This window comes from Streptomyces cyaneofuscatus, assembly GCF_000718135.1.
Classification (GTDB): domain Bacteria; phylum Actinomycetota; class Actinomycetes; order Streptomycetales; family Streptomycetaceae; genus Streptomyces; species Streptomyces cyaneofuscatus.
The window spans coordinates 623,570-677,779 of record NZ_JOEM01000001.1 but is presented as its reverse complement, the minus strand read 5'-3'; the positions used below and the strand labels follow the sequence as shown (position 1 = coordinate 677,779).

Here is a 54,210-nt window from a genome sequence, read left to right as displayed (position 1 = left end):
ACCCGCACGACGTGCTGCGCATCCTCGGCCAGCGTGCGGTCCAGGTCCACCTGGTCGGCGAAGTCCAGAAGGTCTACAACTCGCAGGGCGTGTCGATCCACGACAAGCACATCGAGATCATCATCCGGCAGATGCTCCGCCGCGTGACGATCATCGAGTCCGGTGACGCGGAGCTGCTTCCGGGCGAGCTGGTCGAGCGGTCGAAGTTCGAGACCGAGAACCGTCGTGTGGTCACCGAGGGCGGTCACCCCGCCTCCGGCCGTCCGCAGCTGATGGGTATCACCAAGGCCTCGCTCGCCACCGAGTCGTGGCTGTCGGCGGCGTCCTTCCAGGAGACGACCAGGGTTCTGACCGACGCGGCGATCAACGCCAAGTCGGACTCCCTGATCGGCCTCAAGGAGAACGTCATCATCGGTAAGCTCATCCCGGCCGGTACGGGTCTGTCCCGCTACCGCAACATCCGGGTCGAGCCGACCGAGGAGGCCAAGGCCGCGATGTACTCGGCCGTCGGCTACGACGACATCGACTACTCGCCGTTCGGCACCGGCTCCGGCCAGGCCGTCCCGCTGGAGGACTACGACTACGGTCCGTACAACCAGTAGGCGCGTGTTCGTCGCTTGAACGCCTGAGGGCGGTCACCCCTGTACGTCAGGGGGTGGCCGCCCTCAGGCGTGTACGGGACCTTCAGGGCGTTCCAGGACGTGCGGGCGGGCCGATGTCGGCCTCCGAGCCCCGGAGCCGGGCTTCCGCTGCCAGGCGGCGTACGAGCGGCGGGCAGCCCCCGCAGGCCCGTGTCATGGCGCCCCGCAGTCGCTGGAATTCGACGCAGGGCGCCGACTCGTTGTTCCACGGTGTCCGCCGGTCGATGAGGCCCTCGAATGTCGCTTTCCCGCCCGGAATGACGTTCACCCCGAAAATTCCTATGCCTTTCGGGGCTGTCCGGATGGCATCAGGGGCGAATGAGATGAGCGTGCTTTCGGCCGCGGAGCTGGCCTCGAGCGCTACCGCGATCTTCCCCAGCGCTTCGCGCGCTTCGCCCGTCACGCTGTCGAGCAGCGGATTCCTGACGGCCCTGGTGAATTCGCCACCCGCGCTCAGCAGGCCCGCCACGGCATCTTTGGCAATTCCTTCGTACGTGTGACCATCTGGTCATTTTCGCCGTGGATAACCTGCGCGAATGATTCTGCTGGTGGCTCTTCTCAGCGGCGTCGCCGACGGCATCCGGCTCATCTGACCCGCTCCCCGGCCGACGGAGGGTTGCAGGGCCGCCGCCCCGACGGCAGGGCGAGCTGAGGGGGCCGGCGGCCCCGGTGCGCCGGGGTGGACAGCATTTGTTTTGACCCAGGTCCGTGAGGTAGGTACGCTCAAGCCTTGTGCCTGGGGTGTGCCTGGGCTCCGGTGCGTGTCCTCAACCGCATCGCGAGCTCGTCAGTAGCCACCGCAATCTGCGCCCCTTCTGCCCCCAGGGCAGGAGCCTGCAGTATTCGACACACCCGACCGCGTGGGTCGGCGATGTTCCAGGTTAGTTTCACGAACGGCACACAGAAACCGGAGAAGTAGTGCCTACGATCCAGCAGCTGGTCCGGAAGGGCCGGCAGGACAAGGTCGAGAAGAACAAGACGCCCGCGCTCGAGGGTTCGCCCCAGCGTCGCGGTGTCTGCACGCGTGTGTTCACGACCACCCCGAAGAAGCCGAACTCGGCGCTCCGTAAGGTCGCGCGTGTGCGTCTGACCTCCGGCATCGAGGTCACGGCCTACATCCCGGGTGAGGGACACAACCTGCAGGAGCACTCCATCGTGCTCGTGCGTGGTGGCCGTGTGAAGGACCTGCCGGGTGTTCGTTACAAGATCATCCGCGGCTCCCTTGACACCCAGGGTGTCAAGAACCGCAAGCAGGCCCGCAGCCGCTACGGCGCCAAGAAGGAGAAGTAAGAATGCCTCGTAAGGGCCCCGCCCCGAAGCGCCCGGTCATCATCGACCCGGTCTACAGCTCTCCTCTTGTCACGTCGCTGATCAACAAGATCCTGCTCGACGGCAAGCGTTCCACCGCCGAGCGGATCGTCTACGGCGCCATGGAAGGCCTCCGCGAGAAGACCGGCAACGACCCGGTCATCACGCTGAAGCGCGCGCTTGAGAACGTCAAGCCCTCGCTCGAGGTCAAGTCCCGCCGTGTCGGTGGCGCCACCTACCAGGTGCCGATCGAGGTCAAGCCCGGTCGCGCCTCCACCCTCGCTCTGCGCTGGCTCGTCGGTTACTCCCGCGCCCGCCGCGAGAAGACCATGACCGAGCGCCTCATGAACGAACTGCTCGACGCCTCCAACGGCCTCGGCGCTTCGGTCAAGAAGCGTGAGGACACCCACAAGATGGCCGAGTCCAACAAGGCCTTCGCGCACTACCGCTGGTAGTCGCTACCCCCATCGAGACCGAGAGAAGATTGAGCCTTATGGCCACCACTTCGCTTGACCTGGCCAAGGTCCGCAACATTGGGATCATGGCCCACATCGACGCGGGGAAGACGACCACCACTGAGCGGATCCTCTTCTACACCGGTGTGAGCTACAAGATCGGTGAAGTCCACGACGGCGCTGCCACGATGGACTGGATGGAGCAGGAGCAGGAGCGCGGCATCACGATCACGTCCGCCGCGACGACCTGTCACTGGCCGCTCAACGATGTTGACCACACCATCAACATCATCGACACCCCGGGTCACGTCGACTTCACCGTCGAGGTGGAGCGTTCGCTCCGCGTCCTCGACGGCGCCGTCACCGTGTTCGACGGTGTGGCCGGCGTCGAGCCGCAGTCCGAGACCGTCTGGCGTCAGGCGGACCGCTACGGCGTCCCGCGTATCTGCTTCGTCAACAAGCTCGACCGCACCGGTGCCGACTTCTTCCGCTGCGTCGAGATGATCGTGGACCGCCTCGGCGCGACCCCGATCGTCATGCAGCTCCCCATCGGCGCCGAAGCGGACTTCACGGGCGTCGTCGACCTCGTGTCGATGAAGGCCTTCGTGTACCCCGAAGAGGCCGCCAAGGGCGAGATGTACAACATCGTCGACATCCCGGAGAACCTCCAGGAGTCCGCCGTCGAGTGGCGCGGGAAGCTCCTCGAGGCCGTCGCCGAGAACGACGACGCCATGATGGAGCTGTACCTGGAGGGCAACGAGCCCACCCAGGAGCAGCTGCACGAGGCGATCCGCCGCATCACCCTGGCCTCCAAGGGCAGCGCCGACTCCGTCACCGTCACCCCGGTGTTCTGTGGCACCGCGTTCAAGAACAAGGGCGTCCAGCCCCTGCTCGACGCGGTCGTGCGCTACCTGCCCTCCCCCCTGGACGTCGAGGCCATCGAGGGCCACGACGTCAAGGACCCGGAGAAGGTCATCGCCCGCAAGCCCTCGGACGACGAGCCGTTCTCCGGCCTGGCGTTCAAGATCGCGAGCGACCCGCACCTGGGCAAGCTCACCTTCGTCCGGATCTACTCCGGTCGCCTGGAGGCCGGCACCGCGGTGCTGAACTCCGTCAAGGGCAAGAAGGAGCGCATCGGCAAGATCTACCGCATGCACGCGAACAAGCGTGAGGAGATCGCGTCGGTGGGCGCCGGCGACATCATCGCCGTCATGGGCCTGAAGCAGACCACCACCGGTGAGACGCTGTGTGACGACAAGAACCCGGTCATCCTGGAGTCCATGGACTTCCCGGCGCCGGTCATCCAGGTCGCCATCGAGCCCAAGTCCAAGGGTGACCAGGAGAAGCTGGGTGTCGCCATCCAGCGCCTCTCGGAGGAGGACCCCTCCTTCCAGGTGCACTCCGACGAGGAGACCGGCCAGACCATCATCGGTGGTATGGGCGAGCTTCACCTCGAGGTGCTCGTCGACCGCATGAAGCGCGAGTTCCGCGTCGAGGCGAACGTCGGCAAGCCCCAGGTCGCGTACCGCGAGACGATCCGCAAGGCCGTCGAGCGCATCGACTACACGCACAAGAAGCAGACTGGTGGTACCGGCCAGTTCGCGAAGGTGCAGATCGCCCTCGAGCCCATCGAGGGTGGCGACGCCTCCTACGAGTTCGTCAACAAGGTCACCGGCGGCCGCATCCCCCGTGAGTACATTCCCTCGGTGGACGCGGGTGCTCAGGAAGCCATGCAGTTCGGCATCCTGGCCGGTTACGAGATGGTCGGCGTCCGCGTCACCCTTCTCGACGGTGGTTACCACGAGGTCGACTCCTCGGAGCTCGCCTTCAAGATCGCCGGTTCGCAGGCGTTCAAGGAGGGTGCCCGCAAGGCCTCTCCCGTGCTCCTCGAGCCGATGATGGCCGTCGAGGTCACCACGCCCGAGGACTACATGGGCGATGTCATCGGCGACCTCAACTCCCGCCGTGGCCAGATCCAGGCCATGGAGGAGCGCAGCGGCGCTCGCGTCGTGAAGGGCCTCGTGCCCCTCTCGGAGATGTTCGGCTACGTCGGAGACCTCCGCAGCAAGACCTCGGGTCGCGCAAGCTACTCGATGCAGTTCGACTCCTACGCCGAGGTTCCGCGGAACGTCGCCGAGGAGATCATCGCGAAGGCCAAGGGCGAGTAACTCTCCCGAGCTCACGCTTTAGGCTTGTCACCGGAGCCGGGCGGGCATGCGGCACAGCGCGCGAGCACTGTGCCGTATGCCCCCGGCGCCGGCACCCCAGCAAAGATCACCTGGCGCCGATGAAGCAAGGCGTACAGATCCACTCAGGAGGACCCCAGTGGCGAAGGCAAAGTTCGAGCGGACTAAGCCGCACGTCAACATCGGCACCATCGGTCACATCGACCACGGTAAGACGACCCTCACGGCCGCCATTACCAAGGTGCTGCACGACGCGTACCCGGACCTGAACGAGGCCTCGGCCTTCGACCAGATCGACAAGGCTCCCGAAGAGCGCCAGCGCGGTATCACCATCTCCATCGCGCACGTCGAGTACCAGACGGAGTCGCGTCACTACGCGCACGTCGACTGCCCGGGTCACGCCGACTACATCAAGAACATGATCACGGGTGCGGCGCAGATGGACGGCGCCATCCTCGTCGTCGCCGCCACCGACGGCCCGATGCCGCAGACCAAGGAGCACGTGCTCCTGGCCCGCCAGGTCGGCGTTCCGTACATCGTCGTCGCCCTGAACAAGGCCGACATGGTGGACGACGAGGAGATCATGGAGCTCGTCGAGCTCGAGGTCCGTGAGCTCCTCTCCGAGTACGAGTTCCCGGGCGACGACCTCCCGGTCGTGCGCGTCTCGGCGCTCAAGGCTCTCGAGGGCGACAAGGAGTGGGGCCAGTCGGTCCTGAACCTGATGGCCGCCGTCGACGAGTCCATCCCGCAGCCCGAGCGTGACGTCGAGAAGCCGTTCCTCATGCCGATCGAGGACGTCTTCACGATCACCGGTCGCGGTACGGTCGTCACCGGCCGCATCGAGCGTGGTGTCCTCAAGGTCAACGAGACCGTCGACATCGTCGGTATCAAGACCGAGAAGACCACCACCACGGTCACCGGCATCGAGATGTTCCGCAAGCTGCTCGACGAGGGCCAGGCCGGTGAGAACGTCGGTCTGCTCCTCCGTGGCATCAAGCGCGAGGACGTCGAGCGCGGCCAGGTCATCATCAAGCCGGGTTCGGTCACGCCGCACACCGAGTTCCAGGCGCAGTCCTACATCCTGTCGAAGGACGAGGGTGGCCGTCACACCCCGTTCTTCAACAACTACCGCCCGCAGTTCTACTTCCGTACCACGGACGTGACGGGCGTTGTGACCCTTCCCGAGGGCACCGAGATGGTCATGCCGGGTGACAACACCCTCATGGACGTCGCGCTGATCCAGCCGGTCGCCATGGAAGAGGGCCTGAAGTTCGCCATCCGTGAGGGTGGCCGGACCGTGGGCGCCGGCCAGGTCACCAAGATCATCAAGTAGTTTCTGCTTGGTCCTTGGACCTGGTGGCTCACTGAGTCGCAAGAAGGGCCCCGCACCTCGTAAGAGGTGCGGGGCCCTTCGCCGTGCCCGGAGCACTCAGGGGTACGCCCCCCCCACATGGATGTAGGGCCCCGGTACCTCAGGGCGGAGAGGTACGGGGGCCCTACGTTTCGAGCGGGACGGCGGGTCGGTCAGGTGCCCGCCGCCCCCAGGGGTGACGGCAGGTCAGACGCCCGCGATGGACTGGATCCAGGAGCGGTACGCGGTGACGTTCGTGTACGCCGTCGTGGTCTGCCGGTCGCTGGTGGAGGCCACGCCGACCTGGATGCCGTTGGCCGTCATCGGGCCGCCGGAGTCGCCGCCGGCGGTGATGCCGTTGCCGCGGCGGGCGCAGATCGCCGAGCCGCCGTACGCGTCACCGCAGCCGCCGGTCACCGTCACGTTGGCGACCTTCAGGTAGCGCGACTGGCAGTTGGCCTCCGAGCCGCACTGCGAGGTGGCGCCCCAGCCCCAGACCTGGACGCTCTGCCCGACGCTCACCGAGCCGGGGTTGCCGAGGCGGGAGTAGGTCGTCTGCACGGAGCGGTCCAGGCGGACCAGGGAGATGTCCGCGCTGTGGTTGTACGTCTGGACGCCGTTGGCCACCACGCCGCCGCTGTGCTGGTCGAGGCTGCCGATGCGGAACGACAGGCCGCCGCCCGTGACACAGTGCCGGGCGGTGAGGATCCAGGTCGGCGCGATGATCGTCGCCGAACAGGTCTCTCTGCCCTGCGAGAAGAGCCGCGCGGCCCAGGGGGCGTTGGACGCCTGGCCGCCGCCGATGATCTGGGTGGTCGGGGGCGGGGCGTCCTGGAGCGGGGGCTGCGGGGCGGCGGTGGCGGCGGGGCTGAGAAGAGCGAGGACGGTGGCCGCGGCGGCGAGGGCAGCGGGAACTAGCCTTGCTATTCGCATGGTTCCTCATTTCGGGGAGCACGCTGAGGGGCGTGTTTGTGGGGGTTGACGGCCCCAGAGTGTCGAAGAACCATTCGGCCGGGTACTAACGCTTTCCCATAACGCCGCGTTATGGCCCGGCGAACGCTAGGTAGCGCCACGGGGCCGTTCCCGCCCCCTAGCCGGCGCTCCCGGGACGCCAGATCCACGGCGCCGCGTCCGGCCCGAACCCCACGACGGTGGGTGCCCCATCCGCCCCGAGGTGGAGCGCGGCCCCGTCCAGTGCCACCGTCCCCCGAGAGCGTACGGCGGTGGATCCGGCGGTACGCAGGCGGAGCGCGCCCTCCGCGTCGCGGCCGAGCAGTACCGGGCCCCGGGGGGTGGGTGCCGCGGCCACCGGACCGTAGCCGTCGAAGTGGGGGGCGGGGGAGTCCGTGCCGGTCACGGCGGTGAGCGCGGCGGCGGCCGCGGCCCGGTAGTAGAGGGCGACCGACCCGTCCGGCGCGGCGACGGCGGCCGGCGCGTGGGAGGGGACCGGGGCCTCGGTGAGCTGGGTACGGGCGGTGACGTCCTGGCCCGGGGCGTCCTGGGTCCAGTGGTGCACGGCATGGTGCCCGGCGGCGTACACGTGCACGCATCCCGCCGCGTCCACCACCGCGGTCAGCCCGTCCTGCACCTCGCCGCCGCCCAGGTCGCGCCACCCGCTCCAGCGCCCGGACCCCGCGTCGCGCACCCGGGTGCTCAGCCCCTTCTCCGCGTTCCGTACGAAGAGGTGGACGCGGCCGTCCGGCGCGGTCACGGCGACCGGCACGCCGATGCGGCGCCCGTGGTCGGGGCCCGTCGCGGGGTTGCCGAGCCCCCGCCACGCGCGGAAGGGGCCGTCCGGCGAGCGCTGCTCCAGCACCACGATCTCGCGCTCGTTGTCCGAGCCGTGCCCGCCGAGCGCCGAGAACCGCAGCCCGAACAGCAGCTGGAGCCCGTCCGCCGTCACCGCCGAGCCCAGCACCGGGGCGAGCGGCCCGCCGCCGAGGTCGTCCGGCGCGTCCCAGACCCCGCTGCCGGGCGCGCTCTCGCGCCACCGCACGGCGCGCAGCCCCAGCACCCCGTACGCGGTGAGCCGGCCGTCCGCCCCCGAGGAGAGGGCCGGGCGGGGGCCCGGGTAGCGGTGGTGGGTGGAGCGGACCCAGCCCTTCCGGTTGGTCAGGGGCCGGTCGCCGCCCACGTTGTAGTCGCCGCAGCCGGACGAGTTGCCGCACTCCCAGTCGGGCGAGCCGCCGTACGGGACGAGGTGGGCGGCCTTCCGCTCCAGCACCTTGGGCGGCAGGTTCTTGGGCCAGTGCCGGTTGTAGTAGCCCCGGAACGAGGAGACCGTGAACCCGGGCACGGGCTCCCCGGCCGCCGTCGCCCGCGCCACCCAGTGGATCAGCGCCGCCCAGGCGAAGCAGCCGGCCGCGGTGTGGTCGGCATGGTCGGAGTACCCGCGCTGCTCACTGTCCCGGCGCCGCTCGTACTCCGAGCTGAACTGGAGGTCCGGATCGGGGTCCAGGGTGTGCACGAGGGTGGGCCGGTACCGCTCCAGCAGCTCGGTGAGGACGTCGACGAGACCGTCGTACGTATACGAACCGGCCCTGTCCAAGGGGGAGTTGTCGGCCACGACGGTAGGCAGCACCAGGCGCCGGTCCTGCCAGAGGCTGGGGAGCCCGAGCCGCCCCCGGCCGGTGTGCATCGCGGTGTTGAGGAAGACCAGCTCGACCCGGCGCTCCCCGTCGGTCAGGACGTCTCTCTCGGCCCGGTGGCCGCCGTGCAGGGGGAGCGCCGACTTCTCCCAGGGCGTGAAGCGGTCGAGGCCGAGGAGCTCGGCGTACGCCTGGCGCAGGCCCTGGTGGCGGGAGGAGGAGTACGCGGCCCGGTCGGGGGCCGGGCGGGGCGCGCCGGGGATCTTGTTGACGCCGTCCGCCTCGCCCGCGGTCAGATACACGCAGACCAGCGGGGTCCCGGCGTCCAGGGCCTGCCGGGTGTCGGGGTTCATGAAGTACAGGTCGTCGTCCGGGTGGGCCAGCAGCTGCATGATCTGCGCCCGCCGGGTGGACGCTATGGCCAGCCCGGGCGCCGGATCCGGCACCGGCCCCCGGCGCCGCGGAGCCGGTACGGCGCATCCGGCGAGCGCGGCGGTCGCGGTGGCCGTCAGGAGGAGCGTGCGCCGGGGCACCCGTATTCGGGACAGGACAGATCGATCCACCACGCCACGCACCCCGTCCGCTCCCGCTTCCCCCGCAGCGGGCGAACGGCCGCCCTGTCCTGCGTACTCCTGGCTCTTCGCACAGGTCAGCGGCTGGTCGGCCGCGCCTGCGGGGGGATAGACGGGGATCGCGGCGGACAGGTTGCCCGGTCAGGGTGTGGGCTTGCGCACCATGAACACGTCGACCGGGTCCTCCCGCTCCAGCGCGAACCCGTGCCGCTGGTACAGCCGCCGGGCGGCGCTCCCTTGCAGCACGTTCAGCCGTACGGGCATCCGCTCGGCGTCCGCCCGGGCCAGGAGCCCGCGCAGCACGGCCGAGCCGATGCCGTGGCCCTGGAGCCCGGGGGAGAGGAGGAAGTTCTCCAGCCACCAGCAGTCCGCGGCCGGCCGCAGCGTGACGCACCCCGCGAAGCCGTCGGGGGTCTCCAGGACCGAGGTGTACGCGGGCACGTACGCGTCCCGCAGCCGCTGCCGTACCCGGTGCTCGTCGTACCGCCCCAGCCGCTCCAGGTCGGGGCGCATGACGACCGCCCGCAGCTCGGCGACGGCCTCGACGTCCTCGGGGAGGGCGGGGCGCAGCTCCCAGCTCGGCAGGGTGTTCGTCGGCATGGCCGGATTCTGTCAGGGGCCCCGGTACCGCCGGATGCGCGCCTGCGTTTGAGCACTCGCTCGCCCGGGGTAGGATTCCCGACTCGATTGGCCAGGCCCGCGCCCCGTATGGCACACTGACCAGGTTGCTCGGTTGAGTGTCAATGCTGCGCGCCTCCCGCCGGGAGGACCGGAAGCGAGTCCCACAGTACTCGTCGGCCCTGTATGGGCCGGACGTACGGGAATCTTCCGGGAAGCAATGCAGGGCGCCGGCCAGGCACCCGGTGGGTGTTCCGCCCCCGGTTCCGCGGTCTCAGGGCCCGCACCCCCTTGGTTGGGATTTCCTTCGGGAGATTTTCGTAGAGGGGATGCGACACGCCCGACCGCGTGGGTCGGAGGAGGAGTCCAGAGAACCCCCGGGTTCCAGAGCGTTACGAGAGACAGGACTACTAGTAGCCATGGCGGGACAGAAGATCCGCATCCGGCTCAAGGCCTACGACCACGAGGTCATCGACTCCTCGGCGAAGAAGATCGTCGAGACGGTGACCCGCACTGGTGCGTCGGTCGCGGGCCCGGTGCCGCTGCCCACTGAGAAGAACGTGTACTGCGTCATCAAGTCGCCGCACAAGTACAAGGACTCTCGCGAGCACTTCGAGATGCGCACGCACAAGCGCCTCATCGACATCCTCGACCCCACGCCGAAGACGGTTGACTCGCTGATGCGCCTCGACCTCCCGGCGGGCGTCGACATCGAGATCAAGCTCTGAGGGGACGGGCCGAGATGAGCAAGAACATCAAGGGCGTCCTGGGCGAGAAGCTCGGCATGACCCAGGTCTGGGACGAGAACAACCGGGTCGTCCCGGTGACCGTCGTCAAGGCCGGGCCGTGCGTCGTGACGCAGGTTCGCACCAACGACAGCGACGGCTACGAAGCGGTCCAGATCGCCTTCGGCGAGATCGACCCGCGCAAGGTGAACAAGCCCCTCAAGGGTCACTTCGCCAAGGCCGACGTCACCCCGCGCCGCCACCTGGTGGAGCTCCGCACCCCTGACGCCAGCGAGTACACGCTGGGCCAGGAGGTCACTGCCGAGGTGTTCGAGTCCGGCGTCAAGGTCGACGTCACGGGCAAGAGCAAGGGCAAGGGCTTCGCCGGTGTCATGAAGCGTCACAACTTCAAGGGCCTCGGCGCCGGGCACGGCACCCAGCGCAAGCACCGTTCCCCCGGTTCCATCGGTGGCTGCGCCACCCCTGGGCGTGTCTTCAAGGGCATGCGCATGGCGGGCCGTATGGGTAACGAGCGCGTCACCACCCAGAACCTGACCATCCACGCGGTTGACGCGGAGAAGGGTCTGCTCCTCATCAAGGGCGCGGTCCCCGGTCCGAACGGCGGCCTCGTCCTGGTCCGTACCGCGGCCAAGGGGGCTTGAGGTAATGAGCACCATTGACATCCTTTCGCCGGCAGGCGACAAGGCCGGTACCGTCGACCTCCCCGCGGAGATCTTCGACGCCAAGACCAGCGTTCCGCTGATCCACCAGGTCGTTGTCGCTCAGCTGGCGGCTGCCCGTCAGGGCACGCACAAGACCAAGCGCCGCGGCGAAGTCCGCGGTGGTGGCAAGAAGCCTTACCGCCAGAAGGGCACCGGCCGCGCCCGTCAGGGTTCGACCCGCGCCCCGCAGTTCGCCGGCGGTGGCGTCGTCCACGGCCCGCAGCCGCGTGACTACGCGCAGCGGACCCCGAAGAAGATGAAGGCCGCCGCCCTGCGCGGTGCCCTCTCGGACCGGGCCCGTCACTCCCGTATCCACGTCGTCACCGGCGTGGTCGAGGGTGCAGCCTCCACGAAGGCCGCCAAGACGCTGCTCGGCAAGATCTCGGAGCGCCAGAACCTGCTCCTGGTCGTCGACCGCGCCGACGAGGCCGCGTGGCTGTCCGCGCGCAACCTGCCCCAGGTGCACATCCTGGAGCCGGGCCAGCTCAACACGTACGACGTGATCGTCTCTGACGACGTGGTCTTCACCCAGGCCGCTTTCGAGTCCTTCGTGTCTGGCCCCCAGACCGCTGAGACCGAAGGGAGCGACGCCTGATGAGCGAGGCGACCGTTACCAGCAAGACGTACTCGGACCCGCGTGACGTTCTCGTCAAGCCCGTGGTCTCCGAGAAGAGCTACGCGCTGCTCGACGAGAACAAGTACACCTTCATCGTCGCGCCGGGCTCCAACAAGACCCAGATCAAGCAGGCCGTGGAAGCGGTCTTCTCGGTCAAGGTCACCGGGGTCAACACGATCAACCGGCAGGGTAAGCGCAAGCGCACCAAGACCGGCTTCGGCAAGCGCTCCGACACGAAGCGCGCCATCGTGACCCTCGCCGAGGGCGACCGTATCGACATCTTCGGCGGCCCGACCTCCTGACGGAGGTCGAGTCGTCCGGAATCGGACGAGGACTGAGAAATGGGTATCCGCAAGTACAAGCCGACGACCCCGGGCCGTCGTGGCTCCAGCGTCGCCGACTTTGTCGAGATCACGCGGTCCACGCCGGAGAAGTCGCTGGTCCGCCCTCTGCACAGCAAGGGCGGCCGTAACAACGCCGGTCGTGTGACCGTTCGCCACCAGGGCGGTGGCCACAAGCGCGCCTACCGAGTGATCGACTTCCGTCGTCACGACAAGGACGGCGTGCCGGCCAAGGTCGCGCACATCGAGTACGACCCGAACCGCACCGCGCGCATCGCGCTGCTGCACTACGCGGACGGCGAGAAGCGTTACATCGTCGCTCCCCGTGGCCTGTCGCAGGGTGACCGTGTCGAGAACGGTCCGGGCGCCGACATCAAGCCGGGCAACAACCTGGCGCTGCGCAACATCCCGGTCGGTACGACCATCCACGCCATCGAGCTGCGGCCCGGCGGCGGCGCGAAGTTCGCCCGTTCCGCGGGTGCCTCCGTGCAGCTGCTGGCGAAGGAGGGCACCATGGCCCACCTTCGTATGCCGTCGGGTGAGATCCGCCTGGTCGACGCGCGCTGCCGCGCGACGATCGGTGAGGTCGGCAACGCCGAGCAGTCGAACATCAACTGGGGCAAGGCCGGCCGCATGCGCTGGAAGGGCGTCCGCCCGACCGTCCGCGGTGTCGCGATGAACCCGGTTGACCACCCGCACGGTGGTGGTGAAGGCAAGACCTCCGGTGGTCGTCACCCGGTCTCGCCGTGGGGTCAGAAGGAGGGTCGTACTCGTTCTCCCAAGAAGGCGAGCAACAAGTACATCGTCCGCCGCCGCAAGACGAACAAGAAGCGCTAGGAGCGGGTTTAGATGCCGCGCAGTCTCAAGAAGGGGCCCTTCGTCGACGGCCACCTCATCAAGAAGGTGGACGTACAGAACGAGGCAGGCACCAAGAACGTCATCAAGACCTGGTCCCGTCGCTCGATGATCGTCCCGGCCATGCTGGGTCACACCATCGCGGTGCACAACGGCAAGATCCACGTCCCGGTGTTCGTCACCGAGTCGATGGTCGGCCACAAGCTCGGTGAGTTCTCGCCGACTCGCACCTTCCGCGGCCACGTCAAGGACGACCGGAAGTCGAAGCGCCGCTAGCGCGGGGTGGAAACGACTATGACTTACACCGAAGGGACAACCATGGAAGCCAGGGCCCAGGCGCGGTACATCCGCGTCACGCCCATGAAGGCCCGCCGAGTGGTGGACCTCATCCGTGGCATGGATGCCACGGAGGCTCAGGCGGTCCTGCGTTTCGCCCCGCAGGCCGCGAGCGTGCCGGTTGGCAAGGTGCTGGACAGCGCCATCGCCAACGCTGCACACAACTACGACCACACCGACGCCTCTTCGCTGGTCATCAGCGAGGCGTACGTGGACGAGGGCCCGACCCTGAAGCGGTTCCGTCCGCGTGCTCAGGGCCGTGCCTACCGGATCCGTAAGCGGACCAGCCACATCACCGTGGTCGTCAGCAGCAAGGAAGGAACCCGGTAATGGGCCAGAAGGTAAACCCGCACGGGTTCCGGCTCGGCATCACCACGGACTTCAAGTCCCGCTGGTACGCCGACAAGCTGTACAAGGACTACGTCAAGGAAGACGTCGCCATTCGTCGCATGATGACGAAGGGCATGGAGCGGGCCGGCATCTCGAAGGTCGAGATCGAGCGCACCCGCGACCGCGTCCGCGTCGACATCCACACCGCCCGTCCGGGCATCGTCATCGGTCGCCGTGGCGCCGAGGCCGATCGCATCCGCGGCGAGCTGGAGAAGCTGACCGGCAAGCAGGTCCAGCTGAACATCCTCGAGGTCAAGAACCCCGAGGTGGACGCTCAGCTGGTGGCCCAGGCCGTCGCCGAGCAGCTCTCCTCCCGCGTCTCCTTCCGTCGGGCCATGCGTAAGAGCATGCAGTCCTCGATGAAGGCCGGCGCCAAGGGCATCAAGATCCAGTGCGGCGGTCGCCTCGGCGGCGCCGAGATGTCCCGCTCGGAGTTCTACCGCGAGGGCCGCGTGCCCCTGCACACGCTCCGCGCGAACGTCGACTACGGCTTCTTCGAGGCCAAGACGACCTTCGGCCGCATCGGCGTGAAGGTCTGGATCTACAAGGGCGACGTCAAGAACATCGCCGAGGTTCGCGCCGAGAACGCCGCGGCCCGCGCCGGCAACCGTCCGGCTCGTGGCGGCACCGACCGCCCGGCCGGCCGTGGTGGCGGCCGTGGTGGCGAGCGTGGCGGTCGCGGCCGTAAGCCGCAGCAGTCGCCGGCAGCCGAGGCCCCCAAGGCCGACGCCCCCGCCGCCGCTGCTCCGGCTGCTGAGAGCACCGGAACGGAGGCCTGACCGAAATGCTGATCCCCCGTAGGGTCAAGCACCGCAAGCAGCACCACCCGAAGCGCAGCGGTATGTCCAAGGGTGGCACGCAGGTTGCGTTCGGCGAGTACGGCATCCAGGCGCTGACCCCGGCGTACGTGACGAACCGTCAGATCGAGTCCGCTCGTATCGCGATGACCCGTCACATCAAGCGTGGCGGCAAGGTCTGGATCAACATCTACCCGGACCGTCCCCTGACGAAGAAGCCTGCCGAGACCCGCATGGGTTCCGGTAAGGGTTCTCCCGAGTGGTGGATCGCGAACGTCAAGCCGGGTCGGGTGATGTTCGAGCTGTCCTACCCGAACGAGAAGATTGCTCGTGAGGCGCTCACCCGCGCTGCTCACAAGCTTCCGATGAAGTGCCGGATCGTTCGGCGCGAGGCAGGTGAGTCGTGATGTCGGCCGGTACCAAGGCGTCCGAGCTGCGCGAGCTGGGCGACGAGGAGCTCCTCAACAAGCTCCGCGAAGCCAAGGAAGAGCTGTTCAACCTCCGCTTCCAGGCGGCGACGGGCCAGCTCGAGAACCACGGCCGGCTCAAGTCCGTCCGTAAGGACATCGCCCGGATCTACACCCTGATGCGCGAGCGCGAGCTGGGCATCGAGACGGTGGAGAGCGTCTGATGAGCGAGAAGACTGTGACTGAGACCAGCAAGATCGACCGCGGCTTCCGCAAGACCCGTGAGGGTCTCGTCGTCAGCGACAAGATGGACAAGACCGTCGTCGTCGCTGTCGAGGACCGCGTCAAGCACGCGCTGTACGGCAAGGTCATCCGCCGTACGAACAAGCTCAAGGCCCACGACGAGCAGAACTCTGCGGGCGTCGGCGACCGCGTCATCATCATGGAGACGCGTCCGCTGTCGGCCTCGAAGCGCTGGCGCATCGTCGAGATCCTCGAGAAGGCCAAGTAATTCCTGAGGGGCATTCCCCTCAGGTCAGTTCCGCCAGGCTCGGTGAGGGTGCTCCGTAAGTCACTTACGGAGCACCCCGCCGGGAACCGGCAGACGATCAGGAGATAGACGTGATCCAGCAGGAGTCGCGACTGCGCGTCGCCGACAACACGGGTGCGAAGGAAATTCTCACCATTCGTGTTCTCGGTGGCTCGGGTCGCCGCTACGCGGGTATCGGTGACGTCATCGTCGCCACCGTCAAGGACGCGATCCCCGGTGGCAACGTGAAGAAGGGTGACGTCGTCAAGGCCGTCATCGTTCGCACCGTCAAGGAGCGTCGTCGTCAGGATGGCTCGTACATCCGCTTCGACGAGAACGCCGCCGTCATTCTGAAGAACGACGGCGACCCCCGCGGCACCCGCATCTTCGGCCCCGTGGGCCGAGAGCTGCGCGAGAAGAAGTTCATGAAGATCATCTCGCTCGCGCCGGAGGTGCTGTAAGCATGAAGATCAAGAAGGGCGACCTGGTTCAGGTCATCACCGGTAAGGACAAGGGCAAGCAGGGCAAGGTCATCGTGGCCTACCCCGCTCAGGACCGCGTCCTCGTCGAGGGTGTCAACCGGGTCAAGAAGCACACCAAGGCCGGTCAGACGGCTCGCGGTTCGCAGACGGGTGGCATTGTCACCACCGAGGCCCCGATCCACGTCAGCAACGTTCAGCTGGTCGTGGAGAAGGACGGCAACAAGGTTGTCACCCGCGTCGGCTACCGCTTTGACGACGAGGGCAACAAGATCCGCGTTGCCAAGCGGACCGGTGAGGACATCTGATGACTGCCACCACTGCGCCGCGTCTCAAGACGCGCTACCGCGAGGAAATCGCCGGCAAGCTGCGTGAGGAGTTCTCGTACGAGAACGTCATGCAGGTTCCCGGTCTGGTCAAGATCGTGGTCAACATGGGTGTGGGCGACGCCGCCCGCGACTCCAAGCTGATCGACGGTGCCGTCAAGGACCTCACCACGATCACCGGTCAGAAGCCGGCCGTCACCAAGGCCCGCAAGTCCATCGCGCAGTTCAAGCTGCGCGAGGGCCAGCCGATCGGCTGCCACGTCACCCTCCGTGGTGACCGGATGTGGGAGTTCCTGGACCGTACGCTGTCGCTCGCGCTGCCGCGTATCCGTGACTTCCGTGGCCTGTCGCCGAAGCAGTTCGACGGCCGTGGCAACTACACCTTCGGTCTCACGGAGCAGGTCATGTTCCACGAGATCGACCAGGACAAGATCGACCGGGTCCGGGGCATGGACATCACCGTGGTCACCACGGCGACCAACGACGACGAGGGTCGTGCCCTCCTTCGTCACCTCGGCTTCCCGTTCAAGGAGAACTGACCGTGGCGAAGAAGGCTCTGATCGCTAAGGCCGCCCGTAAGCCGAAGTTCGGCGTTCGCGGGTACACCCGCTGCCAGCGCTGCGGCCGGCCCCACTCCGTCTACCGCAAGTTCGGCCTGTGCCGCGTGTGCCTTCGTGAGATGGCTCACCGTGGCGAGCTGCCGGGCGTGACCAAGAGCTCCTGGTAACTCTCCTCCGCCCTAGGGCGAAGGGAAGTTCTGGAGACTCTCGGTAAGTATCTGGTCGGCAGGAGCCCCACCTTTCATGCCGTAGGCTAGAAGGGTTGGGCGCCTGCCGCCCACGACCGACTTACTACGCCGTAGGTCCCCGCACCGCACCCGTCCCGCCACTGAGTGGGGAGAGGGATGGCGCATACAGGAAACCCCGGCGAGAGAGGCCGAAGGCCAACTCATGACCATGACTGATCCCATCGCAGACATGCTCACGCGTCTGCGTAACGCGAACTCGGCATATCACGACGATGTCTCGATGCCGCACAGCAAGATCAAGTCGCACATCGCGGAGATCCTCCAGCAGGAGGGCTTCATCACCGGCTGGAAGGTCGAGGACGCCGAGGTCGGCAAGAACCTCGTCCTCGAGCTGAAGTTCGGCCCGAACCGCGAGCGCTCGATCGCCGGCATCAAGCGGATTTCGAAGCCGGGTCTGCGTGTATACGCAAAGTCCACCAACCTGCCGAAGGTCCTCGGCGGTCTGGGCGTGGCGATCATCTCCACGTCCCACGGCCTCCTGACCGGCCAGCAGGCAGGCAAGAAGGGCGTAGGTGGGGAAGTCCTCGCCTACGTCTGGTAGTCGGGAAAGGAAGGAAAGCTCATGTCGCGAATCGGCAAGCTCCCCATCCAGGTTCCCGCCGGTGTGGACGTCACCATCGATGGCCGTACGGTCGCCGTGAAGGGCCCCAAGGGTTCCCTCTCGCACACCGTTGCCGCGCCGATCGAGGTCTCCAAGGGTGAGGACGGCGTTCTCAACGTCACCCGCCCGAACGACGAGCGTCAGAACAAGGCCCTCCACGGCCTGTCCCGCACGCTGGTGGCGAACATGATCACCGGTGTGACCACGGGTTACAGCAAGGCGCTCGAGATCAGCGGTGTCGGTTACCGCGTCCAGGCGAAGGGCTCCAACCTGGAGTTCGCCCTGGGCTACAGCCACCCGATCCTCATCGAGGCTCCGGAAGGCATCACCTTCAAGGTCGAGTCGCCCACGAAGCTCAGCGTCGAGGGCATCGACAAGCAGAAGGTCGGCGAGGTAGCCGCCAACATCCGCAAGCTGCGGAAGCCCGACCCGTACAAGGCCAAGGGCGTCAAGTACGCGGGCGAGGTCATCCGCCGCAAGGTCGGAAAGGCTGGTAAGTAGCCATGGCATACGGTGTGAAGATCGCCAAGGGCGACGCGTACAAGCGTGCCGCTCTCAAGCGCCGCCACATCCGCGTCCGCAAGCACATCTCCGGTTCGCCGGAGCGTCCCCGCTTGGTCGTGACGCGTTCCAACCGCCACATCGTGGCCCAGGTCATCGACGACATCGCGGGCCACACGCTCGCGTCGGCGTCGACCCTGGACACCTCGATCCGTGGTGGCGAGGGTGACAAGAGCGCTCAGGCCCAGCAGGTCGGCGCCCTGGTCGCCGAGCGTGCCAAGGCCGCAGGCGTCGAGGCCGTCGTGTTTGACCGCGGTGGTAACCAGTACGCCGGGCGGATTGCCGCTCTGGCTGACGCCGCCCGTGAAGCCGGGCTGAAGTTCTAAGCCCCGGTTCCTACGCACAGCGGACGTAACAGAGAGAGGTAAATCCAATGGCTGGACCCCAGCGCCGCGGAAGCGGTGCCGGTGGCGGCGAGCGGCGGGACCGGAAGGGCCGTGACGGTGGCGCCAGCGCCGCCGAGAAGACCGCGTACGTCGAGCGCGTCGTCGCGATCAACCGCGTCGCCAAGGTTGTGAAGGGTGGTCGTCGCTTCAGCTTCACCGCGCTGGTCGTGGTGGGCGATGGTGACGGCACCGTCGGTGTCGGATACGGCAAGGCCAAGGAAGTTCCCGCGGCCATCGCCAAGGGTGTCGAAGAGGCCAAGAAGAACTTCTTCAAGGTCCCCCGCATCCAGGGCACCATCCCTCACCCGATCACGGGCGAGAAGGCTGCGGGCGTCGTCCTGCTCAAGCCGGCTTCCCCCGGTACCGGTGTTATCGCCGGTGGCCCGGTGCGTGCCGTGCTCGAGTGCGCCGGCGTTCACGACATCCTGTCGAAGTCGCTTGGCTCGTCCAACGCGATCAACATCGTGCATGCGACCGTGGCGGCCCTCCAGGGCCTGCAGCGTCCCGAGGAGATCGCGGCTCGCCGTGGTCTGCCCCTCGAGGACGTCGCCCCCGCGGCTCTGCTGCGTGCACGTGCGGGAGCGGGTGCGTAATGGCTCGCCTCAAGATCACGCAGACGAAGTCGTACATCGGCAGCAAGCAGAACCACCGCGACACCCTGCGTTCGCTTGGGCTCAAGCGCCTGAACGACTCGGTTGTCAAGGAGGACCGCCCCGAGTTCCGCGGAATGGCCAACACCGTCCGCCACCTCGTGACGGTTGAGGAGGTTGACTGACATGGCGGAGAACAGCCCGCTGAAGGCCCACAACCTCCGGCCTGCCCCGGGCGCCAAGACCGCCAAGACCCGTGTGGGTCGTGGTGAGGCGTCCAAGGGTAAGACCGCAGGCCGTGGTACCAAGGGTACGAAGGCGCGTTACCAGGTTCCGGAGCGCTTCGAGGGTGGCCAGATGCCCCTCCACATGCGTCTCCCGAAGCTCAAGGGCTTCAAGAACCCGTTCCGCACGGAGTACCAGGTCGTGAACCTGGACAAGCTCGCGACGCTCTACCCCGAGGGTGGAGAGGTCACGGTGGCCGACCTGGTCGCCAAGGGCGCTGTGCGCAACAACCACCTCGTCAAGGTCCTCGGACAGGGCGAGATCTCCGTGGCGATCCAGGTTTCGGTTGACGCCGTCTCCGGCTCCGCCAAGGAGAAGATCACCGCCGCCGGCGGTACGGTCACCGAGCTCGTCTGAGCCGCGGGACAGAACTGGGCCTGGTCGGCCGCCTCTTCGGAGGTGGCCGGCCAGGCTTTTTCTTGTTTGTGGCGCTGTACGGGAACCGTAAAGGCTCGGGAAAGGTTGAACGGGTGTCCACCGCGCCGGCGGTGGGGGAGTCCGAGGTCGTTCACGTCCCAATTGGTGTGGCTTGGCCGGTCTTTCACGGCCCGGGGCGGGGAGCAGGCGTTGCACCGGTGTGCAGTGCGTGTTTCCTGCTCAGTCCCGGGCCGGGTAGGGTAGCGCCGTTAATCTTTTGTGGCCTCCTTACGATGTAGGGCTGCCTTGTATCCGAACCCATCCAGTCCCATCCAGACCCGTCGCCTCTGACGCATAGCGCGGGGGTCGCAGGAGGCACCGTGTTCACCGCGTTCGCCCGAGCGTTCAAGACGCCCGACCTGCGCAAGAAGCTGCTCTTCACGCTCGGCATCATCGTGATCTACCGGCTCGGGGCCCACGTCCCGGCACCCGGAGTCGACTACGCGAAGGTGCAGCAGTGCATCGACCAGTCCGATTCGGGTGGACTGCTCGGTCTGATGCAGATGTTCAGCGGTGGCGCCCTGCTGCAGATCACCATCTTCGCGCTCGGCATCATGCCGTACATCACGGCCAGCATCATTCTCCAGCTGCTGACCGTGGTGATCCCCCGGCTGGAAGCCCTCAAGAAGGAGGGGCAGTCCGGCACGGCGAAGATCACGCAGTACACGCGTTATCTGACCATCGCGCTGGCCGTCCTCCAGGGCACCGGCCTCGTCGCCACCGCCCGGAGCGGGGCGCTGTTCCAGAACTGCACCGTGCGGGACCAGATCGTCGCCGACAAGTCGATCTTCACGACCCTGGTGATGGTCATCACCATGACCGCCGGTACGGCCGCCGTCATGTGGCTCGGTGAGCTCATCACCGACAAGGGCATCGGCAACGGCATGTCGATCCTCATGTTCATCTCGATCGCCGCCACGTTCCCCGGCGCCCTGTGGGCCATCAAGGAGAGCGGCAAGCTGGCCGACGGCTGGATCGAGTTCGGCACGGTCATCCTCATCGGCTTCGTGATGGTCGCCCTCGTCGTCTTCGTCGAACAGGCCCAGCGCCGTATCCCGGTGCAGTACGCGAAGCGCATGATCGGGCGCCGTTCCTATGGCGGTACGTCGACGTACATCCCGCTCAAGGTGAACCAGGCGGGTGTGATTCCCGTCATCTTCGCCTCGTCGCTGCTCTTCATCCCGTCGCTGATCGTCCAGTTCTCCGGATCCACCGCAGGGTGGGCCACCTGGATCCAGGACCACTTCGTGACGGGTAACCACCCGTACTACATCTCGGTGTACTTCGTACTCATCGTGTTCTTCGCCTTCTTCTACGTCGCCATTTCGTTCAACCCCGACGAAGTCGCCGACAACATGAAGAAGTATGGTGGCTTCATCCCGGGCATCCGGGCAGGTCGACCTACTGCCGAGTACCTGAGCTACGTGCTCAACAGGATCACTTGGCCGGGCTCGCTGTACCTGGGCCTGATCGCTCTTGTGCCGACGATGGCGTTGGCAGGCTTCGGCGGTGCGAACCAGAACTTCCCGTTCGGCGGGACGAGCATCCTCATCATCGTGGGTGTGGGTCTGGAAACCGTGAAGCAGATCGAGAGTCAGCTCCAGCAGCGCAATTACGAAGGGTTCCTCCGCTGATGCGAATCGTCCTCGTCGGGCCTCCGGGTGCCGGCAAGGGAACGCAGGCTGCGTACCTTGCCGAGAACCTGTCGATTCCGCACATCTCCACGGGCGACCTCTTCCGCGCCAACATCAGCCAGGGCACCGACCTTGGCAAGCAGGCCCGCGCCTACATGGACGCAGGCCAGCTGGTGCCGGACGAAGTCACCATCGGGATGGCCAAGGACCGCATGGCCCAGCCGGACGCCGTGAACGGCTTCCTGCTGGACGGCTTCCCGCGGAACGTGGGCCAGGCCGAAGCCCTTGACGTGATGCTCAAGGACGAGGGCGTGAAGCTGGACGCGGTCCTCGATCTCGAGGTCCCCGAGGACGAGGTCGTGAAGCGGATCGCGGGCCGCCGCATCTGCCGCAACGACAGCGCGCACGTCTTCCACGCGACGTACAACAAGCCGAAGACCGAGGGTGTCTGCGACACCTGCGGCGGCGAGCTGTACCAGCGGGACGACGACAGCGAGGAGACGGTCCGGACGCGGCTGGAGGTCTACCACACGCAGACCGAGCCGATCATCGACTACTACCGGGCCCAGGGCCTGGTGGTGACCATCTCCGCGCTCGGCAAGGTCACCGAGGTGACCGCGCGTGCCATGGCGGCGCTGAAGCAGTCCGACGAGGGCTGAGCCACACCCCGTACCACCGCTGTGCAGCCGGCCGCGGCGCCCCAGGGCGCCGCGGCCGGCTGTTTGCGCCCGTATCGTTGAGGGGACCGCAGCGGGCCCGTGACCCGTCACCCGTAGATGCAGAGAGGCGCCGAGCAATGGTGCAGATCAAGACCCCCGAGCAGATCGCGAAGATGCGCGAGGCGGGGCTGGTGGTCGCTGCCATTCACGCGGCCACCCGTGAGGCGGCCGTGCCCGGCGCCACCACGCACGACCTGGACCAGGTCGCCCGCAAGGTGATCGCCGACCACGGGGCGAAGTCGAACTTCCTCGGGTACGGCGGGTTCCCCGCGACCATCTGCACCTCGGTCAACGAGGTTGTGGTCCACGGCATCCCGGACGAGAAGACGGTCCTCAAGGACGGCGACATCATCTCGATCGACGCCGGCGCCATCGTGGACGGCTGGCACGGCGACGCCGCGTACACCGCCTTCGTGGGCACCGGTCACGCTCCGGAGCTGGTGGAGCTCTCCCGGGTGACCGAGGAGTCGATGTGGGCCGGGATCGCCGCGATGAAGGTGAACAACCGCCTCGTCGACATCTCCAAGGCGATCGAGTCCTACATCCGCCGCCAGCCCCGCCCGGCCACCGGCAAGTACGGGATCATCGAGGATTTCGGCGGCCACGGCATCGGCACCGAGATGCACATGGACCCGCACCTGCTGAACTACGTCTCCCGTAAGCGCGGCAAGGGCATCAAGCTGGTCCCAGGCGTCTGCCTGGCGATCGAGCCCATGGTCTCGCTCGGCACGGCCCGTACGGAGACCCTTGCCGACGACTGGACGGTCATCACGACGGACGGCACCTGGTCCTCGCACTGGGAGCACTCCATCGCCCTGACGGAGCAGGGGCCGCTGGTCCTGACCGCCCCGGACTGCGGAAAGGCGAAACTCGCGGAGTACGGGATCGAGGCCGCGCCCGACCCACTGGCCTGATCCGCCCCCCGCCGACCTGATGCAACCCCTCCGGTAGGTCTAAGGATCACCGGCAGTGGGCAAACTTGACGGATTCGTCTTTTGGAGTCCGCTGACGTAGACTGACTCGTCGGCTCTGGTGCATCCGTGTGTCTGCATGCAATCGCATGTACGGCACAAGATCACGAGAGCCGATCAAGGTAGCCGATTCGAAAGGCGAAGCGTGGCCAAGAAGCAAGGTGCCATCGAGATTGAGGGCACCGTGATCGAGTCCCTCCCGAACGCAATGTTCAAGGTGGAGCTCCAGAACGGTCACAAGGTCCTGGCGCACATCAGCGGCAAGATGCGGATGCACTACATCCGTATCCTCCCGGATGACCGGGTCGTGGTGGAGCTCTCTCCGTACGACCTGACGCGTGGCCGGATCGTCTACCGCTACAAGTAGATCTTGCCCGCACCCCGTTTCGGCGTGGTGATGGCACTGACCCGGAGAACCTGACATCCCATGAAGGTCAAGCCGAGCGTCAAGAAGATCTGCGACAAGTGCAAGGTGATCCGCCGTCACGGTCGGGTCATGGTCATCTGCGACAACCTGCGCCACAAGCAGCGCCAGGGCTGACGCACGACCGCCTGCATCTCGCAGTTCTTCGCGCGACGCACGTAATCACGTACATACGCAGAGCCCGTCCAAGCCACGGCTGACGACACCTCCGGCGGGGGCCGGAGACCCGGACGTACCACCTCTCCCAGCGAGGGGTCGGCGGTCGGGAGTGGCCCTGCGGAAGACCCCCGACATAACAACTGGAGCCATTGAATGGCACGCGTTTCAGGTGTTGACATCCCGCGCGAAAAGCGCGTGGAGGTTGCCCTCACCTACGTCTTCGGTATCGGGCGCACCCGGTCCAAGGAGATCCTCGCCTCGACCGGTGTGAACCCCAACACCCGCGTTCGTGACCTGGCCGAAGAGGACCTGGTCAAGATCCGCGAGTACGTGGACGCCAACCTCCGCACCGAGGGTGACCTCCGCCGTGAGGTCCAGGGTGACATCCGCCGCAAGATCGAGATCGGCTGCTACCAGGGCATTCGTCACCGCCGTGGTCTGCCGGTGCACGGTCAGCGCACCAGCACGAACGCGCGTACCCGCAAGGGCCCGCGTCGCGCCATCGCCGGTAAGAAGAAGCCGGGCAAGAAGTAGTCCTCAGCGGACGCACTGTGCCGACCGGATCTCCGGACCGGCGCAGCAACCAGCGGTCTTCGCTGTAGGACCGATCACCTCCCCTCTCCATCTGGAGTCAAGACATGCCCCCCAAGGGTCGTCAGGGCGCAGCCAAGAAGGTGCGTCGCAAGGAAAAGAAGAACGTCGCTCACGGCCACGCGCACATCAAGAGCACGTTCAACAACACCATCGTCTCGATCACGGACCCCTCGGGCAACGTGATCTCCTGGGCCTCCGCCGGCCACGTCGGCTTCAAGGGCTCGCGCAAGTCCACCCCCTTCGCCGCGCAGATGGCCGCTGAGTCGGCCGCCCGCCGCGCGCAGGAGCACGGCATGCGCAAGGTCGACGTCTTCGTCAAGGGTCCCGGCTCCGGCCGTGAGACCGCGATCCGCTCCCTCCAGGCCACCGGCCTCGAGGTCGGTTCGATCCAGGACGTCACCCCGACGCCGCACAACGGCTGCCGTCCGCCGAAGCGTCGCCGCGTCTGATCCGTCGCGGCCGGTGACGGCCGTGCGTCAGTAGCGTCCGGGTCCGGGCGGTACGCCTCATACGGGGCGTACCGCCCGTACCCTTGTTGCATCTGTCGGGCATCAAATAGTGGGTGCCCACGACTGAAGGACTCTCCCCATGCTTATCGCTCAGCGTCCGTCGCTGACCGAAGAGGTCGTCGACGAATTCCGCTCCCGGTTCGTGATCGAGCCGCTGGAGCCGGGCTTCGGCTACACCCTCGGCAACTCCCTGCGCCGTACCCTCCTCTCCTCGATCCCCGGTGCCGCTGTCACCAGCATCCGGATCGACGGGGTCCTGCACGAGTTCACCACCGTGCCGGGCGTCAAGGAGGACGTCACCGACCTCATCCTCAACATCAAGCAGCTGGTCGTCTCCTCGGAGCACGACGAGCCCGTCGTGATGTACCTGCGCAAGCAGGGCCCGGGTCTGGTCACCGCCGCCGACATCGCGCCCCCGGCCGGTGTCGAGGTGCACAACCCCGACCTCGTTCTCGCCACGCTCAACGGCAAGGGCAAGCTGGAGATGGAGCTGACCGTCGAGCGCGGTCGCGGCTACGTCTCCGCCGTCCAGAACAAGCAGGTCGGCCAGGAGATCGGCCGTATCCCGGTCGACTCCATCTACTCGCCGGTGCTCAAGGTCACGTACAAGGTCGAGGCGACCCGTGTCGAGCAGCGCACCGACTTCGACAAGCTGATTGTCGACGTCGAGACCAAGCAGGCCATGCGTCCCCGTGACGCCATGGCGTCGGCCGGTAAGACCCTGGTCGAGCTGTTCGGTCTGGCGCGCGAGCTCAACATCGACGCCGAGGGCATCGACATGGGCCCGTCCCCGACGGACGCCGCTCTCGCCGCCGATCTGGCTCTGCCGATCGAGGAGCTGGAGCTCACGGTCCGTTCGTACAACTGCCTCAAGCGCGAGGGCATCCACTCCGTGGGTGAGCTCGTGGCCCGTTCCGAGGCGGACCTGCTCGACATCCGCAACTTCGGTGCGAAGTCGATCGACGAGGTCAAGGCGAAGCTGGCCGGTATGGGCCTCGCGCTGAAGGACTCGCCTCCCGGCTTCGACCCGACCGCCGCCGCCGACGCCTTCGGCGCCGACGACGACGCGGACGCCGGTTTCGTGGAGACCGAGCAGTACTGAGTCGCCTCCCGGCTGGGGGTGCCCGGTTTTGAGGGTGCCCCGGGCCGGGGCTGAGGCTTTGTCCTCAATCGCCGGATGGGCTGAATGTGGCTGATGTCCGGCAGCTATGACTTCCGTGAGGCGTCCGCTTCACGGGAACTGACACCGGTACCTGATACGGCCGGTGCAGCACACAAGGAGAATCACCATGCCGCGTCCCGCAAAGGGTGCCCGTCTGGGCGGCAGCGCCGCGCACGAGCGTCTGCTCCTCGCCAACCTGGCGAAGTCGCTGTTCGAGCACGGCCGCATCACGACGACCGAGGCCAAGGCCCGCCGCCTGCGCCCCGTCGCCGAGCGCCTCGTCACCAAGGCGAAGAAGGGCGACATCCACAACCGTCGCCTGGTGCTGCAGACGATCACGGACAAGAGCATCGTCCACACGCTCTTCACCGAGATCGCCCCCCGTTACGAGAACCGCCCCGGTGGTTACACGCGTATCACCAAGATCGGCAACCGTCGTGGCGACAACGCCCCGATGGCGGTCATCGAGCTGGTCGAGGCGCTGACCGTGGCCCAGCAGGCCACCGGTGAGGCCGAGGCCGCGACGAAGCGCGCGGTCAAGGAAGACGCCGCCAAGAAGGACGAGGCCAAGGCCGAGTCCACCGAGGCCGTCGAGGACGCCAAGCCGGTCGAGAAGGCCGACGAGGAGTCCAAGGACGCCTGAGCGTCTTAAGGACCACGGGACGGGCTCGCATCACCCTTCGGGGCGGTGCGGGCCCGTTCTGCTGACCGGAGGGGACAAGGAGATACGGGTGAGTGACGAGGCGGAGCCCGGTTTCGTACGGGTGCGGCTGGACCTGTCGTACGACGGCAAGGACTTCTCCGGCTGGGCGAAGCAGACCAGCCGGCGCACGGTGCAGGGCGAGATCGAGGACGCGCTGCGGACCGTGACCCGCTCGCCGGTGACGTACGACCTGACGGTGGCGGGCCGTACGGACGCCGGGGTGCACGCGCGGGGGCAGGTGGCGCATGTGGACCTGCCGGAGGCGGTGTGGGCGGAGCACGAGGAGAAGCTGCTGCGGCGGCTGGCGGGGCGGCTTCCGCTGGATGTACGTATCTGGCGTGCGGCCCCCGCTCCGGCCGGGTTCAACGCCCGCTTCTCCGCGCTCTGGAGGCGTTACGCCTACCGGGTCGGTGACCGGCCCGGCGGGGTGGATCCGCTGACGCGCGGTCATGTGCTCTGGCACGACCGGCCGTTGGACGTGGACGCGATGAACGAGGCGGCCGCGCTGATGGTGGGCGAGCACGACTTCGCCGCGTACTGCAAGAAGCGCGAGGGCGCCACCACCATCCGTACGCTGCAGAAGCTGAGTTGGGTACGGGACGAGGAGTCCGGCGTCCTCACCGCGACCGTGCAGGCCGACGCGTTCTGCCACAACATGGTGCGGGCGCTGATCGGCGCCGCGCTGTTCGTCGGCGACGGGCGGCGCCCGGCCGCCTGGCCCGCCGAGGTGCTGGCGGCGAAGGTGCGCGACCCCGGGGTGCACGTGGTGCGGCCGCACGGGCTGACGCTGGAGGAAGTGGCTTACCCGGCGGACGCGTTGCTGGCGGCCCGGGCCGAAGAGGCCCGGAACGTCAGGACGTTGCCGGGGGCCGCGGGGTGCTGCTGAGGCCGCGCGTCCTCAACGGCTGCGGCTGTACTCGGCCTTGAAGTGGCGGGCGAAGGCGATGACGCCCCACACGATCAGGACGTTGAGCAGTGCCCCGGCCCCGTGGAGCAGCGGGTCGAGGAGGTTGAACACGGTCTCCCCCAGGAGCGGGTCGTCGCCGAGCAGCACGGCCAGGGGGTAGAGCATGACCAGCAGGACGATGGCGCCCGGCCAGGCGGCCAGGGTCATCGGCGCCTCGCCGGCCTCCGGCTGTCCGGCGATCTCGTAGGCCAGGGCGGCGAGGGTGACCAGGCCGACGTAACCGGCGGCGACGAGGCGCGTCCTGCTGAAGGGGCCGAGGGTGCTCATGGCCCTTATTGAACATGTTCAGTTCTGTGGGGCGTCCACCGGCCCCCTGGGGAGAGGCCGCTACTGCCCGGCCTCCACCGCCTGCGAAGCCTGGACCCGGCCGCGCTGGTGGATCTGGCGGAAGACGAAGTTCGTCAGGTCGTCGCCGACGGCGAACACGTTCTTGTCCTGGGCGGTGACACGGGTGCCGTCGGTGAAGCCGCCGACGGTGAAGTAGGCGTACCGCCCGTAGGAGTTGGTCGTGCGGCGGCAGACCGTACCGCCGCGGCAGAAGGTGGGCACGCCCGCGCCGCTGAGGGAGGCGAGGCCGCCCGAGGCCTCGTCGACCGTCTTCTTCGCGCGGGCCTCGGTGGCGAAGACCGCGATGCCGACGGTGACGGCCACCCCGTCCTTGCGGTACGTCGCGCGGATGAGCTGCTCGCAGCCGTTCTTCGTGAGGACCGCGCCGAGCGCGCCCTGGGTGCCGGTCGCGCAGGCGGTGGTGCGGTTGGTGGCGCCCTTGAGGTGGACGCGGTCACCCATGGCGAGCTTCGTGCCGGGGAAGAAGCCGTCGACGGTGATCGGGGCCTTGTCCTTGGCGGCGCTGGATATGTACTCCTTCGGGTCCGGCGGGGGCGGCGGTGCCACCGACGAGAAGGAGGGCGCGGGCGCCGAGGTGTCCTCGGGGAGCTCGGCCGGGGCGGGCAGTTCGCTCGCGCTGCCGGGCGGATCGCTCTTGCCGCCCGTGGTGACCACGGCGGTCGCCACGATCGCGCCGACCACGGCGGTGGCCAGCACCCCGCCGCCGATCATCAGCCACCGCTTGCGCCGGGTCCGCGCGGCGGACGCCTCGGCGAGCGCGGCCCAGTCCGGAGTTCCGCTGTCCCCCGGAGCCCCGTTGTCCCCTGGCCCCCAGGAGGGCCCCCCTTGCCATGAACTCATGCGCGAATCCTAGGCGGTACGTAATCCGGTTGGGCCATCGGTTCGCTGCCCGTGACAATGCTCTGTATGGGACATCTTGAAGCGGGCCACCTGGAGTACTACCTACCGGACGGGCGGGTGCTGCTCGGCGACGCCTCGTTCCGGGTGGCCGACGGCGCCGTCGTCGCCCTCGTCGGAGCCAACGGGGCGGGCAAGACGACCTTGCTGCGGCTCCTGTCCGGTGAGCTCCAGCCGCACGGCGGCACGGTCTCGGTGAGCGGCGGGCTCGGGGTGATGCCGCAGTTCGTGGGGTCGGTGCGGGACGAGCGGACCGTACGTGACCTGCTGGTGTCCGTGTCGCAGCCCCGGATCAGGGAGGCCGCGCAGGCCGTCGACGCGGCCGAGGAGCGCATTCTCACCGTCGACGACGAGGCCGCGCAGATGGCGTACGCGCAGGCGCTCAGCGACTGGGCCGAGGCGCGCGGGTACGAGGCCGAGACGGTCTGGGACATGTGCACGATGGCCGCGCTGGGTGTCCCGTACGAGAAGGCGCAGTGGCGTGAGGTGCGCACGCTCAGTGGCGGTGAGCAGAAGCGGCTGGTGCTGGAGGCGCTGCTGCGCGGGCCGGACGAGGTGCTGCTGCTGGACGAGCCGGACAACTACCTGGACGTCCCTGGCAAGCGGTGGCTGGAGGAGAAGCTCAAGGAGACCCGTAAGACGGTCCTCTTCGTCTCCCACGACCGGGAGCTGCTGTCCCGGGCCGCCGAGAAGATCGTCAGCGTCGAGCCGAGCGCGGCGGGCAGCGATGTGTGGGTGCACGGTGGAGGCTTCGCCACGTACCACGACGCGCGCAAGGAGCGGTTCGCGCGGTTCGAGGAGCTGCTGCGGCGGTGGCAGGAGGAGCACGCCCGGCTGAAGGCGCTCGTCCTGCGGATGCGGCAGCAGGCGGCGAACAGCCCCGACATGGCCAACCGCTACCACGCGATGCAGACCCGCTTCAAGAAGTTCGAGGAGGCGGGACCGCCGCCGGAGCCGCCGCGCGAGCAGGACATCCGGATGCGGCTGCGCGGCGGGCGGACCGGGGTGCGGGCGGTGACCTGCAAGGGGCTGGAGCTGACCGGGCTGATGAAGTCGTTCGACCTGGAGATCTATTACGGGGAACGGGTCGCCGTCCTCGGCTCCAACGGGTCGGGCAAGTCGCACTTCCTGCGGCTGCTGGCGGGGGAGCCGGTGACGCACACGGGGGAGTGGAAGCTGGGGGCGCGGGTCGTGCCCGGGCACTTCGCCCAGACCCACGCGCACCCGGAGCTGCTGGGGAAGACGCTGGTGGAGATCCTCTGGTCCGAGCACGCGAAGGACCGGGGCGGGGCGATGGGGGTGCTGCGGCGGTACGAGCTGGAGCGGCAGGGGGACCAGGCGTTCGAGCGGCTCTCGGGTGGGCAGCAGGCGCGGTTCCAGATCCTGCTGCTGGAGCTGGCGGGGACGACCGCGCTGCTGCTGGACGAGCCGACGGACAACCTGGACCTGGAGTCGGCGGAGGCGTTGCAGGACGGGCTGGAGGTGTACGACGGGACGGTGATGGCCGTGACGCACGACCGGTGGTTCGCGAAGTCGTTCGACCGGTATCTGGTGTTCGGGTCGGACGGGGTCGTGCGGGAGACGTCTGAGCCGGTGTGGGATGAGCGGCGGGTGGAGCGGGTGCGGTGACCTTGGCGGTCGGCGGCGGTGGGGGGGTGCGGTTTCGGGGGGCCCTGCGGCGCCGTTGCGGGGGCGCTGCCCCCGGGCCCCCGCGCCTCAAACGCCGGCGGGGCTGAACAGATCGCCTCAAACGCCGGTGGGGCTGGGGAGGGTGCGGTGGGACTGGAAGGGGCGCCAGGGTCGTTTTGACCCGGGTGGGGGCTCCCCGGTAGTGTCGAGGTTTGTTATGCGTATCGGCTTCGGCGTTTTCGTACGAGAAGCCCTTACGTAGGTTCTCTGGAGCAGTTACCAGTGGCTCGCATACGGGCGGTGTCCCGGCAGTGTGAGCCCCAGCTGCATGATCGCTTCAGGGGTGCCATGTGTTGTCTGGACCTCATCCACTGAAGAAGCGAAGGCTACGAAGTGCGTACGTACAGCCCCAAGCCCGGAGATGTGACGCGCCAGTGGCACATCATCGACGCTCAGGACATCGTCCTGGGCCGTCTGGCCACCACGGCTGCGAACCTCCTCCGAGGTAAGCACAAGGCGATCTACGCCCCCCACATGGACATGGGCGACTTCGTCATCATCATCAACGCCGACAAGGTTCACCTGTCGGGCAACAAGAAGACCCAGAAGATGGCGTACCGCCACTCGGGCTTCCCGGGCGGTCTCCGTTCGGTGCGCTACGACGAGCTTCTCGCGAAGAACCCCGAGAAGGCCGTCGAGAAGGCCATCCGCGGCATGATCCCCAAGAACACCCTGGGCCGTCAGATGATCTCGAAGCTGAAGGTCTACGCGGGCGACCAGCACCCGCACGCTGCTCAGCAGCCGGTCCCGTTCGAGATCACCCAGGTCGCGCAGTAGTTCCGGCCACCCCCTAAGACATACAGAAAGATCTGAGGAGCATCGTGGCCGAGACCACTGTTGAGACCCCCGTCGAGGGCACCGAGGGCGAGGAGACCTTCGCCGAGGTGACCACCTTCGAGTCCGAGGTCCCCGTCGAGGGTGAGTACACCTCCGAGTCGCTCGCGGGCCGCTTCGGCGACCCGCAGCCCGCGGCCGGCCTGGGTCGTCGCAAGAACGCCATCGCCCGCGTCCGGATCGTTCCGGGCACCGGCAAGTGGAAGATCAACGGTCGCACCCTTGAGGACTACTTCCCCAACAAGGTGCACCAGCAGGAAGTCAACGAGCCCTTCAAGGTGCTCGAGCTCGACGGCCGCTACGACGTCATCGCCCGCATCTCGGGTGGCGGCGTCTCCGGCCAGGCCGGCGCCCTGCGCCTCGGTGTGGCCCGCGCGCTGAACGAGGCGGACGTGGACAACAACCGCGCCACGCTGAAGAAGGCCGGCTTCCTCTCCCGCGACGACCGTGCGGTCGAGCGCAAGAAGGCCGGTCTCAAGAAGGCCCGTAAGGCCCCGCAGTACAGCAAGCGCTAAATCGCCTGCTCGTCTGCATTACACGAACGCCCCGGCGGCACACTCCGTGCTGCTGGGGCGTTCGTTTATCGGGCCCCGCAGGCGTATAACGGCATGAGACGTTCATCGGCCCGCACGCGCGTACCTCTCCCGCCCGGGCCGTGTCATGCCGCCTGCCCGGCCGTTTTGCTGTTTTCGTAGTTGTGGTTGTTTAGTTTCGCTTTGCTTTGGTTTTTGTGGTTTCTGAGCACCTCGGAGGACACCAGTGGGACGACTCTTCGGTACGGACGGAGTGCGCGGTGTCGCCAACGCGGATCTGACGGCCGAGCTCGCGCTCGGGCTCTCGGTCGCGGCGGCGCACGTACTAGCCGAGGCGGGCACCTTCGCGGGCCATCGCCCGACCGCCGTGGTCGGCCGCGACCCCCGGGCCTCCGGAGAGTTCCTGGAAGCCGCCGTCGTGGCCGGTCTGGCCAGCGCGGGCGTGGACGTCCTGCGGGTCGGAGTGCTGCCGACGCCGGCCGTGGCGTACCTCACCGGCTCGCTCGGCGCCGACATCGGCGTGATGCTCTCCGCCAGTCACAACGCCATGCCGGACAACGGCGTCAAGTTCTTCGCGCGCGGCGGCCACAAGCTCGCCGACGAGCTGGAGGACCGGATCGAGACGGTCTACGAGCAGCACCGCACCGGTGAGCCGTGGACCCGCCCGACCGGCGCGGGCGTCGGCCGGGTCACCGACTACACCGAGGGCTTCGACCGGTACGTCGCCCACCTCATCGGCGTCCTCCCCAACCGGCTCGACGGGCTGAAGGTCGTCCTGGACGAGGCGCACGGCGCCGCCGCCCGGGTCTCGCCCGAGGCGTTCGCCCGGGCCGGGGCCGAGGTCGTCACCATCGGTGCGGCGCCGGACGGCCTGAACATCAACGACGGCTGCGGCTCCACCCACCTGGAGCTGCTGCGCGCCGCCGTCGTCGAGCACGGCGCCGACCTCGGCATCGCCCACGACGGCGACGCCGACCGCTGCCTCGCCGTGGACGCGGCGGGCGAGGAGGTCGACGGCGACCAGATCCTCGCCGTCCTGGCCCTCGCCATGCGGGAGGCCGGGCAGCTGCGCAAGGACACCGTCGTCGGCACCGTGATGTCGAACCTCGGCTTCAAGATCGCCATGGAGCGCGAGGGCATCCAGCTCGTCCAGACGGCGGTCGGCGACCGTTACGTCCTGGAGTCGATGAAGGCCGAGGGCTTCGCGCTCGGCGGCGAGCAGTCCGGCCACGTCATCGTCCTGGACCACGCCACGACCGGCGACGGCACGCTGACCGGCCTGATGCTGGCGGCCCGCGTCGCCGCCACCGGCCGGAGCCTCGCCGAGCTGGCCGGGGTCATGCAGCGCCTGCCCCAGGTGCTCATCAACGTCCCCGACGTCGACAAGTCCCGGGTGACCACCTCCTCCGAGCTGGCCACCGCGGTCACCGAGGCGGAGCGCGAGCTCGGCTCCACCGGCCGCGTCCTGCTGCGCCAGTCGGGTACGGAGCCGCTGGTACGGGTCATGGTCGAGGCCGCCGACATCGAGCAGGCGCGCGCGGTCGCGGGCCGGCTGGCCGATGTCGTGAAGTCCGCGCTGGGCTGAGCCGCCGCCTCATCGGCGTACGGAAAGCCTTATCGGCGTACGGAAGCCCCCGGCGTGCTCGCCGGGGGCTTCTGCGTGCGCCGGACCTTCCACAGCGCCTTCTCCAGCAGCAGCGTCAGCGTGCCCGCGAGGACGATCCCGCCGAGGTTGGCGAGCAGCTGCTGGCCCGAGCCGATGGTCTGCTGGTAGTCGGAGTAGCTGAAGGCGACGGCCGCGTTGGCGGCGGCCGGGACCGTCGTCACGGAGATGGCCACGCCGATCAGCGCCCCGGACTTCGCCGAGGTGAGGGAGAGCGTCCCGGCGATGCCCGCCAGGAACGCCACGACGAAGGACATCCAGTCCGGTTGCCAGATGAACCCGGTGATCGGCCTCTCCGCCTCGATCATCGACTTCTCGAACAGCCCGGCCGAGTCCAGCAGCCAGGCGAACCCCGCCGTGATGGCCATCGCCAGCGCGAAGCCGCCGATCAGCGCCCAGAGGGAGCGCGCCACCAGCCGGGGCGCGCGCTGCACGAGGGCCGTGGAGACCCCGGCGAGCGGGCCGAACTCCGGGCCGACCGCCATCGCGCCCACGATCAGCACCGCGTTGTCCAGCATCACTCCGCAGGCGGCGAGCATCGTGGCGAGGGCGAGGAAGGAGACGTACGTGATGGAGAACGTCGACTCCTCGTGGGTCGCCTCCGTCAGCTCCTCCCACAGCACCGCGTCCGCGCCGTCGCCCGGCGCCTCGTGTTCCGCCTTCTCGGCGCGCGCGGAGAGCGTGAGGTCCAGGTGCTCGACGCTGATCGCCCCGGACTCGTCGATGCCCAGGCGCCGGAGCTGCCCGATCAGCTCGTCGCCCGCCTCCCGCGCCACGTCGCACATCACCACGTCCCCGGCCGGGGAGCGGGCCGCGCCGGGCAGGACCACGAGGTGGGCCGTGCCGACGGTGGACTCCAGCAGGGTGACGACCTCGTCGGTGGTCGCGGCGGGCACGATGAGACGCAGATGCAGCACGCGGCACGCCTTCCCCGGAGGTGTCAGAGTTTGCGCAGGGAGAGCTTCTGGACCTTGTGGTCCGGTCCCTTGCGGAGGACCAGGGTGGCACGGCCGCGCGTCGGAGCCACGTTCTCCATCAGATTCGGCTTGTTGATGGTCCGCCACATGGTGCGCGCGTAGTCCAGCGCCTCCTCCTCGGAGACCTGGGTGTACTTGCGGAAGTACGAGGACGGGTCCTGGAACGCCGTGTCGCGCAGCTTGCGGAAGCGGCTGAGGTACCAGGTCTCGATGTCGTCGGCGCGCGCGTCCACGTACACGCTGAAGTCGAAGTAGTCCGCCAGCCCGACCCTGGTCCGCCCGTCGCGGCCCGGCAGCGCGGGCTGGAGGACGTTGAGCCCCTCCACGATGAGGATGTCCGGGCGGCGGACGGTGAGCCGCTCGCCGGGGACGATGTCGTAGATCAGGTGGGAGTAGACGGGCGCGGTCACCTCGTCCTTGCCCGCCTTAATGTCCGCGACGAACCGGGTCAGCGCCCGCCGGTCGTAGGACTCCGGGAACCCTTTGCGCGAGGTCAGCCCGCGCGCCCGCAGCTCCTTCATCGGCAGCAGGAACCCGTCCGTGGTCACCAGCTCGACGCGCGGGTGCTCGGGCCAGCGGGCGAGCAGGGCCTGGAGGATACGGGCGCTGGTGGACTTGCCGACGGCGACACTGCCCGCGACCCCTATGACGAACGGGGTGCCGCGCTGGGCCCCGTGCCCGTTCCCGGCGTCCCCGAGGAAGGTGTTCAGCGCGCCGCGCAGCCCGGACGTGGCCTGGACGTACAGGTTGAGCAGCCGGGAGAGCGGCAGGTAGACGTCCCGCACCTCGTCCAGGTCGATGACGTCCCCGAGCCCCCGCAGCCGCTCCACCTCCTCGGCGGTCAGCGGCAGCGGGGTCTTGTCCCGCAGGGCGCTCCACTCGTCGCGCGAGAGGTCGACGTAGGGGGTCGGCGCATGCTCGGTGCGGCGCTGCGGGCTCCGTGCGGGCGAAGTGATCACCCTTCATTGTTGCGGGAGTTTTAACGGAGTGGGGGGTGGGGTCGGTCACGTGGGTGTCCGTCCGTGTCCGCCCGTGTCCGTACGACGGCCGCGGGCCCGGTGTCCGCTCCCCTGTGCCGGACACCGGGCCCGCGCCCGGGCTTGGTGGGGGCCATGCGGTCAGGGCTTCTCGCCCTCGGCGTCGACGACGGCGGCGTGGGTGCGGGCGATGTCGATGAGGACGTCGCCGGGCTCCCGCTGCTCGGCCGGCTCCTCGTCGTTCCCGACGGTGCCGAACGACTCGACGACGACCTCGCGGGTGCCCGCGTAGCCGTAGTCCACGGGGTCGATCAGGAGATCGGTCCGGGTGAACTCCATGTGCTCCTGCCGGACCACCGCGATGACCTTGGGTCGGTGGATGTCGGTCACCCCTGTTGCCCGCAGCGGCCGAAAAGGTTCACGGGACTTCCGGTCCTGTTTGTAACATCGCGGGCCGCCCGGGCGTGTCTATGACAGGAAGCGGCGGACGGAACGACGGCGGTTCCCGCACGACCTCACCAGCAGGACCTCGATTTAACGACCCCGATTTAACGACCACAGTCAGGATCAGGATGTCGAAGGAAGCTGAGTTCGACGCCTTCTACGCGGCGACGGCCAAACGCCTGGTCGCCACCGTCTACGCGAGATGACCGGCGACCTGGCGGAGTCCGAGGACGCGGTCCAGGAGGCGTACGCACGGGCCTGGCAGCGCTGGGACCGGCTGACGCGCGAGGGCGACCCGCTCCCGTGGGTGCGGACCGTCGCGTCCCGGCTCGCGGTCAGCGCCTGGCGCCGCACCCGCAACCGGCTCCGCGCCCAGCTGCGCCACGGCCCCGTGTCGGACGACCCGGGCCCGTCCGGGGCCTTGGGCGACCGGGCCGCACTGGTGGCGGCCCTGCGCGAGCTGAGACCGGACCAGCGGCGGGCGGTGGTGCTGCACCACCTGCTGGATCTGCCGGTGGAGGAGGTGGCCCGGGAGACGGGCTCCACGAGCGGAGCGGTGCGGACCCGGCTCAGCAGGGCCCGTAAACAACTGGGCGAGCGGCTCGCCGACATGGACACGTACGAGGACGAGGGGATGGCCCGGCATGGCTGACATCGAGGAACTGCTGACCGACACCCCCGTGCGGCTCGCCCCGGCCGCGGCGATCCGCGCCCGCGGCGACCGCCGCCGGACCGGCCGGCGGGCGGCCGTGGCCGTGGTGGCGGTCGTCGCCGCCGGGGCGATGGGCCTCGGTGTGTGGGGGGGGGCCTGGTGCTGCCGGACGAGTCGGGCGGTGCGGACGTGGCCACCGTGGGGCCGAACCCGTTCAAGTCCGACGGGGTGGTGCGCGCCCTGGACCCCTCGGTGCTGCCCGGGCACGAGGTCCTGCGCTGGAAGACCTTCGAGGGGGAGTGGGAGGGCGAGTCCGACACCGCCCCCCTGCCGGAGGCGGGGCTGGGCAGCACGTGCGGGACGTGGTCCGGTGACCTGGACCTGCCGCTCGGAATGCAGTACACCCGCCTGTACGCGGGCAAGGACGGCGCCCGCGCCCGGTACCGCGTCTCCACGTACGGGACCCGGGCCGAAGCCGCCAAAGCCGTGGAGCAGCTGGACAAGACACTCGTCGGCTGCGGGGTGGAGAGGGCCGTGGGGGAGCCGGACGGCGAGTACACCGGGGTGACCGAGGGCACGGGGGACCAGCTCAACGTCACCGTGACGTCCTGGGGGACGTGGGTCGGGGTGGTGGAGGTCCAGCTGCCCGCGGAGAGCCGGGACAACTGACCCGGCGGCCCCGGCCCGGCCCGGGCCGGGGCCGCCGCATGGAGCGGTGGCCACCCGACCGGGGGGCGGGTGGCCACCGTTCTCCTCGTGTCCCGTCGCGTTCCGTCGCGGCGGGACCCCAGGGCTCGCGCAGGGGCACGGTCGCTCAGGAGGCGGTGTTCAGCGTCAGGCCGTAGTAGCGGAGCAGGTCGTCCAGCGGCTGCATCCAGCTGGCGCCGCTGCCGAAGCTGCCGTCGCAGCTGAGGTCGCTGGAGCCGGAGGTCACGCCCTGGGCCTGGCCCTGGTTGGTGATCCAGGCGCCGCCGCTGTCGCCCTTGTGGATGCAGACGGTGGACTTGGCCAGGCCCTTGACCAGGGTCTGCGGCTGGCCCGGGTCGGTGTAGGTGACCGAGTGGTTGTAGCTGCTGATGGTGCCGCAGGTCCACCGGGTGGTCGCGCCGGACTTGCAGACCGTCGAGCCGACGGCGGCCCGCTGGCTCCCCTTCACCGGGGTGTCCGCCACGACGCGCCAGCCGCCGACGGAGGTGGTGACGGAGTTGCCGGAGCTGATGGCGGCGATGCCCATGTCGACGCTGTCGTAGCCGTGCGCGAAGCGGGTGTAGGTCCCCTTGGCGAACTGCGACCCGTTGAAGTACAGGGTGTCCAGGCCCTTGATGCAGTGGCCGGCGGTGGCCAGGTACTGCCGGCCCTGCTGGTCCCGGGCACCGAAGCCGACGGAGCAGTAACCGCCGTTCACATCAGAGGTGTTGATGTTCATCTTGCTGCCGGGCGCGATGGCGGCGGCGGCCTGCGGGGCGCCCTCCGTCGTGGTCTCCACGGTGACGGCCGAGCCGTGGGAACGCGCCGCGGCGACGAAGGCGCGGCTGGTGGCGTCGTCCGTGTCGCGGACGGTGACGACGACCCTGTTGCTCACCGGGTCGACGTGCCACGACTCCACACCGGCCGGGAGCTTCCTCTCGGCGAGCCGGTCGAGTTCCGCTTTGATCCGGTCGAGCGCCGAGGGGGCGCGGGCCGGAATGCGGGCGGCGAGCCCGGCCGCCTTCACCTCGGCGGCCTGCCGTGCGGTGGCGACGTCGACCGTGAGGGTGCCCCGGGCGTCGAAGTACGCGCTCCTGGTGGGCACTCCGGACGTGCCGAGGCGCTCCAGGGTCTTCTGCTGGGCTCTCTGGCGGTCGAGCTTCCGCTCGGCCTCCGCGACGGAGACGCCGAGGGAGTCGGCGAGCGCCTTCACCATGCCGGTGGGCTGTGTACGGGTGGACGGGGCGGGGGTCGGGTCCGTGGTGGCGGGCTGTGCGGCGGCCGCCATGCCTCCGGTCAGGGCCACCGCCGCGACTATCGCGCCGATCGACAGAGTCCTGCTGATCTTGTTCATGTCTTCTCCTGTGGGGGCGGGTCAGTTGCCGGTGGCGGCGGTCAGGGACTTCGTCGCGTCGGCGAGGCCGGCACCGCAGCCGCCGGAGCAGGATCCGGGCAGGCTGCGCGCGTTGTTCTTGACCGTCTGCTCGATCTGGGCGGGGGTGAGGGACGGGGCCTTCTGCTTCAGCAGCGCCGCCAGTCCGGCGATATGGGGAGTGGCCATGCTGGTGCCCTGGTAGGAGGCGTAGCCCTCGCTGCCCACCGAGCGGGTGCCCTTGTTGATCGTCGACCAGATGCCGTCGTCGGCCCGTTGGGCGGTCTCGCCGCCGGGGGCGGTGACGTCGACGGCCGTGCCGTAATTGGAGTAGGCGGCGCGGTTGCCCTCGCGGTCGGAGGCGGCGACGCTGATGACATTCGCGCAGCCGGCGGGGCTGTAGGCGGAGGCGTCGGCGTTGTCGTTGCCCGCGGCCACGACGACGGAGGTTCCCCGGCCCACGGCGGCCTTGATGGCGGTGTTGTAGGCCTGGTCGCAGGTGAACTCGCCGCCGAGGCTCATGTTGATGACCGCCGCGGGGTACTTGTTGGCGGGTACTCCGGACACCGTTCCGCCCGAGGCCCAGGTGATGGCGTCGATGATGTCGGAGGTCGATCCGCCGCACTTGCCCAGGACCCGGATCGGCTGGATGTTCGCCTCATGGGCGACGCCGACCGTGCCGTACCCGTTGGCGGTGGCCGCGATGGTGCCGGCGACATGCGTGCCGTGCCAGGAGTTGTTGGTGTCACGGGCGGGGACCGGGTTGCCGTTGCGGTCCTTGCCGCACTGCCCGCGGTTGACCCAGTCCCCGGTGTCGGAGGGGTCGTTGTCCCGGCCGCCGCCGTCCGTGGCCGTCCAGGAGTCGGAGATGAAGTCGTAGCCCGGCACCAGCCTGGAGCCCAGCTCGGTGTGCTCGGTGATGCCGGTGTCGATGACCGCCACGGTGACGCCCTTGCCGGTGGCCTGCTTCCAGGCCGAGGGCACGTTCATGCCGGCCTGGGACTCGTAGAGGTCCCACTGGTAGCGGTATTCGGCCGGGTCGACCGCGGTGGGGTGTACGCGGCGGTCGGGGACGACGTAGGCCACGTCCGGGTCGGCCCGGAAGGCCGCCATGGCCTCCTGCGTGTCCTGGGGCTTCTCGGTCTCGGGCAGGTCGACGAGGGCGGCGCCGGTGCCCAGCCGGCGTTGGAATGAGATGCGCTCGCCGGTCTCGGCGGCCTTGGCCTTGACGTCCTTCACGAACGCCGTGTTCGAGGTGGCCTCGTCCGCGTGGGACTTGTACCCGACGATGAAGCGCTGGGCCGGCTCGGTGGAGTCGGCGGACGCGGGGGCGGAGGTCTGGGCCGGGCCCGTGGGGTGGGCCGTGCCGGAGGATCCGGCGAAGGCGACGCCGGTGCCCATCACCGCGACGACGGTGGCGAGCGCGACGGATATGCGGAGGGGGGTGAAGCCGTGCACGTCGGTTCCTTTCGGTCCGTTCGGGCAGGCCGCACTGCTCGAACGGTGCATGACAAAAACAGCAAGGGGGGGGTGGCGCATGCGTAAGGACATCGCGGCACTCGCATGCTCAGATCGCGGGACCCCGGTGGGACGGGGGCCCGTCGTGGTACGGCTGATCGCTATGGGGTGCGAGTGATCGACCGATGGGGGAAACCTACGAACGCGGCACCCGCATGACTATCCGGATGCCGCGTATACGGACCCCTATTTAATTCGCCGTCCGTTCACCTTCCTGAAGGCGTCGCAAATTCCGGCGCTCCGGAAATCCTGCCCCGGGTGAAAAAACTGGAACTGTTCACGTGGGCGCAGAGGAAAGCGCGCCGGTAACGTGTGCGGCGCCGCCCCGCATCCGTGCCCGGCATGTTTTCGAAAGTTTCTTGCGTATCCGTGGATCCGCTCCCCGGATGTTCTCCGGAGCAGGGGGGACGTAGGTTCAGGCGTCGGCCGCCCGGCCACGGGTGTGCGGAACGAGCTGCGCGCGTGCTTTCGGAAGTCCCAGCCGAAAGGGCGTCGCGTCCTGCTTTTCGAGCAGTCGGCGGGGCGTACTCCGCTGTCCGCCCCACCGCCGGGAGCTCGTCCGCACACCCGCCCCCGCGCACGCTGACAAAAGGTGTTCAGCCCGCTGTTGTCCGTCGAGGACCAGTGATCTAATTGTTTTTTCCAGGAGGCATGAAAGAGGTCCCGTGGCGCTGTCCGGGCCACCTGGACGCATCCGGGCCACCTGGGACGGACGAGAGCGAGGGCGGCGACGTGATCACGACGGGTGGTTCGGCCCTGCGGTCCCTGGTGCGTGCTCTGCCCGGCCCGGACGCCGATCCGGTGCTGATGTTCGTCGAAGGCGCCGCCGGGGAGGGGAAGAGCCACCTGCTCAAGGAGCTGGCCGACCTCCGGGGGCCGGCCGATCGTCGAGGGCCGGCCGATCCGCCCGGGGTGCCGGACCTGGCCCCCCTGTGGTGGCGGTGCGGAACCGAGGGCGGGCCGCCCGAGGAGGACGAACACCGCCCGGAGCCGGCCCTGTGGCTGGTGGACGACGTGCACCGGGCGGACGAGGACGAGCTGCGGCGGCTGCGCCGGGTGCTGGAGGGGCTGGAGCGGGGCTCGGCGGCCGTGGTGACGTACCGCCCCGAGGAGCTCCCCGTGCCCGGCCTCCCGCTGGGCAGCCCGCCGATGACGTATCCGAACCGGCCGACGGTGCTCAGGAACCGACTGGCGCCCTGGGACGAGGAGCGCGTCCGCAGGGCCGCCGCCGAGGTCCTGGGGGAGAGCGGCGGCTGTACGGACGAGGCCGTGACCAGGGTCCACGAGCGCACCGGTGGAGTGCCCCGGGTGGTCGTCGACCTGCTGGCCATGGTGCGGGGACAGTGGCCGGCCTTCACCGGCACGGCCGCCGAGGTGGACGCGGCCGGGGTGCCGCCCCGGCTGGCGGAGCTGGTCCTGAGCCGCACGCACGCCCTGTCACCGGAGCACCGGCCGGTGGTCTGGGCGGCCGCCGTCCTCGACGGGCCCGTCGGCCGGGAGGAGCTGATCGCGGTGTCGGGGCTCGGGGCCGCGACGGGGAACAGCGCCCTGCTGCGGGCCCTGGAGAGCGCGGCCCTGGCGGAGCCGGCCGAGGGCCGCTACGGCTTCGCCGTCCCGCTGGCCGCCTCCGCCGTACGGGCCACCGTGCCCGGCCCCGTACGCCAGGATCTTCACCGGCGGACGGCGAACGTGCTCAGCCGCAGGCACCCCGTGGCCTGGGCCGCCGTGGCCGGACACCACCGGGCGGCCGGCGACGGCCCCCGATGGCTCAGAGCGGTGGAGAGGGCGGCCGAGTCGGCGGAGGAATCCGGCCGGCACCAGCAGGCGATCACGCTCCTGGAGCGGACGCTGGCCACGCCCGACATCCCCCCGCAGGCCCGCGCCCGGCTGGCGCCGCTGCTGGCCCGCAACGCGGTGACCGGACTCCGCTCGGACCAGACCGTGGACGTGCTCGCGCAGATCGTGCAGGACGCGGCCCTGCCCCCGGCCGTACGGGGAGAGCTGCGGCTCGACCTGGGGCTGATGCTCTGCAACCAGATGGGCCGGTTCCCGGAGGGGTGGCGGGTGCTGGAGATCGCCGCCGCCGAACTGCGCGACGTCCGCTCCGCCCTGGCCGCACGCGCCATGGCCGCACTGGTCCTCCCGTACCACCCCGGGGTCTCCCTCGACGTCCACCAGGGCTGGCTGATCAAGGCCGTGGCCGCCGCGGACGACAGCGGGGACGAGGCCATGCGTACGGCGGTCCTGGCCAACCACGTGGGGCTCGCGATGAGCTGGGCCGACCCCGAGGCGTGGGAGCTGGTGGCGAAGCTGCCCGTGGAGAGCACGGACCCCGCCTGCGCCCGGCAGGCGGCGCGCGGTCTGTGCAACGCCGCGGACTCGGCTGTCTGGCTCGGCTTCTACGGGCGGGTGGACGACCTGCTGACCCGAGGGCGCGAGCTGTCCGCGCGGACCGGCGCGCCGTACACCGAACACAGCGCGCTGGGGACGCTGCTGCTCCAGGCCTGGTGGACCGGCCAGTGGCTGGGCCTGGCCGAGCGGTGCGAGGAGTTCATCACGACCACCGCCGACATGCCGCTCATCGCCTCCGACGCCTACCTCGTACGCGGCCTGCTCGCCGTCGCCCAGGGGGACTGGGGGGAGGCGAAGTCCTGGCTGTTCCAGCGGGGCACGTTCGGGACCGAGAATCTGCCCGTGCCCCTGGGCGCGGCGGCGGCCGGGGCCCTGATCCGCCTGGCGCTGGCCCGGCAGGAAGTGAGCGTCGCGGCGGAGCAGGCGCGGTCGGCCTGGAAGGTGGTGGCCGAGAAGGGAGTCTGGCCCTGGGCCGCGGAACTCGCGCCGTGGGCCGTGGAGGCGCTGGTGCGCGCGGGCGACAGCGGCACGGCCCACACCATGGTCCGGAACTTCGCCCAGGGCCTCGGCCGCTGTGACGCGCCCGCCGCGAGGGCGGCGCTGGTGTGGAGCCGGGCCGTGCTCACCGAGACGGACGCGCCGGCCCGGGAGCGGCGCGAGGGACTGCTGGAGGCCGCGAAGCTGTACGGGGAGGCCGCGGCGGCCTATGCGGCGCTTCCGCGCCCCTACTCCCAGGCACTGGCCACGGAGGGTGCCGCCCGCTGCGTACTCGCGGCGGACACGGAGGGGGCGGGGGGCCCGGCCCCGGAGACGGAGGGGGAGTCGGCGGAGGCCGCCGCTTCGCCGCCCCCCGTATCCGACGACCCCGGCACCCTGGCGGCGCTCACCGACCTGGAGTCCTGCGCCCAGCGCTTCACCGACCTCGGGGCCGTCTGGGACGCCGCCCGGGCCAGGGCCCTGCTGCGTACCCGGCAGCCCGCCAGGAAGGGCCGCCCGCCCGGCCGCCCCTCGCACGCCGACCAGCTGTCGCCCCGCGAGGAAGAGGTGGCGCAGCTCGCGGTCTCCGGCCTCACCAACCGGGAGATCGCCGCGACCCTGCACCTCTCCCCGCGGACCGTGGAGCAGCACATCGCCGGAGCGATGCGCAAGACCGGCGCGCTCTCCCGCCGCGACCTGGGGCGCGGACGGCCCTGATCCGCCGGACCCACCCCGGCTCACCGGCCGGGCCCGATCCCTCCCTGAGCCGGGAAGGTTCCTCCGTGAGCCGGGGAACTCCAGAACGCCCTGTCGTGCTCCCAGACGACCACCGTCGCAGCCTCCCAGTCGAGCACCCAGCCGGAACGCATCCCGCGCGCCCCCCAGCCGTCCGGACGCCGGCGCGGGATCGCGAAGCCGGCCTCGCGTGCGGCGACCGCCGCGTCACAGGCCTCGCGCGCTATGCGCAGGGCGTCCGACTCGGTCTCGGCGGCCCCGGTGAAGACATGCAGGCCGCACCGCTCGGGCTGCACGGAGTTCCTGGTGGGGACATCGACCTGGAAGTAGAGCTTGGTCATGGCGCCATCTCCTCGGGGGTCGCGGTCTTCATGCCCTACCGGAGCGGAGTGCGAGTGACTCGCGCCGGCGGAGCCGCGTTCCCTCGCGTCGGAATCGACCGCTGACGGGTCATTCCAACGTACGGAGCACACCCGGCCCTGAATATCCGGGGCGGGCCGATCACCTATACGTATCCGGGCGGCGGGCAGAGGCGAGGCCGCGCGGTGCGGTGCTATGCGGTGAGGGAATGGTGAAGCCGTATCCGTGATCTCGGCCTACGGATGGAAACACCCACGGGCTGCCCTTAGGTTCCAGCCACCGATGGCACAGCACCCCTGTCATTGCCATGCCCATGGACCAAGGAAGCATGAGCACTTTCATGAAACTCGCCCGTCTCGGAATCGCAGCAGGGTCTTTCGTTCTTCTCTTCACCAGCGGTTGTCAGCTGCCGCAGACGGGAGCCGGGACCGGGGACGAAAGACCGATCGTCATCGGAACGGCCAGCAGCCTGACAAGCCTCGATCCCGCCGGGGTGTACGACAACGGTTCCTGGGCGGTCTTCAGCAACATTTACCAGGGCCTCCTCAGCTTCGGCCCGGGATCACCCGTCCCGAAACCGGACGCGGCCGAGTCCTGCGCATTCACCAGCGCCTCCCTCACCGCCTATCGATGCAAAATGCGGGGCGACCTCACGTTCTCCAGCGGGAATCCCCTCACAGCGGCGGCGGTGAAGCGGTCGTTCGATCGCATTCTGCGCATCCGCGACCCGCTGGGGCCCGCGCCCCTGTTCGCCAACCTCGTCTCCGTGGAGGCCCGGGGCCCCCTCGTGACGTTCCACCTCGCGACCGCCGACGCCACCTGGCCGTCGAAGATCGCCACGGGGGCGGGTTCGATCGTCGACCCGGCGGAGTTCCCGGCAAACCGGCTGCGGGAGGAGAAGAGCGCCTCGGGGTCGGGCCCCTACCTCCTTGCCTCCTACGAGGAGGGGAAGTCCCTCACCCTCGAACCCAACACCGCTTACAGAGGCGCCGTGACCACGAAGGGAGTTCCGGTCGAGGTCCGCTATTTCGAGACCTCGCAGGAGGTCGAAGAGGCGTGGAACGCCCGAACGGTCGACATCGCCTACGCGGGACTTCCGGCCGCCACCCTCGCGGGGATCGACCCCGGCGACGAGGACGTACGCCTCTCCGTCGGAGACAGCGCCGAGGCGCACTATCTCGTGCTGAACCTGAATTCCCCGCGCAAGCCCTTAGGGAATGTCGCGGCCCGCAGAGCCGTCGCCGCCCTCCTCGACCGGGGACATCTGGCGGGCGAGGTCTTCAAACACACGGTGACGCCGCTGTATTCACTCGTTCCGCAAGGCGTCGCCGGACACAGCACGGCATTCTTCGACCGCTACCCGGAGGCCGACCCCGCCTATGCGGCGCAGCGCCTGCGATCCGCCGGAATCACCACTCCGGTACGCATCAAACTGGGCCACCAGCCCGGTATCGCCGCCGTCGAGGCGCGTGAGCTGAAGCAGCAGTTCGAGAAGGACGGTCTGTTCCGGGTCGACCTGGTCGAGGAACGCGACTTCACCGCCTACCAGAAGCGCTGCCTGAAAGGCGAGTTCGATATCCACCTCTACCAATGGGTGCCGGACTTCCCCGACGCGGACACCTTCGTCCAGCCGCTGGTGGGCACCGGGAACGTCCTCGCCAACGGCTACGCATCGGCCGAGGTCGACCACGTCATCAGGGACACGCAGCGGTTCACCGATCGCGGCAGAGCCATGAAGCAGTTCCGGGCGATCCAGGCCACCGTCGCGAAGGACGCCCCGCTGATCCCGGTCTGGCACCGGCAGCGCCAAGTGGTGACGCGCTCAGCGGTCCTGGGCGGGCATCGCCTTGCCGAGGACGCGGTCTGGCGTCTGTGGGAGCTTCGCTGGCTCTGAGGCGTGAGGACGGTCGAAGTTCGGCGGTTCCACCGGGTCGCGGCAGCCGCGACCCGGTGGACCGGGACGCGGCTGGCCGCGACGTGGTGGACCGGGACGCGGCTGGCCGCGACGTGGTGGACCGCGACGAGGTGGACCGCGTCGTGGCCGGCTGCGACGTAAAAGCTTTTGATTACTTGCTTTTGATTACTGGGGAAATAACCCAACCCAACCCTGACGGCCGTCGGCTACCCCTGGACGCGCGAGAGCGCGCGTATGCGCGCGAGGGCGCCGTCACTCACACGGGTGGACTGTGCCAACCGGGCTGGATTTTGGCCCTGTTGGCGGGCATATGCTCACGCTGACCACCACCACAGACATGAGACGGCCCCCGGCCGGGACTGGCATCCCGACCGAAGGCCTGACCACCGAGGAAGATAACGGCTTCCCAATGGGTACCCAGCAGATTAGCGCGCCCCTGCGCGCCCCGTCCTCCGGCGTCGTCCACATCAACATCCGCCTCACCGACGGCTACTCGATCATCTCCAACCGCCTCTCCCAGCACCGTGACCTGTCCCTGCTGGCGATCGGCCTCGGCACCCGCATCCAGTCGCTGCCCGCCGGGAAGCGCATCGGCATCAAGGTGCTCGCCGCGATCTTCCCGGAGAGCGAGGCGGCCATCGCGGCCGGCCTGCGCGAGCTGGAGCGGCACGGATTCCTGCGCCGCACCCGGGAGCGCGTGCGGGGCGGCCGGGTGGCCACGCGCACGGAGTCGTACAACCACCCGGAGGCGGCGGCCCGGCGGGCGGACCCGGCTCCCGTACGAGAGCCTGAGACCGAGCCGGTACCGGAGCCGGAGGCCGAGCCGGTACCGGAGCCTGAGGCCGAGCCGGTACCGGAGCCCGAACCCGTACCGGAGCCTGAGGCCGAACCCGTACCGGAGGAACCCGCCCCCGCGCCGCGGCTCGTGCCGCCGCCCACCGCGCCGAAGCCGCCGCCCCCGCCGTTGCCCGGTCCGTGCCGTCCCACCGAGGCGCTGTACGCGGCGGCGGCCGACCTGCTGGCCGGGCTGCGGCGTACGGCGCCTGTCTTCGTCCTGTCCGAGGAGGACGTGCGGCGGCTCGTTCCCGGCGTCGCGGCCTGGCTGGAGCGGGGGATGCGGCCCGAGGCCGTACGGGAGGCGCTCACCGATGACCCGCCCGTACCCCTCCGGCACCCCGCGAAGCTGCTGCGCCACCGCCTGTCGCGCTTCTCCCGCCGCCGCTGTCCGTCGCGGCGCCGGTCATCCCCCTCCAGAACTGCGAGGACTGCGACCGGGCGTTCCGGTCACCGGTGGCGGGGGTGTGCCGGGGGTGCGGCGACGCCCGTGCGGAGGGGGCCGAGCCGTTCGCCCTGAGCGCGTGAGAGAGAAGAGGAAGTCAGTGATGCCTGCACGTGTGAACCGGGTGGATGCCCGGCGAGGGCCTGTCGATGCCGCCCAGCTTTATCATGGGCTCCGACGGGTCGTGACCGTCACCAGCGGAGAGGTGCATGCCATGAGTTCTGCGGATTCCGAGCAGCCGATCCACCCGCCGGCCCGCCCGCGACAGACGGTCGAGGAACTGTTGGCTGCGAAGGGGACACGACCGATCGCGTCCCTGGACGACCTCACAGCCGAGACTTTCGGGACGGACGAGGAGGTCGAGGAGTTTGTGGCCTTCACCTACTCCGAGCGCCGACGCGACGTCGCCTGAGCCGCCGGTATGCAACCTGTTGTCCTGGATACGGATGTCAGCTCGCTGACCCATAAGGGCAGGCTCACCGGCCCCCTCGCCACACGGCTGATCGGCCGGAGACCCCTCATCACCTTCGTCACCCTCGGCGAGCTGACGCAGTGGGCGGAGATCCGGAACTGGAGCGGCCCGCGCCGCCAGGAGCTTGCCGACTGGATTTCCGCGATTCCCGTCCTGCCCGCTGACGAGGCGGTGGCCGCGACCTGGGGCAGGCTCTCTGCGGCAGGACGCAGAGCCGGGCTGCCCCAGCCGGTCAACGACATGTGGATCGCAGCCTGCTGCCTCACCTACGACCTGCCTCTTGCGACGCTGAACCTGAAGGACTACGCGTATTTCAGGGAGCACCACCGGCTGCGCATTCTTGGTGAGCAGTAAGGGGGTGCCAGGAGTGCCGCAAGGTCCGTGCAGGCCATGTCGCCCCCCGGATCAGTCCGGTCCGGGTGCCGAAAGAAAGTTTCGGGCGGCGTGTCGATCGGGGGCCGTCCCGTTCGTCGTCATCGTGTAAGGCGACCCGCACCCGGCGGGCGCTCCACACAGGTGACAGGAGTCGGACCATGAAGTACATGCTGCTGATCCACAGCGGGGCCGTCGACGAGCAGGGCGGGGCGCCGCAGTGCACCGTCGAGGACTGGATGGCCTACGACAAGGACGTACGCGACGCGGGCATCCTCGTCTCCGGCGAGTCGCTGGCCGATCTGGTCACCGCGACCACCGTGCGGGTCTCGCCGGCGGGGGAGCGGACCGTGACGGACGGGCCGTTCGCGGAGACGCGGGAGCTGCTGGGCGGGTTCCTCGTGATCGACGTGCCGGACCTCGACGCCGCCCTCGACTGGGCGGCCCGCTGTCCCGGTGCACGCGACGGCGGCTCGGTCGTCGTCCGGCCGGTCGCGGACTTCGGGGGCTGAGAGCGGTGGTGGAGGAGGGCGCGGTGCCGGGGGAGGCGCAGGTTGCCGTCGAGGCGGTGTTCCGGGAGGAGCGGGGGCTGCTCCTCGCCTCCCTCGTACGCCGGTTCGGGGATCTCGACCTGGCCGAGGAGGTGACGTCCGAGGCGATCGAGGCGGCCCTGCGCCACTGGCCGGCCGAGGGCGTTCCCGCCCGGCCCGGGGCGTGGCTGCTGACGACCGCGCGGCGCAAGGCGGTGGACCGGTTGCGGCGGGACCAGGCGTACGCCGCGCGGCTCGCCGTCCTCCAGGCCGACGCGGAGCGGGACGAGGCCGTCCCCGCCCCGTCGGGGGCCGGTGAACTGCCGGATGAGCGGCTTCAGTTGTTCTTCACCTGCGCCCACCCCGCCCTCGCCGCCGAGGACCGTACCGCCCTCACCCTGCGCTGCCTCGCCGGGCTCACCACTCCCGAGGTGGCGCGGGCCTTCCTCGTGCCGACGGCGACCATGGCCCAGCGGATCGTGCGGGCGAAGAGGAAGATCCGCGAGGCCCGGATCCCCTTCCGGGTGCCCGGTCCCGACGAGCTGCCGGAGCGGCTGCCCGGGGTGCTCCAGGTCGTCTACTCGGTCTTCACGGAGGGGTACGCGGCCAGCTCCGGCCCCCGTCTCCAGCGGCTCGACCTGGCCGAGGAGGCGGTCCGGCTGGCCCGGATACTGCACCGCCTGCTCCCCGGTGAGCGGGAGGCGGCCGGGCTCCTCGCTCTGCTGCTCCTCGTCCACGCCCGGCGCGGCGCGCGGACCGGCCCTGAGGGGGAGCCGGTGCTCCTGGAGGACCAGGACCGGGGGCTCTGGGACCGGGGGATGATCGAGGAGGGGCGGGCCCTGGTGGTGCGGGCGCTGACCGGGGGGCCGGCCGGGCCGTACGGGGTGCAGGCCGCCGTCGCCGCCCTGCACGACGAGGCGGCGGACGTGGAGTCCACGGACTGGGCGCAGATCGTGGCCCTGTACGACGTGCTGCTCACCCTGACCCCGTCCCCCGTGGTCGCGGTGAACCGTGCCGTGGCGGTCGCGATGCGCGACGGGCCGGGTTCGGGGCTGGCGCTGCTCGACGCGTTGGGCGGTGAGCCCCGGCTGCGGGCGTACGGGCCGTACGCGGTGGCGCGGGGCGATCTGCTGAGCCGCCTGGGGCGGGGCGGGGAGGCGGCCGCGGCCTATCGGGAGGCGCTGGAGCTGGCGGGCACCGAGCCGGAGAGGGCGGCGCTGCGGCGGAAGCTGGGGGAGGGGCGCGAGGGCGGATGACGCTCCCGCACCTCCCGCCCGGGGTGCTTCACGTCGAGTCGACGGGGTTCGCCGTGGAGGTGACCGCCGGCCCCGGGTCGCGCAGGCCGTGAACTCGGCCCTGGGTCGTTGCGCCGGCCCAGGGCCGTGGCTTCAGCCCTGGACCGTGGCCTCAGGCCTGGACCGTGGCCTCAGGCCTTGACCGTGGCCTCAGCCCTTGACCGTGGCCTCAGCTCTTGACCGTGAACCCGGCCGCCTTCGGGGCGAACGTCGTGCCGCCGTTCTCCGCCGAGGCCAGGACACCCACGTGCCACGCGCCGTTCGGTGATTCGGCCGCCTCGGCGCTCGTCACCTTCACCGTGTACGTGCAGAGCGCGGCCTTGTCCCCCGAGGACCCCGACGGCTCGCAGGCGGCCGACTCCACGTGCGCCATGTCGTCCGCGTCCGGGGCGGGCGTCATGCTCGCGGGCCAGGCCAGCACCTTCAGGTTCCGGACCCCGGTGTCATCCGACACCTCGGCGGTGAAGGTGAGCGAGCCGTCCTTGTCCGCGGTCGGTGCGACGTACGCGGCGGAAGCCTTCGTCACCTCGGGCCCGGTGCTCCCGCTGCCCCCGGTCTCCCCGGCGAAGGCGTAGGCGCCCGCTCCCGCCAGCAGGGCGGCACCGGCGAGGGCCGAGATGGTGACGGCACGCTGGGACATGTGAGCTCCTCGGTGAAGTGATGGCCGGTCAGGTCATCGGTTGATCGCTGCGCCGTGTCCATGGTGGAGCGACCGGAGGGCCCGGGCGTGGGTGCGCGTACTCACTCCTCGTACTCAGGGGCGTACGACAGCTCCAGGGAGACGGGCTCGGTCTGCTGGTCGGAGGCGGTCACGTGGGTGGTGTGGCGGGTGAGGCGCAGGCCCATCGCGGCGAGTTCGCCCGGCTCGTGGAGGGCGCAGAGCAGGGCCGCCGCCGCCGGGAGGGTGAGGGGGGTGGTGGGGCTGTGGCCGAGGACGGCGGCGGTGTCGGGGGCGGTGAGGGCGGCCCGTTGGGCGTGGTCGAGGACCTTGCCGGGGTCGTCGACGACGAGTTCCTCGACCTGGATGCGCCGGGTGCGGACGCGGAGGTCCAGGGGGCGCCGGGGGAGCTGCCTCGGCGGGGCGAGGGCGGGGGCGGGGGCGACGGAGGGGCGAGGGTCCGGGTGGGTCAAGTTCGGGCGGTTCATGAGGCGGGCTCCAGAGTGCGGGCGTACGGGACCGTCGAGTTCGGGGCGGGGGCGGGGCCGGGGAGGCAGGGGCCGGGGAGGCCCGGCCAGGCCCGGGGGCGCTCGGGGGCGAGGAAGGAGGCGGCGGGCGAGGAGGGCGCCGGTCGTTCAACTGCGGTCCCGTGGAAAGGTGGTGATGGCGCGGCGGGCGAGGAGGTGGCTGATCCGGGGTGCGCGGGCGTGTGGTCGATCGAGGATCGAGGTGGCCAAAAAGTGCTCCGCGAGGAGTGCGAGAGGCGGTGACAACGCTCCGCCGCGTTGTGGTCGGTGGGGACAGACATACTCACCATGGGAGCGGCGCGCGATCGTCGCAAGGTGCGCTGTGTGCACTGCGCGCAGGCTGCGTGAACTGTCGGATGTCGGGCCGGAGCGGAAGGACGAGCGGTGGCACGTGAAAGGTCGGGCCGGACAGCACAGCACCTGGTCCTGGTGGCGCGGCTGCGGCACCTGCGGGAAGGGGCGGGCCTGTCCGTGCCCCAGGCCGCCAAGCTGCTCGGCTGGCACCCGTCGACGCTGCGGAGGCTGGAGCAGGCGCAGACATCCCTGGACGTGGGGCAGGTGTCCGCGCTGCTCGACCGGTACGGGGCGGGCGCGTCCGAGACCGACGACATCATGGGCCGGCTCAACGCGGCCAACATGCCCGGCTGGTGGCATCCGTGGCGCGATGCGATGGACCCCTGGCTCATGGACCTGATGAGCGTGGAGTCCGCCGCCAGCATCGTGCGCACCTGGGATCCGGCGCTCGTACCGCTGCTGCTGCGGACCCCGGCGTACGCCATGGCCGTGGACGCCGCCCTGCGGCCCGGGCTGGACCCCGCGGTCCGGCGGCGGCGCGCGGATCTGCTGGTGATGCGTCAGCGGCGGCTGCGTGAGCAGCAGGCGCGGGTGTGGGCGGTGCTGCCGGTCACCGCGCTGCGCTGCCGGGTCGGCGACGGCGAGGTGATGCGTGAACAGCTCGCCGCGCTCCAGGAGGCCGCGGAGCGGCGGGATGTGATGGTGCAGCTCCATGCCGAGGACGCACCGCCCCACCCGCTGACCGGGGTTCCGGCACTGAGTCAGTACCGCGTGGAGATCCGGGAGATCGCGGATCACGTGGTGCGCGAGGGCGGGCTGCCGGGAACGGCGGAGGTGTGGGACAGCGGTCCGCCCGTACAGGAATACCAAGCGATGCTGGACGTGTCGTGTGTGATGGCGATGCGTCCGGACCGAACGAGGGAGGTTCTGCAGGATGAGTACGACCGGGAACGGGGCTGAACTGCCCGCGCAGATCGACACGAGCGTCGCGCACTCCGCGCGCGTGTGGAACTACTGGCTCGGCGGGAAGGACAACTTCCCGGCGGACCGGGCCGCGGGCGACGCCTACCGGGAGAAGTACCCGCTGATCGAGACGTTCGCGAAGGAGTCGCGTGACTTCCTGCGCCGTACGGTGACCTACCTCGCCCGGGACGCCGGGATCAGGCAGTTCCTGGACGTCGGCGCGGGCCTGCCGACGGCGAACAACACGCACGAGGTCGCGCAGCGGATAGCCCCGGACGCGAAGATCGTCTACGTCGACCACGACCCGCTGGTGCTGCTGCACGTCCACGCGCTGCTGACCAGCAGCGCCGAGGGCGCGACCGCGTACGTGGAGGCGGACATGCGGGACACGGAGGCGGTTCTGGAGGGCGCGGCGAAGACCCTGGACCTGAACGAGCCCGTCGCCCTCGTCATCTCCGACGTGCTCGGGCACATCGTGGACTGGGACGACGCGCTGTCGCTGGTACGGCGGCTGGTGGCGCGGCTGCCCTCGGGCAGCTATCTGTCCCTGTCCCACTCCACCGCCTCGGACGAGGCCCACCGGGTGGTCCAGGACGAGTACAACAGCAGCGGGGCGATCCCGTACATCTTCCGTGAGCCGGAGACCACCATCGCGTTCTTCGACGGGCTGGAGATGGTGGAGCCGGGGATGGTGTCCTGGCCGAACTGGCGGCCCGACGCGAACACCGGCACCACCACCGGCCGGGCCGGGTGGGGAGCCGTCGCCCGCATTCCCTGACCGTGCCCGTCATCGCCGCGCCGCGCACCCGGACCGCAGGTGCGCGGCGCGCGTTCGTACGCCGAGGGGGCGCGGTATGAGCACCACACACCCGACCGGACCCGACGCCGCGGGCCCGGGGGACTCCCGTACGGTCCGGGAGGCGATGGCTGACCGGCTGCTGCGGGCCGCGACGCGGTCCGGTGCGCAGCTGGTCAGCGAGGCCGCCGTGCTCGTCCAGGGGGCGGCGGTGCTGGCCGACCCGATCGCCGGGGCCGTCTACAGCACGCCCGCCACCGCGGCGGCCGACGGCGTCCACGCCGCGGCCCATCCGCAGGACCACCCGCACCATGTGCAGCGCCCGGCGGCCGGAGCCGTCCTCGTCCTGCATCCGGCGCCCACCATGAACGCCGAACACGTCGGGCTCGTCGCCACCACCACCGCGGCCCTCCTGGAGGTGCGCGGGCAGCGCGCCGCCGAGCTGCGCGCCGAGCAGATGCGGCTGCACAGCACGCTGCTCCGGCTGCTTCTGGCCGGGCACACCACCTCCGTCACCGACACCGTGCGGGCCGGCGGACTCACGCATGTCACGCTCTACCGGCTCACCGGCCCCGACATCCCCACCGCCCACCAGGTCCTCTGGCGGGCCGTCCGCCCGTCCCTGGCCGGACACGGCGGCGCCTGCGCCCTGATCGGCGAGGTGGACGGCGAGCTCCTGGTCGCCGAGCTCCACCACGGCAGCGACGACGGGCGGGTCCTGCGCCTGGTCTCCCGGGTGAGCGAACGCCACAACCTCCTGGCGGGCCTGGCCGGGCCGCTGCCCCTGGCCGAGACGCCCACCGCCCACGCCGACGCGGCGGCGGCCCGGCACAGCGCCACCCCCGCCCACCGCATCGTCCCC

At 69.5% G+C, this 54,210-nt stretch carries 64 protein-coding genes and 2 pseudogenes (2 of these 66 only partly in view); 52 read left to right on the top strand and 14 right to left on the bottom strand.

What is annotated here, in order from left to right; genetic code table 11:
- On the top strand, window positions 1-602 hold the 3' end of the coding sequence (locus tag IF17_RS0103270; protein WP_030561915.1) for a DNA-directed RNA polymerase subunit beta'. It extends 3,298 nt beyond the left edge of the window; 602 of the gene's 3,900 nt are visible here — the last part of the coding sequence; the start codon falls outside the window, past its left edge; it ends in the stop codon at window positions 600-602.
- Between the two features lie 82 nt (window positions 603-684).
- Here the strand turns inward: IF17_RS0103270 and IF17_RS0103265 are convergent, their stop codons facing one another.
- Window positions 685-1,110 (bottom strand): hypothetical protein, encoded by a 426-nt coding sequence (locus IF17_RS0103265; protein ID WP_030561913.1) that lies wholly within the window; start codon window positions 1,108-1,110, stop codon window positions 685-687.
- Window positions 1,111-1,559: 449 nt separating this feature from the next.
- Here IF17_RS0103265 and rpsL point away from each other — a divergent pair, with 449 nt between their 5' ends.
- From rpsL to tuf, 4 genes are all read left to right on the top strand, one after another.
- Window positions 1,560-1,931 (top strand): 30S ribosomal protein S12, encoded by a 372-nt coding sequence (gene rpsL, locus IF17_RS0103260; protein WP_003948652.1) that lies wholly within the window; start codon window positions 1,560-1,562, stop codon window positions 1,929-1,931.
- A gap of 2 nt (window positions 1,932-1,933) precedes the next feature.
- Entirely contained in the window at window positions 1,934-2,404 is a 471-nt protein-coding gene (gene rpsG / locus IF17_RS0103255) for a 30S ribosomal protein S7 (RefSeq protein ID WP_003966970.1), read from the top strand.
- 38 nt (window positions 2,405-2,442) lie between these two features.
- A complete protein-coding gene (gene fusA / locus IF17_RS0103250; RefSeq protein ID WP_030561911.1) occupies window positions 2,443-4,572 on the top strand; it encodes an elongation factor G in 2,130 nt (709 codons plus the stop codon).
- Between the two features lie 157 nt (window positions 4,573-4,729).
- Window positions 4,730-5,923 carry an elongation factor Tu gene (tuf, locus tag IF17_RS0103245; protein ID WP_015610719.1) on the top strand — a complete coding sequence of 398 codons (1,194 nt, stop codon included), beginning with the start codon at window positions 4,730-4,732 and terminating at the stop codon, window positions 5,921-5,923.
- A gap of 225 nt (window positions 5,924-6,148) precedes the next feature.
- Here tuf and IF17_RS0103240 read toward each other — a convergent pair whose 3' ends face one another.
- The 3 genes from IF17_RS0103240 to IF17_RS0103230 form a co-directional block, all read right to left on the bottom strand.
- Window positions 6,149-6,874, bottom strand: coding sequence for a S1 family peptidase (locus IF17_RS0103240; RefSeq protein ID WP_030561908.1), 726 nt, complete (start codon window positions 6,872-6,874; stop codon window positions 6,149-6,151).
- A gap of 157 nt (window positions 6,875-7,031) precedes the next feature.
- Complete coding sequence (locus IF17_RS0103235; RefSeq protein ID WP_030561906.1) at window positions 7,032-9,062, bottom strand: PIG-L family deacetylase; 2,031 nt, start codon at window positions 9,060-9,062, stop codon at window positions 7,032-7,034.
- A 180-nt stretch (window positions 9,063-9,242) separates the two neighbouring features.
- Window positions 9,243-9,701, bottom strand: a complete 459-nt coding sequence (locus tag IF17_RS0103230) for a GNAT family N-acetyltransferase (RefSeq protein WP_030561904.1) — start codon at window positions 9,699-9,701, stop codon at window positions 9,243-9,245.
- Between the two features lie 437 nt (window positions 9,702-10,138).
- On the opposite strand from IF17_RS0103230, the gene rpsJ reads away from it, so the two are divergent.
- The 31 genes from rpsJ (at window position 10,139) to truA (ending at window position 27,651) form a co-directional block, all read left to right on the top strand.
- Window positions 10,139-10,447, top strand: a complete 309-nt coding sequence (rpsJ, locus tag IF17_RS0103225; RefSeq protein ID WP_003948644.1) for a 30S ribosomal protein S10 — start codon at window positions 10,139-10,141, stop codon at window positions 10,445-10,447.
- Between the two features lie 14 nt (window positions 10,448-10,461).
- The gene (rplC, locus tag IF17_RS0103220) at window positions 10,462-11,106 is read left to right on the top strand and encodes a 50S ribosomal protein L3 (protein ID WP_003966960.1); all 645 of its coding nucleotides are present in this window, start codon (window positions 10,462-10,464) and stop codon (window positions 11,104-11,106) included.
- A gap of 4 nt (window positions 11,107-11,110) precedes the next feature.
- On the top strand, window positions 11,111-11,761 hold the full coding sequence (rplD, locus tag IF17_RS0103215; protein ID WP_030561902.1) for a 50S ribosomal protein L4: 651 nt from the start codon (window positions 11,111-11,113) through the stop codon (window positions 11,759-11,761).
- Window positions 11,761-12,084, top strand: a complete 324-nt coding sequence (gene rplW / locus IF17_RS0103210; protein WP_007446738.1) for a 50S ribosomal protein L23 — start codon at window positions 11,761-11,763, stop codon at window positions 12,082-12,084. Before rplD ends, rplW begins: the two co-directional genes overlap by 1 nt.
- 39 nt (window positions 12,085-12,123) lie before the next feature.
- Window positions 12,124-12,960 carry a 50S ribosomal protein L2 gene (gene rplB, locus IF17_RS0103205; RefSeq protein WP_018510594.1) on the top strand — a complete coding sequence of 279 codons (837 nt, stop codon included), beginning with the start codon at window positions 12,124-12,126 and terminating at the stop codon, window positions 12,958-12,960.
- A gap of 12 nt (window positions 12,961-12,972) precedes the next feature.
- Window positions 12,973-13,254, top strand: coding sequence for a 30S ribosomal protein S19 (rpsS, locus tag IF17_RS0103200; protein ID WP_003966956.1), 282 nt, complete (start codon window positions 12,973-12,975; stop codon window positions 13,252-13,254).
- Window positions 13,255-13,296: 42 nt separating this feature from the next.
- Window positions 13,297-13,644: a 50S ribosomal protein L22 gene (gene rplV, locus IF17_RS0103195; RefSeq protein WP_004571827.1), complete on the top strand. Its 348-nt coding sequence runs from the start codon at window positions 13,297-13,299 to the stop codon at window positions 13,642-13,644.
- A complete protein-coding gene (rpsC, locus tag IF17_RS0103190; RefSeq protein ID WP_018510593.1) occupies window positions 13,644-14,483 on the top strand; it encodes a 30S ribosomal protein S3 in 840 nt (279 codons plus the stop codon). Before rplV ends, rpsC begins: the two co-directional genes overlap by 1 nt.
- Window positions 14,484-14,488: 5 nt before the next feature.
- A complete protein-coding gene (rplP, locus tag IF17_RS0103185) occupies window positions 14,489-14,908 on the top strand; it encodes a 50S ribosomal protein L16 (protein ID WP_003966953.1) in 420 nt (139 codons plus the stop codon).
- Window positions 14,908-15,132 (top strand): 50S ribosomal protein L29, encoded by a 225-nt coding sequence (rpmC, locus tag IF17_RS0103180; protein WP_015610729.1) that lies wholly within the window; start codon window positions 14,908-14,910, stop codon window positions 15,130-15,132. Before rplP ends, rpmC begins: the two co-directional genes overlap by 1 nt.
- Window positions 15,132-15,419: a 30S ribosomal protein S17 gene (gene rpsQ, locus IF17_RS0103175; RefSeq protein WP_030561901.1), complete on the top strand. Its 288-nt coding sequence runs from the start codon at window positions 15,132-15,134 to the stop codon at window positions 15,417-15,419. Before rpmC ends, rpsQ begins: the two co-directional genes overlap by 1 nt.
- Before the next feature lie 110 nt (window positions 15,420-15,529).
- Complete coding sequence (gene rplN / locus IF17_RS0103170) at window positions 15,530-15,898, top strand: 50S ribosomal protein L14 (RefSeq protein ID WP_003966950.1); 369 nt, start codon at window positions 15,530-15,532, stop codon at window positions 15,896-15,898.
- Window positions 15,899-15,900: 2 nt separating this feature from the next.
- Entirely contained in the window at window positions 15,901-16,224 is a 324-nt protein-coding gene (gene rplX, locus IF17_RS0103165; RefSeq protein ID WP_003966949.1) for a 50S ribosomal protein L24, read from the top strand.
- Window positions 16,224-16,781 (top strand): 50S ribosomal protein L5, encoded by a 558-nt coding sequence (gene rplE / locus IF17_RS0103160; protein WP_003966948.1) that lies wholly within the window; start codon window positions 16,224-16,226, stop codon window positions 16,779-16,781. Before rplX ends, rplE begins: the two co-directional genes overlap by 1 nt.
- A gap of 2 nt (window positions 16,782-16,783) precedes the next feature.
- A complete protein-coding gene (locus tag IF17_RS0103155; protein ID WP_003948630.1) occupies window positions 16,784-16,969 on the top strand; it encodes a type Z 30S ribosomal protein S14 in 186 nt (61 codons plus the stop codon).
- A 223-nt stretch (window positions 16,970-17,192) separates the two neighbouring features.
- A complete protein-coding gene (gene rpsH / locus IF17_RS0103150; RefSeq protein ID WP_007446728.1) occupies window positions 17,193-17,591 on the top strand; it encodes a 30S ribosomal protein S8 in 399 nt (132 codons plus the stop codon).
- Window positions 17,592-17,612: 21 nt separating this feature from the next.
- Window positions 17,613-18,152, top strand: coding sequence for a 50S ribosomal protein L6 (gene rplF, locus IF17_RS0103145; protein WP_018510592.1), 540 nt, complete (start codon window positions 17,613-17,615; stop codon window positions 18,150-18,152).
- Window positions 18,153-18,154: 2 nt separating this feature from the next.
- Window positions 18,155-18,538: a 50S ribosomal protein L18 gene (gene rplR, locus IF17_RS0103140; RefSeq protein WP_015610732.1), complete on the top strand. Its 384-nt coding sequence runs from the start codon at window positions 18,155-18,157 to the stop codon at window positions 18,536-18,538.
- A 47-nt stretch (window positions 18,539-18,585) separates the two neighbouring features.
- Window positions 18,586-19,191: a 30S ribosomal protein S5 gene (rpsE, locus tag IF17_RS0103135; protein ID WP_003966944.1), complete on the top strand. Its 606-nt coding sequence runs from the start codon at window positions 18,586-18,588 to the stop codon at window positions 19,189-19,191.
- Window positions 19,191-19,373 carry a 50S ribosomal protein L30 gene (gene rpmD, locus IF17_RS0103130; RefSeq protein ID WP_015610734.1) on the top strand — a complete coding sequence of 61 codons (183 nt, stop codon included), beginning with the start codon at window positions 19,191-19,193 and terminating at the stop codon, window positions 19,371-19,373. Before rpsE ends, rpmD begins: the two co-directional genes overlap by 1 nt.
- 1 nt (window position 19,374) lies before the next feature.
- Window positions 19,375-19,830 (top strand): 50S ribosomal protein L15, encoded by a 456-nt coding sequence (gene rplO / locus IF17_RS0103125; RefSeq protein WP_030561900.1) that lies wholly within the window; start codon window positions 19,375-19,377, stop codon window positions 19,828-19,830.
- 380 nt (window positions 19,831-20,210) lie between these two features.
- Window positions 20,211-21,524, top strand: coding sequence for a preprotein translocase subunit SecY (secY, locus tag IF17_RS0103120; protein ID WP_018510590.1), 1,314 nt, complete (start codon window positions 20,211-20,213; stop codon window positions 21,522-21,524).
- On the top strand, window positions 21,524-22,183 hold the full coding sequence (locus IF17_RS0103115) for an adenylate kinase (protein WP_030561899.1): 660 nt from the start codon (window positions 21,524-21,526) through the stop codon (window positions 22,181-22,183). The genes secY and IF17_RS0103115 overlap by 1 nt, the downstream gene beginning before the upstream one ends.
- Window positions 22,184-22,320: 137 nt before the next feature.
- Complete coding sequence (gene map, locus IF17_RS0103110) at window positions 22,321-23,157, top strand: type I methionyl aminopeptidase (RefSeq protein WP_030561898.1); 837 nt, start codon at window positions 22,321-22,323, stop codon at window positions 23,155-23,157.
- 202 nt (window positions 23,158-23,359) lie between these two features.
- Window positions 23,360-23,581 carry a translation initiation factor IF-1 gene (infA, locus tag IF17_RS0103105; protein WP_003956442.1) on the top strand — a complete coding sequence of 74 codons (222 nt, stop codon included), beginning with the start codon at window positions 23,360-23,362 and terminating at the stop codon, window positions 23,579-23,581.
- Between the two features lie 60 nt (window positions 23,582-23,641).
- Entirely contained in the window at window positions 23,642-23,755 is a 114-nt protein-coding gene (gene rpmJ, locus IF17_RS0103100) for a 50S ribosomal protein L36 (protein ID WP_003956441.1), read from the top strand.
- Between the two features lie 195 nt (window positions 23,756-23,950).
- A complete protein-coding gene (gene rpsM, locus IF17_RS0103095) occupies window positions 23,951-24,331 on the top strand; it encodes a 30S ribosomal protein S13 (RefSeq protein WP_018510587.1) in 381 nt (126 codons plus the stop codon).
- 104 nt (window positions 24,332-24,435) lie between these two features.
- A complete protein-coding gene (gene rpsK, locus IF17_RS0103090; protein ID WP_003956432.1) occupies window positions 24,436-24,840 on the top strand; it encodes a 30S ribosomal protein S11 in 405 nt (134 codons plus the stop codon).
- Between the two features lie 139 nt (window positions 24,841-24,979).
- Window positions 24,980-26,002 (top strand): DNA-directed RNA polymerase subunit alpha, encoded by a 1,023-nt coding sequence (locus IF17_RS0103085; RefSeq protein WP_003966937.1) that lies wholly within the window; start codon window positions 24,980-24,982, stop codon window positions 26,000-26,002.
- A gap of 187 nt (window positions 26,003-26,189) precedes the next feature.
- Window positions 26,190-26,705 carry a 50S ribosomal protein L17 gene (rplQ, locus tag IF17_RS0103080; protein ID WP_030561896.1) on the top strand — a complete coding sequence of 172 codons (516 nt, stop codon included), beginning with the start codon at window positions 26,190-26,192 and terminating at the stop codon, window positions 26,703-26,705.
- An 88-nt stretch (window positions 26,706-26,793) separates the two neighbouring features.
- Entirely contained in the window at window positions 26,794-27,651 is an 858-nt protein-coding gene (gene truA / locus IF17_RS0103075) for a tRNA pseudouridine(38-40) synthase TruA (RefSeq protein WP_030561894.1), read from the top strand.
- Between the two features lie 12 nt (window positions 27,652-27,663).
- Here the strand turns inward: truA and IF17_RS0103070 are convergent, their stop codons facing one another.
- Together IF17_RS0103070 and IF17_RS0103065 are read right to left on the bottom strand one after the other, a co-directional pair.
- Window positions 27,664-27,999 carry a hypothetical protein gene (locus IF17_RS0103070; protein ID WP_030561892.1) on the bottom strand — a complete coding sequence of 112 codons (336 nt, stop codon included), beginning with the start codon at window positions 27,997-27,999 and terminating at the stop codon, window positions 27,664-27,666.
- Window positions 28,000-28,059: 60 nt separating this feature from the next.
- Complete coding sequence (locus IF17_RS0103065; protein WP_078615769.1) at window positions 28,060-28,920, bottom strand: hypothetical protein; 861 nt, start codon at window positions 28,918-28,920, stop codon at window positions 28,060-28,062.
- Window positions 28,921-28,986: 66 nt separating this feature from the next.
- Here IF17_RS0103065 and IF17_RS0103060 point away from each other — a divergent pair, with 66 nt between their 5' ends.
- From IF17_RS0103060 to glmM, 4 genes are all read left to right on the top strand, one after another.
- Window positions 28,987-30,606, top strand: coding sequence for an ABC-F family ATP-binding cassette domain-containing protein (locus IF17_RS0103060; RefSeq protein ID WP_078615767.1), 1,620 nt, complete (start codon window positions 28,987-28,989; stop codon window positions 30,604-30,606).
- A gap of 393 nt (window positions 30,607-30,999) precedes the next feature.
- Window positions 31,000-31,443, top strand: a complete 444-nt coding sequence (rplM, locus tag IF17_RS0103055; protein WP_018510581.1) for a 50S ribosomal protein L13 — start codon at window positions 31,000-31,002, stop codon at window positions 31,441-31,443.
- Window positions 31,444-31,487: 44 nt separating this feature from the next.
- Window positions 31,488-32,015, top strand: a complete 528-nt coding sequence (rpsI, locus tag IF17_RS0103050) for a 30S ribosomal protein S9 (protein WP_014154572.1) — start codon at window positions 31,488-31,490, stop codon at window positions 32,013-32,015.
- Window positions 32,016-32,259: 244 nt separating this feature from the next.
- Window positions 32,260-33,618: a phosphoglucosamine mutase gene (gene glmM, locus IF17_RS0103045; protein ID WP_030561884.1), complete on the top strand. Its 1,359-nt coding sequence runs from the start codon at window positions 32,260-32,262 to the stop codon at window positions 33,616-33,618.
- 29 nt (window positions 33,619-33,647) lie between these two features.
- Here the strand turns inward: glmM and IF17_RS0103040 are convergent, their stop codons facing one another.
- The 3 genes from IF17_RS0103040 to IF17_RS0103030 form a co-directional block, all read right to left on the bottom strand.
- Complete coding sequence (locus IF17_RS0103040; RefSeq protein ID WP_030561882.1) at window positions 33,648-34,613, bottom strand: DUF389 domain-containing protein; 966 nt, start codon at window positions 34,611-34,613, stop codon at window positions 33,648-33,650.
- 23 nt (window positions 34,614-34,636) lie between these two features.
- On the bottom strand, window positions 34,637-35,632 hold the full coding sequence (gene coaA, locus IF17_RS0103035; protein WP_030561880.1) for a type I pantothenate kinase: 996 nt from the start codon (window positions 35,630-35,632) through the stop codon (window positions 34,637-34,639).
- A 159-nt stretch (window positions 35,633-35,791) separates the two neighbouring features.
- Window positions 35,792-36,040: a hypothetical protein gene (locus IF17_RS0103030; RefSeq protein ID WP_030561878.1), complete on the bottom strand. Its 249-nt coding sequence runs from the start codon at window positions 36,038-36,040 to the stop codon at window positions 35,792-35,794.
- A gap of 182 nt (window positions 36,041-36,222) precedes the next feature.
- Between IF17_RS0103030 and IF17_RS01000000136105 the strand changes: the two are divergent.
- Together IF17_RS01000000136105 and IF17_RS0103020 are read left to right on the top strand one after the other, a co-directional pair.
- Window positions 36,223-36,746: pseudogene (locus tag IF17_RS01000000136105) on the top strand (SigE family RNA polymerase sigma factor).
- A gap of 159 nt (window positions 36,747-36,905) precedes the next feature.
- Window positions 36,906-37,415 carry a hypothetical protein gene (locus IF17_RS0103020; RefSeq protein ID WP_167344501.1) on the top strand — a complete coding sequence of 170 codons (510 nt, stop codon included), beginning with the start codon at window positions 36,906-36,908 and terminating at the stop codon, window positions 37,413-37,415.
- 145 nt (window positions 37,416-37,560) lie between these two features.
- Here IF17_RS0103020 and IF17_RS0103015 read toward each other — a convergent pair whose 3' ends face one another.
- A complete protein-coding gene (locus tag IF17_RS0103015; protein ID WP_030561874.1) occupies window positions 37,561-38,787 on the bottom strand; it encodes a S1 family peptidase in 1,227 nt (408 codons plus the stop codon).
- A 21-nt stretch (window positions 38,788-38,808) separates the two neighbouring features.
- A complete protein-coding gene (locus IF17_RS0103010) occupies window positions 38,809-40,263 on the bottom strand; it encodes a S8 family peptidase (protein WP_051883857.1) in 1,455 nt (484 codons plus the stop codon).
- A 711-nt stretch (window positions 40,264-40,974) separates the two neighbouring features.
- Here IF17_RS0103010 and IF17_RS0103005 point away from each other — a divergent pair.
- Complete coding sequence (locus tag IF17_RS0103005; RefSeq protein ID WP_425315156.1) at window positions 40,975-43,869, top strand: helix-turn-helix transcriptional regulator; 2,895 nt, start codon at window positions 40,975-40,977, stop codon at window positions 43,867-43,869.
- Between the two features lie 20 nt (window positions 43,870-43,889).
- Here IF17_RS0103005 and IF17_RS0103000 read toward each other — a convergent pair whose 3' ends face one another.
- Window positions 43,890-44,228: a hypothetical protein gene (locus tag IF17_RS0103000; RefSeq protein ID WP_030561868.1), complete on the bottom strand. Its 339-nt coding sequence runs from the start codon at window positions 44,226-44,228 to the stop codon at window positions 43,890-43,892.
- Between the two features lie 347 nt (window positions 44,229-44,575).
- Here IF17_RS0103000 and IF17_RS0102995 point away from each other — a divergent pair, with 347 nt between their 5' ends.
- The 6 genes and pseudogenes from IF17_RS0102995 (at window position 44,576) to IF17_RS0102970 (ending at window position 50,071) form a co-directional block, all read left to right on the top strand.
- The gene (locus tag IF17_RS0102995; protein WP_342342149.1) at window positions 44,576-46,141 is read left to right on the top strand and encodes an ABC transporter substrate-binding protein; all 1,566 of its coding nucleotides are present in this window, start codon (window positions 44,576-44,578) and stop codon (window positions 46,139-46,141) included.
- A 430-nt stretch (window positions 46,142-46,571) separates the two neighbouring features.
- Window positions 46,572-47,524: pseudogene (locus tag IF17_RS01000000136100) on the top strand (hypothetical protein).
- 131 nt (window positions 47,525-47,655) lie between these two features.
- Entirely contained in the window at window positions 47,656-47,853 is a 198-nt protein-coding gene (locus IF17_RS0102985; protein WP_030561864.1) for a hypothetical protein, read from the top strand.
- 9 nt (window positions 47,854-47,862) lie between these two features.
- Window positions 47,863-48,267, top strand: coding sequence for a type II toxin-antitoxin system VapC family toxin (locus IF17_RS0102980; protein WP_030561862.1), 405 nt, complete (start codon window positions 47,863-47,865; stop codon window positions 48,265-48,267).
- A 179-nt stretch (window positions 48,268-48,446) separates the two neighbouring features.
- Entirely contained in the window at window positions 48,447-48,797 is a 351-nt protein-coding gene (locus IF17_RS0102975) for a YciI family protein (protein ID WP_030561860.1), read from the top strand.
- Between the two features lie 23 nt (window positions 48,798-48,820).
- Complete coding sequence (locus IF17_RS0102970) at window positions 48,821-50,071, top strand: RNA polymerase sigma factor (protein ID WP_032771731.1); 1,251 nt, start codon at window positions 48,821-48,823, stop codon at window positions 50,069-50,071.
- A 208-nt stretch (window positions 50,072-50,279) separates the two neighbouring features.
- On the opposite strand, the gene IF17_RS0102965 is transcribed toward IF17_RS0102970, so the two are convergent.
- On the bottom strand, window positions 50,280-50,750 hold the full coding sequence (locus IF17_RS0102965) for a DUF5707 domain-containing protein (RefSeq protein ID WP_030561856.1): 471 nt from the start codon (window positions 50,748-50,750) through the stop codon (window positions 50,280-50,282).
- 101 nt (window positions 50,751-50,851) lie between these two features.
- The gene (locus IF17_RS0102960; RefSeq protein ID WP_030561854.1) at window positions 50,852-51,256 is read right to left on the bottom strand and encodes a hypothetical protein; all 405 of its coding nucleotides are present in this window, start codon (window positions 51,254-51,256) and stop codon (window positions 50,852-50,854) included.
- Window positions 51,257-51,679: 423 nt separating this feature from the next.
- Here IF17_RS0102960 and IF17_RS0102950 point away from each other — a divergent pair, with 423 nt between their 5' ends.
- From IF17_RS0102950 to IF17_RS0102940, 3 genes are all read left to right on the top strand, one after another.
- Window positions 51,680-52,549: a helix-turn-helix domain-containing protein gene (locus IF17_RS0102950; protein WP_030561850.1), complete on the top strand. Its 870-nt coding sequence runs from the start codon at window positions 51,680-51,682 to the stop codon at window positions 52,547-52,549.
- Window positions 52,524-53,330, top strand: coding sequence for an SAM-dependent methyltransferase (locus tag IF17_RS0102945; protein WP_030561848.1), 807 nt, complete (start codon window positions 52,524-52,526; stop codon window positions 53,328-53,330). The genes IF17_RS0102950 and IF17_RS0102945 overlap by 26 nt, the downstream gene beginning before the upstream one ends.
- Before the next feature lie 76 nt (window positions 53,331-53,406).
- On the top strand, window positions 53,407-54,210 hold the 5' portion of the coding sequence (locus IF17_RS0102940; protein ID WP_030561846.1) for a helix-turn-helix domain-containing protein. 663 nt of this gene lie beyond the right edge of the window; 804 of the gene's 1,467 nt are visible here — the first part of the coding sequence; the start codon lies at window positions 53,407-53,409; its stop codon lies off the right edge, out of view.

What these genes read in the sequence shown, in the direction of transcription:
- map (WP_030561898.1), top strand. Translation starts at nt 22,321, where the DNA reads ATGGTGCAGATCAAGACCCCCGAGCAGATCGCGAAGATGCGCGAGGCG.
- rpsJ (WP_003948644.1), top strand. Translation starts at nt 10,139, where the DNA reads ATGGCGGGACAGAAGATCCGCATCCGGCTCAAGGCCTACGACCACGAG.
- rplW (WP_007446738.1), top strand. Translation starts at nt 11,761, where the DNA reads ATGAGCGAGGCGACCGTTACCAGCAAGACGTACTCGGACCCGCGTGAC.
- rpsG (WP_003966970.1), top strand. Translation starts at nt 1,934, where the DNA reads ATGCCTCGTAAGGGCCCCGCCCCGAAGCGCCCGGTCATCATCGACCCG.
- IF17_RS0103230 (WP_030561904.1), bottom strand. Translation starts at nt 9,701, where the DNA reads ATGCCGACGAACACCCTGCCGAGCTGGGAGCTGCGCCCCGCCCTCCCC.
- IF17_RS0103000 (WP_030561868.1), bottom strand. Translation starts at nt 44,228, where the DNA reads ATGACCAAGCTCTACTTCCAGGTCGATGTCCCCACCAGGAACTCCGTG.
- IF17_RS0102945 (WP_030561848.1), top strand. Translation starts at nt 52,524, where the DNA reads ATGAGTACGACCGGGAACGGGGCTGAACTGCCCGCGCAGATCGACACG.
- IF17_RS0103070 (WP_030561892.1), bottom strand. Translation starts at nt 27,999, where the DNA reads ATGAGCACCCTCGGCCCCTTCAGCAGGACGCGCCTCGTCGCCGCCGGT.
- fusA (WP_030561911.1), top strand. Translation starts at nt 2,443, where the DNA reads ATGGCCACCACTTCGCTTGACCTGGCCAAGGTCCGCAACATTGGGATC.
- rplQ (WP_030561896.1), top strand. Translation starts at nt 26,190, where the DNA reads ATGCCGCGTCCCGCAAAGGGTGCCCGTCTGGGCGGCAGCGCCGCGCAC.
- IF17_RS0102995 (WP_342342149.1), top strand. Translation starts at nt 44,576, where the DNA reads ATGAGCACTTTCATGAAACTCGCCCGTCTCGGAATCGCAGCAGGGTCT.
- rpsC (WP_018510593.1), top strand. Translation starts at nt 13,644, where the DNA reads ATGGGCCAGAAGGTAAACCCGCACGGGTTCCGGCTCGGCATCACCACG.
- rplF (WP_018510592.1), top strand. Translation starts at nt 17,613, where the DNA reads ATGTCGCGAATCGGCAAGCTCCCCATCCAGGTTCCCGCCGGTGTGGAC.
- rpmC (WP_015610729.1), top strand. Translation starts at nt 14,908, where the DNA reads ATGTCGGCCGGTACCAAGGCGTCCGAGCTGCGCGAGCTGGGCGACGAG.
- rplR (WP_015610732.1), top strand. Translation starts at nt 18,155, where the DNA reads ATGGCATACGGTGTGAAGATCGCCAAGGGCGACGCGTACAAGCGTGCC.
- rplB (WP_018510594.1), top strand. Translation starts at nt 12,124, where the DNA reads ATGGGTATCCGCAAGTACAAGCCGACGACCCCGGGCCGTCGTGGCTCC.
- rpsS (WP_003966956.1), top strand. Translation starts at nt 12,973, where the DNA reads ATGCCGCGCAGTCTCAAGAAGGGGCCCTTCGTCGACGGCCACCTCATC.
- rplE (WP_003966948.1), top strand. Translation starts at nt 16,224, where the DNA reads ATGACTGCCACCACTGCGCCGCGTCTCAAGACGCGCTACCGCGAGGAA.
- rplX (WP_003966949.1), top strand. Translation starts at nt 15,901, where the DNA reads ATGAAGATCAAGAAGGGCGACCTGGTTCAGGTCATCACCGGTAAGGAC.
- IF17_RS0103085 (WP_003966937.1), top strand. Translation starts at nt 24,980, where the DNA reads ATGCTTATCGCTCAGCGTCCGTCGCTGACCGAAGAGGTCGTCGACGAA.
- rplV (WP_004571827.1), top strand. Translation starts at nt 13,297, where the DNA reads ATGGAAGCCAGGGCCCAGGCGCGGTACATCCGCGTCACGCCCATGAAG.
- IF17_RS0102960 (WP_030561854.1), bottom strand. Translation starts at nt 51,256, where the DNA reads ATGAACCGCCCGAACTTGACCCACCCGGACCCTCGCCCCTCCGTCGCC.
- rpsK (WP_003956432.1), top strand. Translation starts at nt 24,436, where the DNA reads ATGCCCCCCAAGGGTCGTCAGGGCGCAGCCAAGAAGGTGCGTCGCAAG.
- IF17_RS0103005 (WP_425315156.1), top strand. Translation starts at nt 40,975, where the DNA reads ATGAAAGAGGTCCCGTGGCGCTGTCCGGGCCACCTGGACGCATCCGGG.
- rplC (WP_003966960.1), top strand. Translation starts at nt 10,462, where the DNA reads ATGAGCAAGAACATCAAGGGCGTCCTGGGCGAGAAGCTCGGCATGACC.
- IF17_RS0103115 (WP_030561899.1), top strand. Translation starts at nt 21,524, where the DNA reads ATGCGAATCGTCCTCGTCGGGCCTCCGGGTGCCGGCAAGGGAACGCAG.
- IF17_RS0102980 (WP_030561862.1), top strand. Translation starts at nt 47,863, where the DNA reads ATGCAACCTGTTGTCCTGGATACGGATGTCAGCTCGCTGACCCATAAG.
- IF17_RS0103065 (WP_078615769.1), bottom strand. Translation starts at nt 28,920, where the DNA reads ATGAGTTCATGGCAAGGGGGGCCCTCCTGGGGGCCAGGGGACAACGGG.
- rpsM (WP_018510587.1), top strand. Translation starts at nt 23,951, where the DNA reads ATGGCACGCGTTTCAGGTGTTGACATCCCGCGCGAAAAGCGCGTGGAG.
- IF17_RS0102975 (WP_030561860.1), top strand. Translation starts at nt 48,447, where the DNA reads ATGAAGTACATGCTGCTGATCCACAGCGGGGCCGTCGACGAGCAGGGC.
- rpsH (WP_007446728.1), top strand. Translation starts at nt 17,193, where the DNA reads ATGACCATGACTGATCCCATCGCAGACATGCTCACGCGTCTGCGTAAC.
- rplO (WP_030561900.1), top strand. Translation starts at nt 19,375, where the DNA reads ATGGCGGAGAACAGCCCGCTGAAGGCCCACAACCTCCGGCCTGCCCCG.
- IF17_RS0103060 (WP_078615767.1), top strand. Translation starts at nt 28,987, where the DNA reads ATGGGACATCTTGAAGCGGGCCACCTGGAGTACTACCTACCGGACGGG.
- rpsQ (WP_030561901.1), top strand. Translation starts at nt 15,132, where the DNA reads ATGAGCGAGAAGACTGTGACTGAGACCAGCAAGATCGACCGCGGCTTC.
- IF17_RS0102985 (WP_030561864.1), top strand. Translation starts at nt 47,656, where the DNA reads ATGAGTTCTGCGGATTCCGAGCAGCCGATCCACCCGCCGGCCCGCCCG.
- IF17_RS0103240 (WP_030561908.1), bottom strand. Translation starts at nt 6,874, where the DNA reads ATGCGAATAGCAAGGCTAGTTCCCGCTGCCCTCGCCGCCGCGGCCACC.
- rplP (WP_003966953.1), top strand. Translation starts at nt 14,489, where the DNA reads ATGCTGATCCCCCGTAGGGTCAAGCACCGCAAGCAGCACCACCCGAAG.
- rpmJ (WP_003956441.1), top strand. Translation starts at nt 23,642, where the DNA reads ATGAAGGTCAAGCCGAGCGTCAAGAAGATCTGCGACAAGTGCAAGGTG.
- rpmD (WP_015610734.1), top strand. Translation starts at nt 19,191, where the DNA reads ATGGCTCGCCTCAAGATCACGCAGACGAAGTCGTACATCGGCAGCAAG.
- rpsE (WP_003966944.1), top strand. Translation starts at nt 18,586, where the DNA reads ATGGCTGGACCCCAGCGCCGCGGAAGCGGTGCCGGTGGCGGCGAGCGG.
- IF17_RS0102965 (WP_030561856.1), bottom strand. Translation starts at nt 50,750, where the DNA reads ATGTCCCAGCGTGCCGTCACCATCTCGGCCCTCGCCGGTGCCGCCCTG.
- rplD (WP_030561902.1), top strand. Translation starts at nt 11,111, where the DNA reads ATGAGCACCATTGACATCCTTTCGCCGGCAGGCGACAAGGCCGGTACC.
- IF17_RS0103015 (WP_030561874.1), bottom strand. Translation starts at nt 38,787, where the DNA reads ATGAACAAGATCAGCAGGACTCTGTCGATCGGCGCGATAGTCGCGGCG.